The organism is Streptomyces sp. KL116D (genome assembly GCF_030766975.1).
Classification (GTDB): domain Bacteria; phylum Actinomycetota; class Actinomycetes; order Streptomycetales; family Streptomycetaceae; genus Streptomyces; species Streptomyces longispororuber_A.
This window is the reverse complement of the sequence record NZ_JASERH010000142.1, coordinates 340832-398281: the sequence shown is the minus strand read 5'-3', so window position 1 is coordinate 398281 and position 57450 is coordinate 340832. Positions and strand designations below refer to the sequence as shown.

The 57450-nt window shown below is 72.2% G+C and carries 47 protein-coding genes (2 of these 47 only partly in view); 20 read left to right on the top strand and 27 right to left on the bottom strand.

What is annotated here, in order from left to right; genetic code table 11:
* Positions 1 to 681: the 5' portion of an ATP-binding cassette domain-containing protein gene (locus RBJ77_RS56750; protein ID WP_372352147.1), read on the bottom strand. The gene continues 300 nt to the left of window position 1, outside the view; the window shows 681 of its 981 coding nt (coding positions 1-681); its start codon is at positions 679 to 681; the stop codon falls past the left edge of the window.
* 63 nt (positions 682 to 744) lie between these two features.
* On the opposite strand from RBJ77_RS56750, the gene RBJ77_RS56745 reads away from it, so the two are divergent.
* Positions 745 to 1464, top strand: a complete 720-nt coding sequence (locus RBJ77_RS56745; RefSeq protein ID WP_372352146.1) for a TetR/AcrR family transcriptional regulator — start codon at positions 745 to 747, stop codon at positions 1462 to 1464.
* A 64-nt stretch (positions 1465 to 1528) separates the two neighbouring features.
* Here the strand turns inward: RBJ77_RS56745 and RBJ77_RS56740 are convergent, their stop codons facing one another.
* From RBJ77_RS56740 to hmgA, 3 genes are all read right to left on the bottom strand, one after another.
* On the bottom strand, positions 1529 to 2743 hold the full coding sequence (locus tag RBJ77_RS56740) for a type ISP restriction/modification enzyme (RefSeq protein ID WP_372352145.1): 1215 nt from the start codon (positions 2741 to 2743) through the stop codon (positions 1529 to 1531).
* 22 nt (positions 2744 to 2765) lie between these two features.
* Entirely contained in the window at positions 2766 to 3515 is a 750-nt protein-coding gene (locus tag RBJ77_RS56735; RefSeq protein WP_372352144.1) for a GntR family transcriptional regulator, read from the bottom strand.
* A gap of 259 nt (positions 3516 to 3774) precedes the next feature.
* The gene (hmgA, locus tag RBJ77_RS56730; RefSeq protein WP_372352143.1) at positions 3775 to 5097 is read right to left on the bottom strand and encodes a homogentisate 1,2-dioxygenase; all 1323 of its coding nucleotides are present in this window, start codon (positions 5095 to 5097) and stop codon (positions 3775 to 3777) included.
* A 148-nt stretch (positions 5098 to 5245) separates the two neighbouring features.
* On the opposite strand from hmgA, the gene RBJ77_RS56725 reads away from it, so the two are divergent.
* The 4 genes from RBJ77_RS56725 (at position 5246) to RBJ77_RS56710 (ending at position 9188) form a co-directional block, all read left to right on the top strand.
* Positions 5246 to 5761: a hypothetical protein gene (locus tag RBJ77_RS56725; protein WP_372352142.1), complete on the top strand. Its 516-nt coding sequence runs from the start codon at positions 5246 to 5248 to the stop codon at positions 5759 to 5761.
* A gap of 5 nt (positions 5762 to 5766) precedes the next feature.
* Positions 5767 to 6375, top strand: coding sequence for a TetR family transcriptional regulator (locus RBJ77_RS56720; RefSeq protein WP_372352141.1), 609 nt, complete (start codon positions 5767 to 5769; stop codon positions 6373 to 6375).
* A 160-nt stretch (positions 6376 to 6535) separates the two neighbouring features.
* Positions 6536 to 7942, top strand: a complete 1407-nt coding sequence (locus RBJ77_RS56715; RefSeq protein WP_372352140.1) for a CitMHS family transporter — start codon at positions 6536 to 6538, stop codon at positions 7940 to 7942.
* Between the two features lie 4 nt (positions 7943 to 7946).
* Entirely contained in the window at positions 7947 to 9188 is a 1242-nt protein-coding gene (locus RBJ77_RS56710) for an MFS transporter (RefSeq protein WP_372352139.1), read from the top strand.
* A gap of 358 nt (positions 9189 to 9546) precedes the next feature.
* On the opposite strand, the gene RBJ77_RS56705 is transcribed toward RBJ77_RS56710, so the two are convergent.
* The 5 genes from RBJ77_RS56705 to RBJ77_RS56685 all read right to left on the bottom strand — a co-directional run bounded on the left by RBJ77_RS56705 (position 9547) and on the right by RBJ77_RS56685 (position 24088).
* A complete protein-coding gene (locus RBJ77_RS56705; protein ID WP_372352138.1) occupies positions 9547 to 12828 on the bottom strand; it encodes an AAA family ATPase in 3282 nt (1093 codons plus the stop codon).
* 90 nt (positions 12829 to 12918) lie between these two features.
* On the bottom strand, positions 12919 to 15777 hold the full coding sequence (locus RBJ77_RS56700) for an FG-GAP repeat domain-containing protein (protein ID WP_372352137.1): 2859 nt from the start codon (positions 15775 to 15777) through the stop codon (positions 12919 to 12921).
* Between the two features lie 26 nt (positions 15778 to 15803).
* On the bottom strand, positions 15804 to 18386 hold the full coding sequence (locus tag RBJ77_RS56695) for a S8 family serine peptidase (protein ID WP_372352136.1): 2583 nt from the start codon (positions 18384 to 18386) through the stop codon (positions 15804 to 15806).
* Positions 18387 to 18569: 183 nt separating this feature from the next.
* On the bottom strand, positions 18570 to 21491 hold the full coding sequence (locus RBJ77_RS56690) for an FG-GAP repeat domain-containing protein (RefSeq protein ID WP_372352135.1): 2922 nt from the start codon (positions 21489 to 21491) through the stop codon (positions 18570 to 18572).
* The gene (locus RBJ77_RS56685) at positions 21491 to 24088 is read right to left on the bottom strand and encodes a S8 family serine peptidase (protein WP_372352134.1); all 2598 of its coding nucleotides are present in this window, start codon (positions 24086 to 24088) and stop codon (positions 21491 to 21493) included. Before RBJ77_RS56685 ends, RBJ77_RS56690 begins: the two co-directional genes overlap by 1 nt.
* 168 nt (positions 24089 to 24256) lie before the next feature.
* Between RBJ77_RS56685 and RBJ77_RS56680 the strand changes: the two genes are divergently transcribed.
* A complete protein-coding gene (locus RBJ77_RS56680) occupies positions 24257 to 25645 on the top strand; it encodes an aldehyde dehydrogenase family protein (RefSeq protein ID WP_372352133.1) in 1389 nt (462 codons plus the stop codon).
* 26 nt (positions 25646 to 25671) lie between these two features.
* On the top strand, positions 25672 to 26754 hold the full coding sequence (locus tag RBJ77_RS56675) for a Zn-dependent alcohol dehydrogenase (RefSeq protein WP_372352132.1): 1083 nt from the start codon (positions 25672 to 25674) through the stop codon (positions 26752 to 26754).
* Between the two features lie 57 nt (positions 26755 to 26811).
* On the opposite strand, the gene RBJ77_RS56670 is transcribed toward RBJ77_RS56675, so the two are convergent.
* Positions 26812 to 27171 (bottom strand): hypothetical protein, encoded by a 360-nt coding sequence (locus RBJ77_RS56670; RefSeq protein ID WP_372352131.1) that lies wholly within the window; start codon positions 27169 to 27171, stop codon positions 26812 to 26814.
* A gap of 246 nt (positions 27172 to 27417) precedes the next feature.
* Between RBJ77_RS56670 and RBJ77_RS56665 the strand changes: the two genes are divergently transcribed.
* Complete coding sequence (locus tag RBJ77_RS56665; RefSeq protein WP_372352130.1) at positions 27418 to 28770, top strand: MFS transporter; 1353 nt, start codon at positions 27418 to 27420, stop codon at positions 28768 to 28770.
* Here the strand turns inward: RBJ77_RS56665 and RBJ77_RS56660 are convergent.
* From RBJ77_RS56660 to RBJ77_RS56645, 4 genes are all read right to left on the bottom strand, one after another.
* Positions 28759 to 29676, bottom strand: a complete 918-nt coding sequence (locus RBJ77_RS56660; protein WP_372352129.1) for an urea transporter — start codon at positions 29674 to 29676, stop codon at positions 28759 to 28761. The genes RBJ77_RS56665 and RBJ77_RS56660 overlap by 12 nt on opposite strands.
* A gap of 141 nt (positions 29677 to 29817) precedes the next feature.
* Positions 29818 to 30732 (bottom strand): DMT family transporter, encoded by a 915-nt coding sequence (locus tag RBJ77_RS56655; RefSeq protein WP_372352128.1) that lies wholly within the window; start codon positions 30730 to 30732, stop codon positions 29818 to 29820.
* Positions 30733 to 31211: 479 nt separating this feature from the next.
* Positions 31212 to 31928: an ArsR/SmtB family transcription factor gene (locus RBJ77_RS56650; RefSeq protein WP_372352127.1), complete on the bottom strand. Its 717-nt coding sequence runs from the start codon at positions 31926 to 31928 to the stop codon at positions 31212 to 31214.
* A 43-nt stretch (positions 31929 to 31971) separates the two neighbouring features.
* On the bottom strand, positions 31972 to 32625 hold the full coding sequence (locus RBJ77_RS56645) for a TetR/AcrR family transcriptional regulator (RefSeq protein ID WP_372352126.1): 654 nt from the start codon (positions 32623 to 32625) through the stop codon (positions 31972 to 31974).
* Between the two features lie 80 nt (positions 32626 to 32705).
* Between RBJ77_RS56645 and RBJ77_RS56640 the strand changes: the two genes are divergently transcribed.
* The 3 genes from RBJ77_RS56640 (at position 32706) to RBJ77_RS56630 (ending at position 34922) form a co-directional block, all read left to right on the top strand.
* Entirely contained in the window at positions 32706 to 33857 is a 1152-nt protein-coding gene (locus tag RBJ77_RS56640) for an acyl-CoA dehydrogenase family protein (RefSeq protein WP_372352125.1), read from the top strand.
* Between the two features lie 61 nt (positions 33858 to 33918).
* Positions 33919 to 34209: a YiaA/YiaB family inner membrane protein gene (locus tag RBJ77_RS56635; RefSeq protein WP_372352124.1), complete on the top strand. Its 291-nt coding sequence runs from the start codon at positions 33919 to 33921 to the stop codon at positions 34207 to 34209.
* Between the two features lie 83 nt (positions 34210 to 34292).
* Positions 34293 to 34922, top strand: coding sequence for a TetR/AcrR family transcriptional regulator (locus RBJ77_RS56630; protein WP_372352123.1), 630 nt, complete (start codon positions 34293 to 34295; stop codon positions 34920 to 34922).
* Positions 34923 to 34938: 16 nt separating this feature from the next.
* On the opposite strand, the gene RBJ77_RS56625 is transcribed toward RBJ77_RS56630, so the two are convergent.
* Complete coding sequence (locus tag RBJ77_RS56625) at positions 34939 to 35400, bottom strand: MaoC family dehydratase (protein ID WP_372352122.1); 462 nt, start codon at positions 35398 to 35400, stop codon at positions 34939 to 34941.
* 91 nt (positions 35401 to 35491) lie between these two features.
* Here RBJ77_RS56625 and soxR point away from each other — a divergent pair, with 91 nt between their 5' ends.
* Complete coding sequence (soxR, locus tag RBJ77_RS56620; RefSeq protein WP_372352121.1) at positions 35492 to 35968, top strand: redox-sensitive transcriptional activator SoxR; 477 nt, start codon at positions 35492 to 35494, stop codon at positions 35966 to 35968.
* A 12-nt stretch (positions 35969 to 35980) separates the two neighbouring features.
* Here the strand turns inward: soxR and RBJ77_RS56615 are convergent, their stop codons facing one another.
* A complete protein-coding gene (locus RBJ77_RS56615; protein ID WP_372352120.1) occupies positions 35981 to 37048 on the bottom strand; it encodes an RNA ligase (ATP) in 1068 nt (355 codons plus the stop codon).
* Between the two features lie 152 nt (positions 37049 to 37200).
* Positions 37201 to 37911, bottom strand: coding sequence for a 3-keto-5-aminohexanoate cleavage protein (locus RBJ77_RS56610; protein WP_372352119.1), 711 nt, complete (start codon positions 37909 to 37911; stop codon positions 37201 to 37203).
* Positions 37912 to 37985: 74 nt separating this feature from the next.
* Here RBJ77_RS56610 and RBJ77_RS56605 point away from each other — a divergent pair, with 74 nt between their 5' ends.
* Both RBJ77_RS56605 and RBJ77_RS56600 read left to right on the top strand, forming a co-directional pair.
* Positions 37986 to 38498, top strand: a complete 513-nt coding sequence (locus tag RBJ77_RS56605) for a hypothetical protein (RefSeq protein WP_372352118.1) — start codon at positions 37986 to 37988, stop codon at positions 38496 to 38498.
* A 120-nt stretch (positions 38499 to 38618) separates the two neighbouring features.
* Complete coding sequence (locus RBJ77_RS56600) at positions 38619 to 40337, top strand: immunity 49 family protein (protein ID WP_372352117.1); 1719 nt, start codon at positions 38619 to 38621, stop codon at positions 40335 to 40337.
* A 64-nt stretch (positions 40338 to 40401) separates the two neighbouring features.
* Here the strand turns inward: RBJ77_RS56600 and RBJ77_RS56595 are convergent, their stop codons facing one another.
* Complete coding sequence (locus RBJ77_RS56595) at positions 40402 to 41004, bottom strand: hypothetical protein (protein WP_255973070.1); 603 nt, start codon at positions 41002 to 41004, stop codon at positions 40402 to 40404.
* Positions 41005 to 41271: 267 nt separating this feature from the next.
* On the opposite strand from RBJ77_RS56595, the gene RBJ77_RS56590 reads away from it, so the two are divergent.
* The gene (locus RBJ77_RS56590) at positions 41272 to 44124 is read left to right on the top strand and encodes a penicillin acylase family protein (protein ID WP_372352116.1); all 2853 of its coding nucleotides are present in this window, start codon (positions 41272 to 41274) and stop codon (positions 44122 to 44124) included.
* 103 nt (positions 44125 to 44227) lie between these two features.
* Here the strand turns inward: RBJ77_RS56590 and RBJ77_RS56585 are convergent, their stop codons facing one another.
* The 3 genes from RBJ77_RS56585 to RBJ77_RS56575 form a co-directional block, all read right to left on the bottom strand.
* The gene (locus RBJ77_RS56585) at positions 44228 to 45508 is read right to left on the bottom strand and encodes a serine-threonine protein kinase (RefSeq protein ID WP_372352115.1); all 1281 of its coding nucleotides are present in this window, start codon (positions 45506 to 45508) and stop codon (positions 44228 to 44230) included.
* Between the two features lie 94 nt (positions 45509 to 45602).
* Positions 45603 to 46925: an MFS transporter gene (locus RBJ77_RS56580; RefSeq protein WP_372352166.1), complete on the bottom strand. Its 1323-nt coding sequence runs from the start codon at positions 46923 to 46925 to the stop codon at positions 45603 to 45605.
* Between the two features lie 102 nt (positions 46926 to 47027).
* Positions 47028 to 48275, bottom strand: a complete 1248-nt coding sequence (locus RBJ77_RS56575) for an exo-beta-N-acetylmuramidase NamZ domain-containing protein (protein ID WP_372352114.1) — start codon at positions 48273 to 48275, stop codon at positions 47028 to 47030.
* 205 nt (positions 48276 to 48480) lie between these two features.
* On the opposite strand from RBJ77_RS56575, the gene RBJ77_RS56570 reads away from it, so the two are divergent.
* Genes RBJ77_RS56570 through RBJ77_RS56560 form a run of 3 tightly spaced genes read left to right on the top strand, consistent with a single transcriptional unit; the run spans position 48481 to position 51529 of the window.
* The gene (locus RBJ77_RS56570) at positions 48481 to 49245 is read left to right on the top strand and encodes an SDR family oxidoreductase (protein WP_372352113.1); all 765 of its coding nucleotides are present in this window, start codon (positions 48481 to 48483) and stop codon (positions 49243 to 49245) included.
* On the top strand, positions 49242 to 50903 hold the full coding sequence (locus tag RBJ77_RS56565; protein ID WP_372352112.1) for a class I adenylate-forming enzyme family protein: 1662 nt from the start codon (positions 49242 to 49244) through the stop codon (positions 50901 to 50903). The genes RBJ77_RS56570 and RBJ77_RS56565 overlap by 4 nt, the downstream gene beginning before the upstream one ends.
* A 29-nt stretch (positions 50904 to 50932) precedes the next feature.
* Positions 50933 to 51529, top strand: coding sequence for a TetR/AcrR family transcriptional regulator (locus tag RBJ77_RS56560; protein ID WP_372352111.1), 597 nt, complete (start codon positions 50933 to 50935; stop codon positions 51527 to 51529).
* Here RBJ77_RS56560 and RBJ77_RS56555 read toward each other — a convergent pair.
* Positions 51468 to 52388, bottom strand: a complete 921-nt coding sequence (locus RBJ77_RS56555) for a LysR family transcriptional regulator (protein ID WP_372352110.1) — start codon at positions 52386 to 52388, stop codon at positions 51468 to 51470. The genes RBJ77_RS56560 and RBJ77_RS56555 overlap by 62 nt on opposite strands.
* 76 nt (positions 52389 to 52464) lie before the next feature.
* Between RBJ77_RS56555 and RBJ77_RS56550 the strand changes: the two genes are divergently transcribed.
* A complete protein-coding gene (locus RBJ77_RS56550; protein WP_255973053.1) occupies positions 52465 to 52611 on the top strand; it encodes a hypothetical protein in 147 nt (48 codons plus the stop codon).
* Between the two features lie 358 nt (positions 52612 to 52969).
* Here RBJ77_RS56550 and RBJ77_RS56545 read toward each other — a convergent pair whose 3' ends face one another.
* A complete protein-coding gene (locus RBJ77_RS56545; RefSeq protein ID WP_372352109.1) occupies positions 52970 to 54184 on the bottom strand; it encodes an acyl-CoA dehydrogenase family protein in 1215 nt (404 codons plus the stop codon).
* An 8-nt stretch (positions 54185 to 54192) separates the two neighbouring features.
* Complete coding sequence (locus RBJ77_RS56540) at positions 54193 to 55230, bottom strand: phosphotransferase family protein (RefSeq protein WP_372352108.1); 1038 nt, start codon at positions 55228 to 55230, stop codon at positions 54193 to 54195.
* Positions 55231 to 55517: 287 nt separating this feature from the next.
* On the opposite strand from RBJ77_RS56540, the gene RBJ77_RS56535 reads away from it, so the two are divergent.
* Positions 55518 to 56462 carry an NADP-dependent oxidoreductase gene (locus RBJ77_RS56535; protein ID WP_372352107.1) on the top strand — a complete coding sequence of 315 codons (945 nt, stop codon included), beginning with the start codon at positions 55518 to 55520 and terminating at the stop codon, positions 56460 to 56462.
* A 24-nt stretch (positions 56463 to 56486) separates the two neighbouring features.
* Here the strand turns inward: RBJ77_RS56535 and RBJ77_RS56530 are convergent, their stop codons facing one another.
* The 3 genes in view from RBJ77_RS56530 to RBJ77_RS56520 are tightly spaced (at most 10 nt apart) and all read right to left on the bottom strand, a layout consistent with a single transcriptional unit that may run on beyond the window.
* A complete protein-coding gene (locus tag RBJ77_RS56530) occupies positions 56487 to 56807 on the bottom strand; it encodes a DUF202 domain-containing protein (protein ID WP_372352165.1) in 321 nt (106 codons plus the stop codon).
* Positions 56795 to 57187 carry a YidH family protein gene (locus RBJ77_RS56525; RefSeq protein WP_372352106.1) on the bottom strand — a complete coding sequence of 131 codons (393 nt, stop codon included), beginning with the start codon at positions 57185 to 57187 and terminating at the stop codon, positions 56795 to 56797. The genes RBJ77_RS56530 and RBJ77_RS56525 overlap by 13 nt, the downstream gene beginning before the upstream one ends.
* Before the next feature lie 10 nt (positions 57188 to 57197).
* Positions 57198 to 57450, bottom strand: partial view of an NUDIX hydrolase gene (locus tag RBJ77_RS56520; RefSeq protein ID WP_372352105.1) — the end only. Its footprint extends 263 nt past the window's final position; only the last 253 of its 516 coding nucleotides appear in the window; the start codon falls outside the window, past its right edge; it ends in the stop codon at positions 57198 to 57200.

The following is a 57450-nucleotide window of genomic DNA, read 5'->3' as shown; positions in this document are numbered from 1 at the left end:
CAGCTCGGCGGGGGTGCCGGAGTGGGCGGCCCGGCCGCCGTCGATCAGCACGACGTCGTCGGCCAGCCGGTCGGCCTCCTCCAGGTACTGCGTCGTCAGCAGCACGGTCGTGCCCTCCCCGGCCAGCTCGCGGACGGCCTCCCAGATGCCGTTCCTGCTGTGCGGGTCGAGGCCGGTCGTCGGCTCGTCGAGGAAGAGGACCGCGGGCCGGGTGAGCAGGCTCGACGCGAGGTCGAGGCGCCTGCGCAGCCCGCCCGACAGGGTGCGGGCCGGCCGGTCGGCGGCCGTCGCGAGACCGAACCGGTCGAGGAGTTCGTCGGCACGGTCGCGCGGCGCCCGCAGCAGCCGGGCGAACAGGCGCAGGTTCTCCCGGCCGGTGAGGTCGCCGTCGACCGACGCGTACTGGCCGGTGACCCCGATGCTGCGGCGGACCGCGTCGGCGTCGGTGGTGATGTCGTGGCCCGCGACACGCGCGGTGCCGGCGTCCGGTCGCAGCAGCGTGGTGAGCAGCCGGACCGCGGTCGTCTTGCCCGCCCCGTTCGGCCCGAGCAGACCGCAGACCGTCCCCTCGCGCACCGCCAGATCGAGACCGCGCAGGGCGTGCACCGTCTTCGCCGGATCGTTCCGTGGGCCGAACCGCTTCTCCAGACCTTCACTAAGTACAGCGTACGTAGAAGTCATGGCGCCACCGTAGCGCACTACGTACGGTGTACGTAACTAGGATGGTGCGCGAGGTGATGATCCATGGCGGGCCGAGCGGCCGAACCAGAAGTGATCTGGGCGCGCCCCGAGCGCACCGGACGTGGCCCACGGCCCGCGCACAGCAGGGCCGACATCGCGGCCGCCGCCGTGCGGGTCGCCGACGCCGAGGGCATCGACGCGGTCTCCATGCGGAAGATCGCCGGTGAGCTGGGCATGGGCACGATGTCGCTGTACAACTACGTGCCGCGCAAGGAGGACCTGTACGAGCTGATGGTCGACGCCGTCAGCGCCGAGTACGCCTACCCGGAGCCGACCGGCGACTGGCGGGCCGACGTGCTCGGACTCGCCCGGCAGGCGCGGGCTCTCATGCACCGGCACCCGTGGCTGCCGGGCCTGATGTCACCGGTGTACGGCTTCAGCCCCAACGCCCTGCGGTACCTGGAGTACTGCATGACCTGCCTGGACCCGCTCGACGCCCCGTACGGCACCAAGATGGAACTGGTCGCCGCCGTGACGAGCGTGGTGACCACCTACGTCGCCAACGAGATCGCCACGGCCGAGCGCACCCGGTCCCTGCCGTGGAGCGCCGAGCGGGAACAGGCCGTGCGGATCGCCTACTTGGGCGGCCAGGTGGCCTCGGGCAAGTATCCGCGCCTCGCCGCCGCCTTCGCCGAGGACTCCGGGCCCATCGACCTGGAGGCCGTGTTCGAGCGGGCCCTGGCGCGCACCCTGGACGGCTTCGCGGGGCCCGCGCCCGCCTGACCACGCCCCCTGACGTTCCGAGGAAGGGGCGTTCAGGGGAAGGGACGTTCAGGGGAAGGGACGTTCAGAGGAGGGCGAACTGGCCGCCGGGGCCCTCCTCGTGGTGGTCCAGGACCGACGCCGGACGGCGGGCGGACTCCGGGACCGGCAGGATCCGGGCCCGGCGCAGCTCGGCCGGAGTGACGGGCTCGGCCCCGAGCGAAGCCCGCAACTCGTCCTGCAGCGGGCGCAGTTCGGCCAGCAGCGCCAGCGCCGTGACCAGTTCGAGCAGCTCCGACGTCCACGCCTGCGGCCAGGTCGCCGGACGCACGGCCGACAGCGTGCCCGGCTCGCCCCGCGCGGTGCGCCGCCCGAACCACTGCTCCAGGACCCGGACCCCGCCGACGTGGAAGTCCCAGGCCGCCGCGGGCACCGGGGAGATGCGTCCGTCGCCGACCAGGAGTGCCTCCTCGTCCCGGTCGTAGAGCAGCTCGGCCGGACGGTCCGGCAGCGGCGCCCGCACGTACGGCCGCCGCCCGCCGGGCAGCTTGGGACGCTCGGCGCCCTCCCCGCGACGCTGCAACCACAGCGCGCGGCGGCCCAGTTCGACGCCGCGCGCCCACACGTCCGGATCCGCGGTCAGCGGCACCCGGCAGCCCGCCGCGTCCCGGACGGCCACGGCCAGGATCCACGCGAGCAGGTCCTCGGCCCGCACCTCGGTGTCGTACGTCCCGGACAGGTGCGTGAGCAGACCGGGCGCCACGTTCGGCTCCGCGCCGTCCGGGCGCCGGTACAGCGGGCGGATCCGGCCCGGCCGGCCGGCGGGGGAGCGGCCCTCGGGGAGGACCGCGCAGGCCAGCACGGCGGGGCCGCCGCCCTCGGGCACGTACCCCTGCTCCACCAGGAACAGCTGGCGCGCGTCCGCCACCCGCCACAACTCGGGGCGGGCCGCGTCGATCAGCCGCTGGTCGGGGATGAGCCACTGCTCGTCGAACGGCCCGTGCAGCACCCGCACCGGCTCGGGGCACGGCCCCGCGGCCTGCGCCAGCGGTTCGGTGCCCGCCCGCTGACCGGGGAGCTGGGCCGCCGCCGCGTGCAGCGTCCGGACCCGGGACGGTTCGAGCAGCGCCTCCCGCTCGGCCGGCTCCGACCGTACGAAGGAGTCCCAACGCGCCCTGAGGGACGCGGCGTCCGGCGCGACGGGCCAGGACCGGCCCAGACGCAGCGGGGCGACGGACCACGGCATGAGGTCCGCCAGCGGCAGGGCATCGGTGAGCCGGTCGTTCGTCACGCCCGGCATCGTACGTCCCCGGCCCGCGCGCTCAATCGGCGTCCAGCGTCACCGTGAAGGAGAACCGGTCCCCGCGGTAGTGGATGACCGCCACGTCCAGGACCCGCCCCTCCTCGTCGTACGTGATGCCGGTGTAGTGCAGGATCGGGCTCAGCAACGGCACCTCCAGGAGCCGGGCCGTCTCCGGGTCCGCGAGGCGCGCCTCCACCGAGTCCGTGATCCGGCTGATCCGCACGCCGACGACGTCCCGCAGCACCTTCGTCATCGGCCAGCGCGCCAGATCGTCCAGGTCGATCTGCTCGCCCAGCTCGGGGCGCACGTAGTTGCGGGCGTGGTTCGTCGGCTCGCCGGTCTTCTCGTCGGAGCGCAGCCGGTGGTACGCCGCGACGGTGTCGGCCCCGGGGAACAGCTCCGCGTACGCCACCGGGACCGGGGCCGGGCCGTGGTCCAGCAGCTCCGTCGTCATGCCGGACTGCTGCGCCACGATCGCGTCGACGGACCCCAGCAGGCGGACCGGGGCGCTCTGCCGCACGTCCGGTTCGATGAAGGTGCCGCGGCGCCGGTGCCGGGTGATCAGCCCCTCGTCCTCCAGCTCCTTCAGGGCCTGCCGCATCGTGAGCACGGAGACTCCGTAGTGGCCCGCGAGCTGTTCCTCGGTGGGGAGGCGGAGGGGGTCGTGCGGGGATCTGCCGAGTATGGAGGCGCGCAGGGACTGCGACACCTGATACCAGAGCGGCAACTTGCGGTTCAGGACGATCGAGTCCGGGGCGAATGACGTCACGGGTTATCCGTATCGGTCGGGGGGCCTTGACGCAATGTGGCGGCGGGGGTGGGCACCTTCTGGTCTGCCGGGTTCCGGTGCGGTGGGCGGGTGCTCCCCGGTGGGGGCTGGTCGCGCAGTTCCCCGCGCCCCTGGAAGGCATGCGCTGACGCGCAGCCTTCAACGGGTCGCCCCAGGGGCGCGGGGAACTGCGCGAGAAGCCCCACCGGCCCGCGGACGCCAGTGCTCCGAACCCGGCGGACGCCGAAGCGCATCCCGGTCACCCCCGGAAGTGCCGCTCCAGACCCCGCCACACCTCGTCGTACCCCCGCTGCAGATGCCCGGCCCGCTCAGCCTGCGGAGCAAGCACCACGGGCCACCGCGTCTCGAACATGAACGCAAGACCGTCGTCCACCTTGGCCGGCTTCAGCTCGGCCGCGCTCGCGCGATCGAACGTCTCCCGGTCGGGCCCGTGCGCCGACATCATGTTGTGCAGCGAGCCGCCGCCCGGCACGAAGCCCTCCGCCTTCGCGTCGTAGGCCCCCTCGATGAGCCCCATGTACTCGCTCATCACGTTCCGGTGGAAGTACGGCGGGCGGAACGTGTCCTCGCCCACCAGCCAGCGCGGCGCGAAGACGACGAAGTCGACTCCCGCGAGACCGGGGGTGTCGGACGGGGACGTCAGCACCGTGAAGATCGACGGGTCCGGGTGGTCGTAGGAGATCGTCCCGATGACGTTGAAGCGGCGCAGGTCGTACACGTACGGGACGTGATTGCCGTGCCAGGCCACGACGTCCAGCGGGGAGTGGTCGTACGTCGCGGTCCAGAGGTTGCCGCAGTACTTGTTCACCACCTCCACCGCGTCCTCCGCGTCCTCCGCGTCCTCGTACGCGGCGACCGGGGCCCGGAAGTCCCGTGCGTTCGCCAGGCCGTTGGCGCCGATCGGGCCGAGGTCGGGCAGCTGGAACGGCGCGCCGTAGTTCTCGCACACGTACCCGCGGGCCGTCCCGTCCAGGAGCTCCACGCGGAAGCGGACGCCGCGCGGGACCAGCGCCACCTCGCCCGGCGCCACCGCCAGCAGCCCGAACTCCGTGCGCAGCAGCAGCCCGCCGAGCTCCGGGACGATCAGCAGCTCGCCGTCGGCGTCGCTGAACACCCGGTCGGTCATCGAGGAGTTGGCGTGGTAGAGGTGCACGGCCATGCCGGTGCGCTGCGTCGCGTCGCCGTTGCCGCCGAGCGTCCACAGGCCCGCCAGCCAGTCCGTGCCGGGCGCCGGGTCCGGCAGCGGGTTCCAGCGGCGGCGGTTCGGGTCGGGCACCGTCTCGTGGAACGGCGCCGTGCGGACCCCGAGGTTGTCGCCGCGGGTGAACTCCGGGTGCGCCGCCGACGGACGGATCCGGTACAGCCACGAACGCCGGTTGTGGGCGCGCGGCTCGGTGAACGCGCTGCCGCTGAGCTGCTCCGCGTACAGGCCGAGCGGGGCGCGCTGCGGAGAGTTCCGTCCCTCGGGCAGGGCCCCGGGCACGGCCTCCGACGCGTGCTCGTTGCCGAAGCCCGTCAGATAGGTGAGGCCTTCGGCCGTCTTGCGAACGTCCCCGCTCATCATCGCTCCCTCGTCAATGATTCCTATGGACAACCGTAGGATTCACGGGCACCCCGCGCAAGAGGTACGCCGCAGGGCCACCCCCGCGGGGTGCGGCTCCTCCCCGAGAGGGATCCGCAGACGTGAACAGTCCTCTACTGTCCCGGGCATGCTGAGGACGCCGCCGGGCCGACGAATCGCCGCCGCCCTCCTCGCGTGCGCCCTCGTCACGGGCCTCGCCGGCTGCGGCTCCGACGACGGGGGACCGCGCCAGGTCGGCACGGTCCTCGACCGCACCGACGACGAGGGCCACCGGTTCCGGCAGATCCCCGAGGAGGACGCCCCGGAGGTCGGCGTCGTCGTCACCCCGGACGGGAGCCGGGACGGCGGCTGGGACATCCGCATCCGGGTCCGCCACTTCCGGCTCAGCCCGGCGGGCACCCCGTCCCGCGCCGAGCACGGCCGCGGCTACGCCCGGCTCTACCTCGACGGCAGGCGTCTGGCCGTGCTGCGCGCGACCGGCCACCACCTCGACGGCCGCCGGCTCAGCCGCGGCACCCACCAGCTCACCGCCCGGCTCTTCGCCGACGACCACACCGTGTGGGCGGTCGACGGCACCCCGGTCGAGGCCACCGCCGACCTCACCGCGTCCGGCGCCGAGACCGCGTCCCCGGCCGTAGGGTGATCGGCATGCCTCCACCGACGCCCTTGCGCCGCACGCCCGTTCAGCAGCGCAGCGCCGAGCGACTGGCCCGGATCCTCGACGCCTGCGCGGGACTCCTCGACGAAGCCGGCTACGACGAGCTGAGCACCCGCGCCGTCGCCATCCGCGCCGACGTCCCCATCGGCTCGGTCTACCGCTTCTTCAGCAACAAGCGGGCCATGGTCGACGCCCTGGCCCAGCGCAACCTGGAGCGCTACGCGGAGCGGGTGCGCGAGCGGCTCGGCGCGCTCCCGGCCGACGACTGGCGGGGCGCGATGGACGCGATCCTCGACGAGTACCTCGCCATGAAGCGCACCGCCCCCGGCTTCTCCCTCGTCGACTTCGGCACCCAGATCCCGGTGGGCGCACCCGACGCCGACCCCAACCACCGCGTCGCCGACACCCTCACCGACCTCCTCGCCCCCCACCTCGGCCGCACCCCCGACCCCACCCTGCGCCGCACGTTCCTGGTCGCCGTCGAGTCCGCCGACGCCCTGGTCCGCCTCGCCTTCCGGCTCGACCCGGCGGGCGACGGGCCGATCATCGAGGAGACGCGGGCGCTGCTGCGGGCGTACCTGGCGCGCGTCCTGGACTGAACCCGTCGGCCCCAACGCTGTGACCTGGAGTTTTGCGCTTATTGCTCACGCGTCAACATCTTGTTAACGCAAATGGACGGGCCCTAACGTCTCGCTGACCGCCATCCCCGAGTGGGAGTTCAACGGCGAACTTCAACGGCGAACGGATAGGAACCCACCCATGCTGACGATCCTCGGATTCGTCATGATCGCCACCTTCCTGGTGCTGATCATGATGAAGAAGGTGTCGCCGATCGCGGCGCTCGTGCTCATCCCCGCACTGTTCTGCGTGCTGGTGGGCAAGGGGGCCCACCTCGGCGACTACGTCATCGCCGGCATCGGCGACCTGGCGCCCACCGCCGCGATGCTGATGTTCGCGATCGTCTACTTCGGCGTGATGATCGACGTCGGCCTCTTCGACCCGATCGTCCGCGGCATCCTGAAGTTCGCCAAGGCCGACCCGGTGCGGATCGTCGTCGGCACCGCCGTGCTCGCCGCGATCGTCTCCCTCGACGGCGACGGCTCCACCACCTTCATGATCACCGTCTCGGCGATGTACCCGCTGTACAAGCGCCTGAAGATGAGCCTCGTCGTGATGACCGGTGTCGCCGCGACCGCCAACGGCGTCATGAACACCCTGCCCTGGGGCGGCCCCACGGCCCGCGCCGCCACCGCGCTCAAGCTCGACGCCAGCGACATCTTCGTGCCGATGATCCCGGCGCTCGCCGTGGGCCTCGTCTTCGTCTTCGTCCTCGCGTACGTCCTCGGCCGTCGTGAGCGCAAGCGCCTCGGGTATCTCTCGCTGGACGAGGTCACCGAGACCGTGACCGAGACCGCCGACGAGAAGGTCCTGGTCGGCGCGGGCGGCGGCCCGGCCTCCGGCAAGGCGGCCACCGGCGGCGGCGACCACGCGGCGCCCTCCTTCGAGAACGAGGACGGCGAGACGTTCGCGGGCCTCGACCCGAACCGCGCCACGCTCCGCCCCAAGCTCTACTGGTTCAACGCGCTCCTGACGGTCACCCTGCTCACCGCCATGATCATGGAGTGGCTGCCGATCCCGGTCCTCTTCATGCTCGGCGCCGCCCTCGCCCTCTCCGTCAACTACCCGCACATGCCCGACCAGAAGGCGCGCATCGGCGCCCACGCCGAGAACGTCCTCAACGTCTCCGGCATGGTCTTCGCCGCCGCCGTCTTCACCGGCGTCCTCCAGGGCACCGGCATGGTCGACCACATGGCCGAGTGGGTCGTCGGCGGCATCCCCGACTGGATGGGCCCGCACATGGCCCTCGTCACCGGCGTCCTGTCGATCCCCTTCACGTACTTCATGTCGAACGACGGCTTCTACTTCGGCATCGTGCCGGTCCTCTCCGAGGCCGGCGCCGCGCACGGCGTCTCCTCCCTGGAGATCGCCCGCGCCTCGCTCGTCGGCCAGCCGCTGCACATGTCCAGCCCGCTGGTGCCCGCCGTCTACGTCCTCGTGGGCATGGCCAAGGTCGAGTTCGGCGACCACACCAAGTTCACCGTGAAATGGGCCGCCCTGACCGCCCTCGTCGTCCTCGGCGCCGGCTTCCTCTTCGGGATCCTGTGACCCCGTGACGACCGTCTCCCGCGGCTGGCTGCTGCGCCTCGTCATCGCCTTCGCCTTCGCGCAGGGGGCGGTGTCGATGGCGCGGCCCGCCGTGTCCTACCGGGCCCTCGCGCTCGGCGCCGACGAGCGTGCCGTCGGCGTCATCGCGGGGGTCTACGCCCTGCTCCCGCTCTTCGCCGCCGTCCCGCTCGGCCGCCGCACCGACCACGGCCGGTGCGCCCCGCTGCTGCCCGTCGGCGTCGTCCTCATCGCGGGCGGCTGCGCGCTCAGCGGCACGGCCGGCTCCCTCACTTGGATGGCGGCGTGGAGCGGGGTGATGGGGCTCGGCCACCTCTGCTTCGTCATCGGCGCCCAGTCGATCGTCGCCCGCCAGTCCGCGCCGGACGAACAGGACCGCAACTTCGGCCACTTCACCATCGGCGCCTCCCTGGGCCAGCTCGTCGGCCCGATCGCCGCGGGCGCGGTCATCGGCGGCCCCGACATGGCGGGCACCAGCGCACGGGCGCTGATCGTCTCGGCGGGCGTCTGCGTGGTCGCCTGCACCACGCTGTGGCGCATCGAGTCCCGTCGTACGCCGACGAGTTCCGGTACGGGCAAGGACACGCCCCGCGTCCCCGTCCACCGCATCCTGCGCACCCGTGGCGTCCCCGGCGGCATCTTCATCAGCCTCGCCGTGCTCTCGGCCACGGACATCCTCACGGCGTACCTCCCCGTCGTCGGCGAGCACCGGGGGATCGCGCCGTCCGTGATCGGTGTCCTGCTGAGCCTGCGCGCGGGCGCCACGATCGCCTGCCGGCTGGTCATGACCCCGCTCATCGACTGGCTGGGCCGATCCCTCCTGATCGCCACGACGTGCCTGCTCGCCGCGGTGCTGTGCGCGGCGATCGCCCTTCCGGTGCCCGTGTGGGCGCTGGCCGTGATCCTGGTCCTGCTCGGTTTCTGCCTGGGGGTGGGCCAGCCCCTGTCGATGACCACGGTCGTCCAGGCGTCGCCGCCCGATGCCCGTTCCACGGCCCTGGCGCTGCGCCTCACCGGCAATCGTCTCGGGCAGGTGGCGGCGCCTGCCTCCGCGGGGCTGATCGCGGGGGTGGCGGGTACGGCGGCCCCGTTCGTCATGCTGGGTGCGTTGCTGCTGTTGGCGTCCGGCCTGGGCGCACGCGGCGGGGCCCGCCCCCGCGTCTCGCCCTCTCCGGGTGCCCGAGTGCGCCCCGGCGGTCGCCGCCCGCGCAGTTCCCCGCGCCCCTGAAGGCACGGCTCCGCGCCGTGGCCGAGACTCTTGGTCCGCCGCCTGCGGGCCGGTGGGGCTTCTCGCGCAGTTCCCCGCGCCCCTAGAAGCACGGCTGTTCGCCGTGGCGGAGTCTCCCTGTTTGCCGAGTGCGGGCTGGTGGGGCTTCTCGCGCAGTTCCCCGCGCCCCTGAAGGCATGCGCTGCGCGCAGCCTTCACCCCGTCGGGGAGATGTCGCACCGAAGGTGCACATCTCAGGGGCGCGGGGAACTGCGCGCCCAGCCCCCACCGGACCTGTAGACAAAGTCGGTCTTTCAGGGGCGCGGGGAACTGCGCGAGAAGCCCCACCGGACCTGTAGAAGGCAGCGGACGGTCGGAGTTACGGTGCCCAACCCGCCACCCCGAAACGGGCCCGCGCCCCCCGCACCCGCGCAACCCCCGCCGGATAGGGCAGCGCGGAGGCCAGCGCCTCCGCACGGTCCAGTACCCCGCCCTCCCGAGCGGCCGCGCCGAGCACGGCCCGCGCCTCCACCTCCGCGAGCCGCTCCCCGGCCCCCACCGCCCGCTCGATCTCCGCCGCGGCGATCGCACGAGCCGACTCCCGCCGCCCGGCGTGGAGTTCGGCCCACGCGGCGAGCACCGGCGCCTCCCCAGCGGGCAGCAGTGCCACGACCCGCTCGGGCCGCCCCTGGAGCAGGGCGAGTTCGGCGCGGGCGGTGCGCACCTCGAAGTGGGCCTGCCGGTCCGCCCCGGCCAGCCGCTCCGCCCGGTCGAGCAACGGCTCGGCCCGCCCGGCCGCCCCGTCCCGCATCCGTACCCTGGCCAGCGCCGCGAGCGCGTACGGCAACGACCACGCGTCGCCCGCCTCCACCCCCGCGACGGCCGCCTCCGCCAGCTCCCGCGCCTCGTCGAACTCGCACAGCAGCAACCGCAGTTCGGCCAGATTGGCCCGCTCGAACGCGGCGGCGGTCGGATCGCCCGACTCCTCCGCGAGCCCGAGGGCGCGCCGCCCCGTGGCGACGGCCTCGCGCAGCCGCCCCTCGCGGCGCGCGTTCTCCCGCAGCACGGACAGCACGGAACCGAGCAGCGCCGAGTCCCCGTACGCCTCGGCGGGCGCCAGCGCCAGAGCGGCGGCCTCCCGGGCCTCGCGGAACCGTCCGGCGAGCGCCAGGTTCGTGGCCTGCCCCGCGTGGCAGCGCGCGATCAGCCCCTGCCCGGTGACGCCGGGCACGCGCAGCGCGGCGGCCAGCGCCTGCCGGGCGGCCGCGTACCCGTCCTCGTACGCGCCCTGCACGCCGAGGGCGACGGAGCGGGCGAGGAAGTGGGCGGCCGTCGGCTCGGGGCCGGTCTCCCCGGCCGGGCCGTGCCGGTGCAGCAGCGTGAGGGCCGCCGCCGGGTTCTCGGCCTTGACGAGGGTCTCGGCGAGCCGGGCGGCCGCGAGCACGGTGTCGTCGTGGTCGCCGCGCCGCACGAACTCGGCGAGCGCGAGCCGCAGCACGTCGGCCGCCTGCCCGAAGTGGCCCATGCGGCGCAGCACTTGGGCGTGTGCGAGCCGGGCCCGGGCGGCGTCCACGTCGAGCCGGGCGACGAGGTCGCGGTAGTAGCGGTCGGCGGTGTCGTTGGCGTAGACGGCGGCGGCCCGCTCGGCGGCGCGGTGCAGGTACTCGGCCGCGCGCGGGTCGTCGGCGCGCGCGAAGTGCGAGGCGAGGGTGTCGACGGCGTCCGGGCGGCGGCGCAGCACCGTCTGCGCGAACGCGGCGTGCAGCTGCTGTCGCCGTACGACCGTCAGCTGCTCGTAGCAGGTGAGACGGACCAGCGGGTGGCGGAAGGCGAGCCCGGCCTCCGCCCGGCCCGCGACCACGACCTGCCGCTCCTCCACGAGGGCGACGGCGATGGCGGCCTCCAGGGCGTCGGCGGCGGCCGCCGCGTCGAGCGCGGGCCGCAGTCCGTGCGCGGCGACGTCGAGGAGCTCGGGCAGCGCGGCCTCGCCGCCCGCGACCGACAGCGCCTCCACGACCCGCCGCGTGTCCCGGTCCAGTCGTGCGAGCCGCTCGCCCACCAACTGCCGTACGCCGTCGGGGGCTTCGTCCGTGAAGGGGCCGCGGGCCAGTTCCAGGGCGAACAGCGGGTTGCCCAGCGAGAGCTGCCAGACACGGTCGAGCCCGTCGTCCGGCGTGCCCGCGTCGCGCACCACGGCCCGGCACGCGTCCCGGTCGAGCCGCCCCAACTCCTCGCGCACGGCGAGCCGTTGACGTTGCAGCGCGGCCAGCGCGAAGCGTCGCGGGTCGCCCTCGGGGACCTCTTCCTCGCGGTAGGTCACCAGGAAGCGCAGGGCGCCTTCACCCCGCCGCGCCAGATGGCTCAGCAGCTGGAACGAGCCCTCGTCGGCGGCGTGCAGGTCATCGAGGATCACCCACACCGGCCGGGTCGCGCAGACCTCGCCGAGCAGTCCGGACGCCGCCCGGAACAGCCGGTCCCGCTCCTCCTCCGGACTGCGCTCGCCGTCGGCCCGCACCCGCCCCAGCGACGGGAGGAACGCGGCCAGTTCGGGATACTCGGCGCCGACCTGGGCGCGCTCGGCCGCGTCCCACTCGGCCAGCCAGCCGTCGAGGGCCTCCGCGAACGCCCCGTACGGCGTGCGCCCCTCCGCGTCGTGCCCGCCGCCCCACAGCACGGCAGCCCCGTCCGCGGCGGCCCGCCGGGCGACCTCGCCGACCAGGCACGTCTTGCCGATCCCGGCCTCGCCGGTGAGCAGGGTGACCGGCGGCCCGTCCGCCGCGAGCAGCCGGGAGAGAACGTTGTCACGGCCGCGCAGCGGCGCCGCCGCCGGGGCCCGCAGGAGCGCCGGGAGCGAGGGCGCGGAGGAGGCGGTGGCGGGCGCGGTGTCCAGGGCGGCCCGGTGCAGCCGCTCGGTCTCGGGCCCCGGGCGCACCCCGAGTTCGGCGTCGAGGGCGGCCCGGCACAGGTGGTACTGCTGCACGGCCCGGCGCCGCAGCCCCTGGCGCAGACAGGCCTCGATGACGATGCGGTGGGCCAGCTCCTCGGCGGGGCTCACGGCAAGGACCTGCTCGGCGACCCCGATCGCCTCGGCCGGTGACCCCTGGGCCATGTGCGCGGCGGCGAGCGCGAGGAGCACCTCCTCGCGCAGAGCCGCCAGGTGCTCGCGGCGGGTCTGGGCCCAGCTCGCGTACCGGTCCTCGGGCAGCAGCTCCCCCGTGAACCGGCCCAGCGCCGCCGCCAGTTCGCCGGGCCGCCCGGAGGCGAGCGCGGCCCGCGCCGCCGCCTCGGCCTCGTCCGCGTCGATCCGTACGGTGGCCGGATCGAGACGTATCAGGGCGCCGTCGGTTATCAGGTACGAGGAGGAGGCGCGCGGCGCGAGTTCGGGTTCCAGGGCACGGCGCGCGGCGTGCAGGGCGACGCGCAGACTGCCGGTCGCCGAGTGCGGATCGGCGTCGGGCCAGCAGATGTCCATCGCCTGCTCGCGGTGGAGCTGGTGATCGGGGACCACGGCGAGGAGCTTCACGAGGGTCTGGGCGCTGGGGCGGGCCCAGCGCTCGGCGGGCGCGGGGCCGCCGTCACGAGTCGCCGCAAAGCCGCCAAAAAGGTGCAGACGCAGCAGTGGAGTGGCCGAATTCGTGCTGTCAGTCCGCTGCTTGCTCATGAGGGCGCAACTGTAACCGAGCATGCTGAGAACCCCCTGAGCGAGGGCCCAGGGGGTTCTCGGCGGATCAGCGGTCCGGCCGCGCGTGCGTCAGGAGACGGAGAACACCGTCAGCTGGCGGATCGCGGTGTACGGGGTGAGGTAGCCGCCGCCGATCAGCTCGGCCATCCGGTTAGTGCCGGTCTGGTCGAAGGTGAGCGAGACGACCTCGTCGACGCCATCGCCGTCCAGGTCGCCGGAGAGGTACTCGCGGCCACCGAGGATGTTGCCGTAGGACATCCGGGAGAGGTAGCCCTCGTCGATCTGCGCCGGGTCCATCAGATCGAAGCCGCCGGCACCCGAACCGAGCAGGTACTGCGTGCCGTTCGGTCCGTCGAGGAAGCCCGAGGTCGAGATGAATCCGGTGGACTTCGCCTGCTGGTCCACCCCGTTGGCCCCGAAGCGGGTGACCGTTCCGGCGGTCGTCAGGTACAGGCCCTTGGCGTCGGTGTACCAGTTGCCGTAGGTCCAGGGGCCGCCGGCCGGGGCGGTGTGCAGCGGCTTGCCCGTGCGGCCGTCCCGGATCTCGACCATCCCGCCGAGGGAGCCGTTGGACTTCTGGACCAGCCAGGCCATGGCGACCGCGTGACCGTCCGCGTACGGGATGGCCGCGGAGGCGAAGGTCCCGGCCCGCATCGAGCTGCCGAAGACCTGCTTCACGTCACCCGGCTGCGGGTCCGAGTCGGTCCATGCGGGCTTGCCGGTGGCTCCGCGCAGCGCGACGGCTCCGCTCGGCTTCTCCTCGGCGACCGGGAACGCGTTGCGGCTGCTGTACTGGGCGTAGACCCGGTGGTCGCCGATGCTGGCCTCACCGAAGACCGAGTTCTCCTCGGGGGCGGTGTACGCCCACAGCCGCTTGCCGTTGCCCCAGTAGGCCTGGACCTGGTCGGTCGGGACCACGATGTCGGCCCGGCCGTCCCCGTCGACGTCACCGGTGGCGACCGTCCACACGAACTGGCCCTTGCCGTCGATGACCGTGCTCACCTTGCCGGTGGCCGGCTCGACGACAGCGGTGGCGGTGTCCGCGGCGACGACCAGCTCGTCCTTGCCGTCACCGTCGACATCGGCCTTGACGATCTTGTGGATCTGGCCGGGGAGGGTGGCCTTCCACAGCACCTCGGGGGTGCCTTCGAGCATCGAGGGACCGTCGAAGGCGAACAGGCCGCGCGACTGGCCGCCCGCGATGACGTCCTGTTTGCCGTCGCCGTTGACGTCCATCAGGACGCCGGACGACAGCTCGCCCTGGAGCGGGCGCAGCGACTTCTGGTCACCGTTGCCCAGGTTGTACTCCCAGAGGTTCTGGTCGGTGTCGACCGTGCGCAGCCGCCACTTGCCGCCGTCCTCGAACGGCTGGGCCCACGCCTGGGAGGCGACCACGCCGCGCTTCTCCCAGTTCACCGACCCGTCCTTGCCCGAGAGCACCGCGAGGCGGGCGTAGCGCGTGGCGCTCGGGTTGATGGCGGCGTTGTACTCCTGGTCGTCCTGGTACGAGGCGACGATCTTGTCGTCGACCGCGGACAGGTTCCAGGCGATGCCGCCGTCCCTGCCGTTGCCGGCGTCGCGCTTGATGGTGCGCTGCCAGGCCACTTCGGCGGTGGCGCCGTCCAGGCTGCGGACGGTGTCGGTGTTGACGAAGAGGTTCGGGTCGAGGGTGATCTCGTTGACCGTGTACTCGGGCTTGCCGTCCCCGCGGACGTCGCCGACGACCAGGGCGGTCGCGAACGCGTTGATCCGGTTGTCCAGCGAGGTGCGGGTACCGGTGGCGAGGTCGTAGGAGGCGATCTCGTACCGGACGCCGTCGCGGTAGTCCGACGTCTCCAGCGCGACGATCCGCTGGCGGGAGGCGTCCAGGCGCAGCTGGCGCGAGTACAGGCCGTCCGTGGCCTTGTTCCACTTGACGCTGCCGTCAGCGGTGTCGATGACGAGCGTGTGGCCGGTGGCCGGGGCGGTGGCGGAGGTCTTGCGCTCGTTCCAGGAGGCGGCGACCAGACCGTCACCCAGCGGCTCCAGGCTCGCCCAGGCGGCGCCGAGGAACTTCCCGGTGCCGTACGACCACGTCTGCGCCGGCGTCAGCCTGCCGTCGGCGTGGTCGAAGCGGATGCCGGTCAGCGTCGAGGTGGAGGCGGAGGACGCCGAGGTGTTGTAGTACGGCGTGTCCGCGACGACGAGGGTCTGGCCGACGAGCTTGATGTTGTAGGCGCCCGCGTACAGCTTCGACCACAGCGTCCTGCCCGTCGCGCCGTCGAGGATCGTCACGAAGGTGCCGGTGTGCAGCGTGCTGTCGCCGTAGACGAACGGCCGGTACGGGAAAGTGCCGACATCGGCGCTGAACGCGAGGTCGGGGACGCCGTCGCCGGTCAGGTCACCCGTCGCGTAGCCGTCGTCGGACGCCGCGCCGAACGCGGTGACCGCGTTGAAGCCCATGGAGATGCGGGCCGGGTACGGCTCCTTGGAGAAGCGCGCGGACAGCGGCGGGAGCTTCCACTCCTGGTAGTAGGAGTTGTTGGTCCGCCCCCACACCTTCTTGCCGTCGGCGGTGCTCCGGGTGATGGCACCCAGGGCGTTCAGGGTGAAGTAGTCGCCGTTCGTGCCCGCCACCGGTGCGGTCGCCGCCATGCCGGTGACGCTCTCGGAGTAGCCCTTGGCGGTGACGGTCGGGGTCGGCAGCGCGTCGGTGGAGGCGCCGGAGTCGTCGCCGGAGGCCGTGTTCGTGTCCGCGTCCGGGATCGCGTTCTGCGGGTCGGACTTCTGGGCCTGGTCGCCGTAGACGTCGGGCTGGATGCGCTCGGCCAGGGTGTCGGCCTGCGCTTCCGTCAGCGTCATGACGCCGCTGTCGTCGTCGGCGACGGCGGTCGCCGGGGCCACGCCGATCACGAGGCCCGCCGCCACCAGGGCGGATGCGAGGCGCACGCCTCGTCTGGAGGTTCTGGTCGTCATCACGCGGCCTTCGGGGTGAAGCGGATCGCGGACAGATCCGTGAGGGCGTTCTGGTTGAAGGAGTACTGGAGGGCGTCGGTGCCCGCCTGGTTCTCGATGCCGACGGTCGCGCCCGAGCCCTGGCCCGGCACCGCCTGGTACTGGAAGGTGACCGCGCCGGTCGCCTCGGAGAAGACCGCCTCGAAGGTCACGCGGGCACCCGAACCGTCGAGGAGCTGCGCCTTGTTCCAGACGACCGCGAAGGAACGCGAACCCTTGGAGCCGGTGGTGGCCGTCTGCACGCTCGACTTGCCGTCGAGGACCAGGTCGTCCCAGAAGGGGGCGACGACGCCGTTGGGCTGCCCGGCGCTCGGCAGGGCGACGTTGGCGTAGTCACCCAGGCGCGGCTGGAGGAAGTTCAGCAGACCGTTGGTCGTGACCGAGGTGCTGGTGTACGAGACGCCGTAGACCTTGACCGGGAAGGGAAGCGAGATGGTCCTCGCGTCCTCGTCACCGGTCAGGGCGACCTTGCCGGAGCCCTTGATCCACGAGTATGCGACCGGGGCACAGCTGGTGCTGCCCGCGTTGTCGGTGCGGTTGGGGACCTGGACGTCCTTGGTCAGGTCGGCGGAGGTGACGGTGGCGGCGCCGGTGTAGTTGCCGTTGCACAGGACCGGGGCGGTGGGCCTGGCCGCGAGGCGGTAGGAGCCCTCGGCGACCTTGGCGAAGGTGTACTGGCCCTTGGCGTCGGTGGTGACGGCGTCGAGCGGGGTGCCGATCAGTTCGACCTTGGTGCCGGGCAGGGGCTTGCCGGTGACGTCGAGGACGGTGCCGGAGACCTTGTGCGAGGCGACCGCGGTCAGCGCGAAGTCCTGGGTGAAGGCCTGGCCGGCGGTGAGCGTGACACCGGTGGCCGTGCCGGCGGCGTAGCCGTAGTCGCTGAAGGCGAAGGTGTACGTACCCGCCGCGAGCGGCAGGCGGTAGGTGCCGTCCGTGCCGGTGGTGACGGTGCGGACCGTGCCGGCGGCGTCGGTGGTCTGCACGGTGACGTTGTTCAGCGCGGCGCCGGTGGCCTTGTCGGTGACCTTGCCGGAGGCGATGGCCGCGGTGTGCGGGGCCTTGTCGACGGAGGCGAGGATGTCGAGCTTGCCCTCGCCCCAGACGTTGTTCATGGCGGCGGTGCCACCGCAGTGGGTGTCGTCGACGTCACGGGCGCCCTCGTCGAGGAGCTTGCGGGTCTCGTCGATGTTGCCGACCAGGGAGGGAGCGGCGGACCAGAGCAGGGCGACGGCGCCGGCGACGTGCGGGGTCGCCATCGACGTACCGCTGATGGTGTTGTACGCCGAACCCGGCCACGTGGACTTGACGTTGGAGCCCGGCGCGGTGATGTCCGGCTTGGCCGAGCCGTCGAGCAGGGACGGGCCGAAGCCGGAGAAGTTCGAGATCTTGCCGGCCGAGTCGTAGGAGCCGACACCGTAGGTCGAGGCACCCGAACCGGGCGAGGTCGTCGTCGAGCAGGTCGAGCCGTTGCCCTCGTTGCCGGCCGCGAACGCCTCGAAGATCCCCGCGGAGTTCCAGGCCGCGATGATGTCCTGGTAGAACGTCGAATTGCCCTTCTCGCCCCAGGAGTTGTTCACGATGTTCGGGGCGAGGTCCGGGCGCGGGTTCTGCCCGTTGTGGTCGGTCGGCGCGAGGATCCACTGGCCGGCCGCGAGCAGGTTGCCGTCCGTGCAGTTGTCGCTCTCGCAGCCCTTGGCGGCGATCCACTTGGCGTTCGGCGCGACACCGATGCCGTTCTTGCCGACCATCGTGCCCATCGTGTGGGTGCCGTGACCGGCGTTGTCGCACGGGGTGGTGCTGGTGGCGCACACACCCGACGGGTCGTAGAAGTTGTAGTCGTTGGTGAAGGTGCCGTCGCCGTTGTTGCCGCGGTAGTTGGCGACGAGGTCCGGGTGGTCGTACTGCACGCCCGTGTCGACGCTCGCGACGACGATGCCCTCGCCGCGGTCCTGGTACTGGTCCCAGACCTGGTCGGCCTTGATGTCGGCGACACCCCACTGAGGGGCCGCGTCGGCTCCGGTGGACGCATCCGAACCGGCCGCCGTGGTACGCGACTTGGTGACCTTCGCGCCGGAGGTCTCGATGTCGTCGAGCTTGAACGTCCGCTGCTTGACGATCGAGGCGACGTCCGAACGCCTGGCGAGCTCGTCGACGAGGTCCTGGTCGCCGGTGACCTGGATGGTGTTGGCGATCCAGTAGTCCTTGTGGCCGACCTTCTCCTTGTCGAGGAAGGAGCGCAACGAGGCCTGGCTGTCGTCGGCGTGGGAGCGCAGCTCCTTGAAGGCGGCCGCCGCCTTCTTGGCGTGCGTCCTCTGCTTCTTCGCGCCGGACAGGTCCGCCTGGTCCTTGAGGACGACGAAGAAGGTGGCGTCGCCCCCCTTGGCCACGGCGCTGCTCAGCGAAGGATCGATCTTCGCGGTGACGGCGGCGGACGGGGTGTCGGCGGCGACGGCCGGCATCACGCCGGCGGCCAGGGCGGTCGCGGTGAACGCGGCCGCGGCCCATGTGGCGGATCTGCGCCGGGGCGGTCTGGGCAGGTGCATCGAGGGTGCTCCTCCAAGAACGGTACGGGGGAGCGCGCACGCTAGGAGCCCGCTGTTACTGAGGAATTACTGCCGAGGTGACAGGGGCACCACAGGGGCATCACAGACGGTCGTCGGCGCGGTGAACGCAAGAACCCCCTGGGCGAGGCCCAGGGGGTTCTCATCGATCAGCGCTGCCGGGCGTCAGCCCTTGTCGATGGTCAGCGTGGTGGCGGAGCGGATCGCCGTGTACGGATTGCTCACCTCGTTGCCGACCAGGTCGGCCGTACGGTCGGCGTTGTACTCGTCGTACGGCAGCAGGACGACCTCGTCCTTGCCGTCACCGTCGAGGTCGGCCACGAAGTGCTCACGTTCGCCGATCGAGTCGTAGCTGGCGACGGACGGCTGGTAGGCGCCGGACTCTCCCTTCAGCACCGCCGGGTCGTACAGCGAGACGAACGTCTCGCCGCTGCGGACCAGGACGCGGGCGCCGTCCGGGCCCGTGGCGAACGAGCCGCTGCGGATCTCGGGCTGCGTGAGCGGGGCGCGGTCCGCGCCGTCGGCGCCGTACGTGCGCAGGGAGACGAGGCTGTTCTCCACCAGGCCCTCGGGACCGGTCAGCCAGTTCGCGAGGGTGGCGTAGCCGCCCGCCTCGGCCTCGTGCAGCAGTTCGCCGGTGCGGCCGTCGCGGATCTGGACCATGTTGGTCAGCTGGTTGGGCGGGAGCTGCTCGGAGTTGCCGCGCACGACGTACGTGAAGACGACCGCGTGACCGTCGGCGTACGGGATGCCGGACGAGGCGAACGTGCCGGCCCGCAGCGGTATGCCGAGGACGTCGCCCTGGCTGATGGCGGGCGCCTTCGGGGTGAACGACCAGGCGGCCGAACCGTCCTTGCCGTTCAGCGCGACTCCGCCCACGGCGACGGGGCCGGTGGGAAGCTGCCCGCGGGTCTGGTACTGGGCGTAGACCTTGCCGTCGGCCGCGGACAGATCGGCGAAGGCGGGGGCGCCGATCTCGGCCGGGACCGCGTACTCCCACTTCAGGGAGCCGTCGCCCTCGTAGGCGCGGACCTTGTCGGTGGCCACGGCGATCTCGTCCTTGCCGTCACCGTCCAGGTCGGAGGCGACGACGTTGCGCACGTACGCGCCGTCGGCGGCCTTGATGGTGGTGAGGACCTTGCCGGTACGCGGGTCGACGACCGCCGTCGCGGAGCTGGCGGCGACGACCAGTTCGTCACGGCCGTCGCCGTCGGTGTCGGCCTTGATGATCTGGACCACCCGGCCGGGAACCGTGGTCGTCCACAGCCGCTTGGGCTTGCCGGACACCATCGTCGTGCCGTCGTAGGCGAACAGGCCGTTGGACGAGCCGCCGAACACGACGTCGTTCTTCTTGTCCCCGTTGATGTCGGTGGCGGCGGTGGCGACGGGGATGCCCTCCAGCGGCTGGAGCGACTTCTGCCTGCCGTTGCTGAAGTCGTAGACCCGGACGTTCTGGTTCGCGTCGACGGTACGCAGCTGCCGGGTGCCGTTCTGCGTGAACGCCTGGGCGTACATGAACGAGCCGACGAGGCCGCGCTTCTCCCACTTCACGGCGCCCTTGGCGCCGTCGAGGACGGAGATGCGCGCGTACACCTTCTTGTTGCGGTTCAGCGCGCCCGCGGAGTCCAGGTCGTCCGTGTACGAGGCGACGATCTTGCCGTCCACGGCCTTCAGGCCCCAGGCGGAGACGCTGTCGCCGCCGGCCTCGGACGGCTTGACGGTGCGGGCCCACAGCAGGCTCGCGTCGTCGCCGTCGAGCGCGCGCACGGTGTTGCTGGACATCGAGGTGCCGTCGAGCGTGGACTCGCTGACCGTGTACTCCGGCTTCTTGCTGCCCTGGAGGTCACCGATCTCCAGAGCGAGCGGGAGCGCGTTGATCCGCTCGCTGAGGCTGGTGCGCGTGCCGTCGGCGAGGGCGTACGCGGCGATCTCGTACTTCACGCCGTCGTTCAGGTCCGACTGCTCCAGCGCCACGACGCGGCCGCGCGCGGCGTCCAGGCGCAGCTGGCGGACATAGAGGCTGCCCGCCTTGTCCCACTTGAGGCTGCCGTCCTTGGTGTCGATCACCAGGGCGCGGCCGTGGGACGCCTGGTCGGCGGCGTAGCGGCTGCTCTGGTTCCAGGAGGCGGCGAGCAGACCGTCACCGAGGGGCTCCAGCGAGCCCCAGGCGACACCGGTGTAGGTGTCGGCGTCGTACGTCCAGGCGTCCTGCGACGTGAGCTTGCCGTCGGCGTAGTCGAAGCGGACGCCGTGCAGCGTCGCCTTGGAACCGGCGGGCGAGTTCAGGTTGTAGTACGCCGAGTCCGCCACCACCAGGGTCTTGCCGACCAGCTTGATGTTGTACGCGGCGGCGTACAGCTTCGACCACAGGGTCTTGCCGGTCTTGCCGTCGAGGACCGTGACGAACGTGCCGTTGGGCAGCTTGGAGCCCGGCGAGACGAACGGGCGGTAGGGCAGCACGCCGACCTCGGCGCTGAAGACGATGTCGTCCACGCCGTCGCCGGTCAGGTCGCCGGTGGCGATCCCGTCGTCGCTGGACATGCTGAACGGGGTGACCGCGTTGAAGCCCATGATGACGGCGGGCGGGTACGGCTCCTTCGGGCCCCGGGTCGGGGTGATCTGCCAGTCCGTGTCCAGGGACGTCGCGTCGCGCGACCACAGCTGCTTGCCGTCGGCGCCGATGCGCTGGATCGGGCTGAGCCCGTTGACGGAGAAGTAGTCGCCCTTCGAACCGCCGACCGGGAAGGTCGCGCCGGTGCCCTGGGCGCCCTCGATGACGGACTTCTTCGTCAGCTTCCACTTGCTGGTCGCGGTGGTGGACGAACCGTCGTCGGCCGTGCCGGTGGTGTCAGCGGCCTCGGCGGTCTTCTTGGCCTCCTCGGCGGCCTGCAGCGGGTCGCCGAGGGTGCGTCCGTCACCGTAGACGTCGGGGGTGACCTGCTGCGACAGCTTCTGCGCCTGGCTGTCGGTCAGCGTCAGCACGCCGTTGTCGTCGGCGGCGTGCACGGCCGGGGACACGCTCATCGCGAGCCCGGAGGCGATCAGTACGGAGGCCAGGCGCAGGCCCCGCCGGTGGATGTTTCTCATCAGGCGCCCTTCGGGGTGAAGCGGATGGCGGTGCCGTCGCTCAGGACGGTCTCGTTGTAGGAGGAGCCGAGGCCGTCGGTGCCGGCCTGGTTCTCGATACCGGTGGACGCCGAGCCGCCGCGCTGCGGCGCCTGCGTGCCGATGCCCTGGTACTGGAGGGTGACGGCGCCGGTGGCCTCGTCGAGGACGGCTTCGAAGGAGACGCGCACCGAGGTGTCGTTGGCCAGGGCGGCGTTGTTCCACACGATGGCGAACTGCCGCTTGCCGGTCTTGCCGGTGACGGCGGTCTTGACGCTGGAGCGCTTGTCCAGGGTCAGGTCGTCCCAGAACGCGGCGATGACGCCGTTGGGCTGCGCGGCCGTCGGCAGCGGCTGGTTGACGTAGTCGCCCAGGCGCGGCTGGAGGAAGTTCACCAGACCGTTGGTGCTCACGGAGGCGCTGGTGTACGTCACGCCGTAGTACGTCACCGGGAACGGCAGGCTGATGGTCGTGGCGTCCTCGTCGCCGGTCAGGCCGGTGCTCGTGGAGCCCTTGATCCAGGAGGACGTGACGGGGGCGCAGGAGTACGTGCCGGCCGCGTCGGTGCGGTTGGGGACCTGGACGTTCTTGGCCAGGTCGGCGGAGGTGACGGTGGCGGCGCCGGTGTAGTTGCCGTTGCAGACGACCGGGGCGGTCGGCTTCACGGCGAGGTTGTAGGAGCCCTCGGCGACCTTGGCGAAGGTGTACTGGCCCTTGGCGTCGGTGGTGACGGCGTCGAGCGGGGTGCCGTTCAGTTCGACCGTGGCGCCGGGCAGCGCCTTGCCGGTGACGTCGAGGACGGTGCCGGAGACCTTGTGCGAGGCGACCGCGGTCAGCGCGAAGTCCTGGGTGGACGGCTGGCCCGCGGTGAGGGTGACACCGGTCGCCGAGCCGTCGGCGTAGCCGTAGCCGCTGAACGTGAAGGTGTACGTGCCCGCCGCGAGCGGGATCCGGTAGGTGCCGTCGGCGCCGGTGGTGATGGTGCGGACCGCACCCGCGGCATCGGTGGTCTTCAGCGTGATGTTGTTCAGGGCCTTGCCGGTCGCCTTGTCGGTGACCTTGCCGGAGGCGATGGCCGCGGTGTGCGGGGCCTTGTCGATGGAAGCGAGGATGTCGAGCTTGCCCTCGCCCCAGACGTTGTTCATGGCGGCGGTGCCACCGCAGTGGGTGTCGTCGACGTCACGGGCGCCCTCATTGAGGAGCTTGCGGGTCTCGTCGATGTTGCCGACCAATGACGGTGCGGCCGACCAGAGCAGGGCGACGGCGCCGGCGACGTGCGGGGTCGCCATCGACGTACCGCTGATGGTGTTGTACGCCGAACCCGGCCAGGCGGACTCGACGTCGGAGCCCGGAGCGGCGATGTTCGGCTTGGCCGTGCCGTCGATCGGGGAGGGGCCGAAGCCGGAGAAGTTCGAGATCTTGCCGGCCGAGTCGTAGGAGCCCACACCGTAGGTCGTGTTCATCGAGCCGGGCGGGTGGGTCGTCGAACAGGTCGAGCCGTTGCCGTCGTTGCCGGCCGCGAACGCCTCGAAGATGCCCGCGGAGTTCCAGGCGTCGATGATGTCCTGGTAGAAGGGGGTGCTCGGGTCGTCGGAGCCCCAGGAGTTGTTGACGATGTTCGGGGCGAGGTCCGGGCGCGGGTTCTGCCCGTTGTGGTCGGTCGGCGCGAGGATCCACTGACCGGCCGCGAGCAGGTCGTCGTCGTAGCAGTGGTCGTCCGCGCAGCCCTTGGCGGCGATCCACTTGGCCTTCGGCGCGACACCGATGCCGTTCGCGCCGACCATCGTGCCCATCGTGTGGGTGCCGTGACCGGCGTTGTCGCACGGACTGCCGTCGGACGGGCAGTTCCCGGACGGGTCGTAGAAGTTGTAGTCGTTGGTGAAGGTGCCGTCGCCGTTGTTGCCGCGGTAGTTGGCGACGAGGTCCGGGTGGTCGTACTGCACGCCCGTGTCGACGTTGGCGATGACGATGCCCTCGCCGCGGTCCTGGTACTGGTCCCAGACCTGGTCGGCCTTCACGTCGGCGACGCCCCAGGCGGGGGTGGTGTCGCCTTCGGCGGCCGTCCTGGTCCCCGCCGCCGTGGTACGCGACCTGGTGACCTTGGCGTCGGAGGTCTCGATGTCGTCGAGCTTGAACGAGTGCCGCTTGACGATCGACTTGACGTCCGAGCGCTTCGCGAGCTCGTCGACCAGGGCCTGGTCACCGGTGACCTGGACCGCGTTCGCGATCCAGTAGTTCTGGTGACCGACCTTCTCCTTGTCCAGGAAGGAGTTGACCGACTGCTGGCTGTCCTCGGCGTGGGACTTCAGCGCCTTGTACGCGGCCGCGGCGGCCTTCGCGTGCGTCTTCTGCTTCTTGGCGCCGGACAGGTCCGCCTGGTCCTTGAGGACGACGAAGAACGTGGCGTCGCCGCCCTTGGCGACGGCACTGGTGAGAGCGGAGTCGATCTTCGCGGTGGCCGCGGCGGACGGGCTGTCGTCGGCAGCGGCCGGCAGGACGCCGGTGGCCAGGGCGGTCGCGGTGAACGCGGCCGCCGCCCAGGTGGCGGATCTCCGCCGGGGCGGTCGGGGCAGGTGCATCGGGGGGCACTCCTCCGGGAACGGTACGGGGAGTTCGCACGCTAGAAAGCCGCCGTTACTGAGGAATTACTGGCAGCGTGACAGGGGTCTCGGGCCGGTCCCTGGCGCCCGAAAACTATCACCGCTAGTTTGGTCGTCGGACGAGCAGCAGGCACCGGGAGGAGAGCCATGAAGGCCCACGAGGGGATGTACATCGGCGGAGAGTGGCGCGCCGCCGCGGGCGGCGACACCATCGCCGTCGTCAACCCGGCCGACGAGCAGGTGATCGGCCACGTCCCCGCGGGCACCGTAGAGGACGTGGACGCCGCCGTGCGCGCCGCCCGCGCAGCCTTCCCCGGCTGGGCAGCGACCCCGCCCGCCGAGCGCGCGGCGAAGATCGCCGCGCTGCGCGACGTGCTCGCGGCCCGCAAGGACGAGATCGCCGAGACGGTCACCGCCGAACTCGGCGCGCCCCTGCCGTTCTCCCAGATGGTGCACGCGGGCGTACCGATCCTGGTCTCCGGCTCGTACGCCGAACTGGCCGCGACGCACCCCTTCGAGGAGAAGGTCGGCAATTCGACGGTCTACTCCGAGCCGGTCGGCGTCGTCGGCGCCATCACGCCCTGGAACTACCCGCTCCACCAGATCGTCGCCAAGGTCGCCCCGGCCCTGGCCGCGGGCTGCACGGTCGTCCTCAAGCCCGCCGAGGACACCCCGCTCACCGCCCAGCTGTTCGCCGAGGCGGTGCACGACGCGGGCATCCCAGCAGGCGTCTTCAATCTCGTGACCGGCATCGGCGCGGTCGCCGGCCAGGCCCTCGCCGAGCACGCCGACGTCGACCTCGTCTCCTTCACCGGATCGACCGCGGTCGGCCGCCAGATCGGCGCGACGGCGGGCGCGGCCATCAAGCGCGTGGCCCTCGAACTCGGCGGCAAGTCGGCGAACGTGATCCTGCCGAGCGCGGACCTGGCGAAGGCCGTGAACGTCGGCATCGCCAACGTCATGGGCAACTCCGGCCAGACGTGCAGTGCCTGGACCCGCATGCTCGTGCACACGGACCAGTACGACGAGGCGGTCGAGCTCGCGCAGGCCGCCGCCGCGAAGTACGGCGACCGCATCGGCCCGCTCGTCAACGCCAAGCAGCAGGCGCGGGTGCGCGGCTACATCGAGAAGGGCGTCGAGGAGGGCGCCCGGATCGTCACCGGCGGCACCGAGACCCCGCACGAGAAGGGCTACTTCGTCGCCCCGACCGTCTTCGCCGACGTCACGCCCGAGATGACCATCGCGCAGGAGGAGATCTTCGGCCCCGTCGTCTCGCTCATCCGCTACGAGGACGAGGACGACGCCCTGCGCATCGCCAACGGCACCGTGTACGGGCTCGCGGGCGCCGTCTGGGCCGGCGACGAGTCGGAGGCCGTCGCCTTCGCGCGCCGCATGGACACCGGACAGGTCGACATCAACGGCGGCCGCTTCAACCCGCTGGCCCCGTTCGGCGGTTACAAGCAGTCGGGCGTCGGCCGGGAGCTGGGCGCGCACGGCCTGAGCGAGTACCTCCAGACCAAGTCCCTCCAGTTCTGAGCCGAGTTCAGGGAGTCAACGAACACATGGTCCGCGCCGCAGTACTGCCCGCCGTCGGTTCCCCGCTGGAGATCGCCGACATCGACCTGCCCGAGCCGGGGCCCGGTCAGGTCCGAGTCAAGCTCGCCGCCGCCGGGGTCTGCCACTCCGACCTGTCCCTGACCGACGGCACCATGCGCGTCCCCGTCCCGGCCGTCCTCGGACACGAGGGCGCGGGCACCGTCGTCTCCGTCGGCGAGGGCGTCACGCACATTGCGCCGGGTGCCGCCGTCGTCCTCAACTGGGCGCCCTCGTGCGGCCGTTGCCACGCCTGCTCGCTGGGCGAGGTGTGGCTGTGCGCCAACGCCCTCGCGGGTGCGGGGGACGTCTACGCGCACCGGTCGTCCGACGGCAGCGACCTCCACCCGGGCCTGAACGTCGCCGCGTTCGCCGAGGAGACGGTCGTCGCCGCGAACTGCGTCCTGCCGGTCCCGGACGGCGTCCCGCTCACCGACGCCGCCCTGCTCGGCTGCGCCGTGCTCACCGGATACGGGGCGATCCACCACTCGGCCCGGGTCCGGACGGGCGAGACGGTCGCCGTGTACGGCGTGGGCGGCGTCGGCCTCGCCACGATCCAGTCGGCCCGCATCGCCGGCGCCTCGAAGATCGTCGCGGTCGACGTCTCCCCGGAGAAGGAGGAGCTGGCGCGGGCGGCCGGCGCCACCGACTACGTCATCGCCTCCGAGAACACCGCCCGCGAGATCCGCGGCCTCACCGGCAAGCAGGGCGTCGACGTGGCCGTGGAGTGCGTGGGCCGCGCGGTGACGATCCGTACGGCCTGGGAGTCGACGCGTCGCGGTGGCCGCACCACGGTCGTCGGCATCGGCGGCAAGGACCAGCAGGTCACCTTCAACGCGCTGGAACTCTTCCACTGGGGCCGCACCCTGTCCGGCTGCGTCTACGGCAACTCCGACCCGGCCGAGGACCTGCCGGTCCTCGCGGAGCACGTCCGCGCGGGGCGGCTCGACCTGAGCGCGCTGGTGACGGGGCACATCTCCCTGGACGGCATCCCCGCCGCCTTCGACAACATGGTCGCGGGCAAGGGCGGCCGGGCGCTGGTGGTGTTCTAGGGGTTCGGTGGCACGGTGGCCCGCCTCCGAGGGGACGCAGGCGGGCCACCGGACCGGTCAGCTGAGGCAGTTGCCGTCGGGCGCCGCCGTCAGGGCGGTCACCGTGTGCGTCACCTCGATCGACTGCCCCGGGGACAGCTTGAAGCCGTACTCCGCGTCGACGCAGTACGTCATGGCCGTGTCGTTCGACATGCTCGTGACCTCGGTGGCGCGGAAGAAGGCGTAGTCCTCCCCTTCGGCGACCGAGACGGTCGGCTCGAAGAGGTCGTTCGTGGTCAGGCAGACGTAGCCGTCGGCGTGGCAGGCGACGACGTCGGACTGCGCGCCGGCGGCGCTCGCCGCACCCGAGCCGAACGCGGCCGAGGCGGTGAGGGTGGCGCCGACCAGGACGGCGCGCCAGGCGTGGTGTCGCAGCATGAGGGATTCCCTGTCTGGTTGGGCACGGCTCGTGGCCGTGCGGTCCGAACCCCGCTGGTCCGCACGGGAGTTGCCCGGCGGTCGGCGAGGGGTTCGGACGCTAGGCAGCGGCCGTTACCGAGGAGTTACCGGCCTGCTTGATCGATCCGCGTCGCCAGACCGTTGACCCCGTACCGTCTGGTCGGTACGTTCCCCGGAAGCGCGGCGCCGCCACCACGTCCCCACACCCCAACGGAGTGTGCCCGCATGGCCGAAGCACCATCCGCTCACCCCGGCACCACCCGCACCGACAGCACCGCCTCTCCCCACGACAGCACCCGCTCCCGCCGGCGCGTGGCCACGGCCGCGACCCTGGCCTCCGCCGTCGAGTGGTACGACTACTTCGTCTTCGGCATCGCCGCGGCCCTCGTCCTCGGTGACCTGTACTTCCCCTCCGGCAGCCCCACCGCCGGCGTACTGGCCGCCTTCGCGACGTTCGCCGTCGGCTTCCTCGCCCGCCCCATCGGCGGCACCATCGCCGGACACCTCGGCGACAAACGCGGCCGCAAGCCCATGCTGGTCCTCGCCCTGACCCTGATGGGCCTGTCCACCACGGGGATCGGACTGCTCCCCACGTACGAGACGGTCGGCGTGGCCGCGCCGATCCTGCTGGTCCTCCTGCGCATCGTGCAGGGCCTCGCCGTCGGCGCGCAGTGGGGCGGCGCCATGCTGATGGCCACCGAGTACGCCCCCGAGAACAAGCGCGGCCTGTACGGCAGCCTGGTCCAACTCGGCGTCCCCATCGGCGTGATCACCGCGAACACGGTCTTCCTCGTCGCGGGCGCGGTCACCTCGGACGACGCGTTCGCGGCCTGGGGCTGGCGGGTGCCGTTCCTGGCGGGCCTGCTGGTCCTGGCGCTCGCCTTCTACATCCACACGCGGGTGGAGGAGACGCCCGAGTTCAAGGAGGCCGAGCGGAAACTCGCGGACTCCGAGAAGGCCGCGAGCGCCGCCCACTCGCCGCTGCGCACGATCCTGCGCGAGCACCTCGGCACGGTCTTCCTCGCGGGCGGCTCGTTCGCCGTGAACACCGCCACGTTCTACATCCTCATCACCGGGGTCCTCGACTACACGACCCGCGAGCTCGACATGGAACGCGAGGCCGTCCTGCTGGTCTCGCTCTGCGTCAGCCTCACCCAACTCGCCCTCATCCCGGCCGCGGCGGCGCTCTCCGACCGCATCGGACGCATCCGCATCTACGCGGCCGGCGCGCTGGGCCTCGCGGTGTGGGCGGTGCCGATGTTCCTGCTCATCGACACCGGATCGCTGCTCTGGCTGGCCGTCGGCACCTTCGTCACCAGCTGCTTCCTCAGCATCATGTACGGGCCGCAGGCCGCCCTGTTCGCCGAGCTGTTCACGCCCGAGATGCGCTACACGGGCGCCTCGCTCGGCTACCAGATCGCCGCGGTGCTCGGCGGCGGACTGGCCCCGTTCGTGATGGTCCTGCTCCTGGAGGCCAGCGGTACGTCGATGGCGGTGTCGGCCTACATCATCGGGCTCGCCGTGATCGCCCTGGCGTCCATCAAGGTCCTCGCGGGCCGGGCGGGTTCACGCTCCTGACGCGTCCGGCGCGGGCGGCGCGGCCAGTCTCGGGAACGACCGTGCCGCCACCAGGAACACCAGCGTCGTCAGGACGAACGGCCAGGTGAACGTGTGCCCGCCGACCGGCGCGACCAGCGCCCCGAACGCCGGGGCGAAGGCGGTCGCGACGACGGCCGCCACCAGCGCGTACAGCAGCGTGCGCGGTCCGGGCGCCAGGAAGACACCGCACAGGGCGAGCGCGACGAGCACCGCGTTGTAGCCGCACGTCCCGTCCGCGAGCCGGTCCGCGGGCACCCCGAGGGCCCAGGCCGTCGCCATCCCGGTGGCGTTCCCGAGGCAGGCGACGCCCGCCACGCGCAGCCCCGCCACCAGCAGCCCGGCGAGCACGAACGCCCCGACGTACCACTGCGGCATCAGGAAGACCTGGCCGAACCCGGCGAGGAACCCCCGCGCCGCACCGGCGGACCCGAGCCCCTCCGTGGTGCCCTCCACCGGCTTCGGCAGGGCGGCGAGGCCGGCCCCGCCGCCGCTCCACACCCGCGGAAAGCCGGGCGCCGCCAGCGTGATCGCACTGGCCACCGCACAGAACGGCAGCGTCAGCGCGGGCAGCCCCCACGCCCCGAACGCCCGCCCCGCGGCGGCCGTCGCCACCGTCACGACCACACACCCGAGCAGTGCGACGAGCACCGTCGCCACCCGGTCGGGCCGCAGGAACACCGCGCAACTCACGCCCACCAGACAGGAGTTGAAACCTTCCATGCCCTGGCTGAGCCGCTCGCGCTCCACCCCGAGCAGCCAGGCGACGCCCGTGCCGACGGCCGCGCCCCCGACCCCGTAGAGCCCGTACGCCCACCCGGCAGCACACAGCGCCACGATGAACAGGACACCGGTGAGCGCCCGCGGCAGGAACGCCACCTGCCCCATCCCGCGCAGCACCCGCACCGCGAACTGCCTGCAATCGACAGCCCCACTACGCCCTGCTTCAGGGCGAATTGCGGCACCCATCACCTCTGCCATGCGCCGCTCCCGCGTTACGACGATGTTTCCCAGCCCGGCGCATGGACCTTACAGCCGCTTCTCGGACGGGACGGGCGCAGGTGCCGATTCCCGCGCGTACCAGGGGCGGGAACGCGCCACGGCGACCCCGGCCAGGCACAGGGCCCCGCCGCCGAGCGTGATCAGGCCCGGCACCTCGTCGAGGACGAGCCAGGACATCAGGACGACCAGCGCGGGCACGGCGTACGTCGTCGCGCCCATCCGGCTCGCGGTCGTCCGGGCGAGGGCGTACGCCCAGGTGGTGAAGGCCAGCGCGGTCGGGAAGACGCCCAGGTACAGCATGTTGAGCGTCGCCGAGGCGGGCGCGTGGGCGACGTCGTGCACCAGTTGCCCGGCGAACGGCAGACACGCCACCGCGCCGATCGCGCACCCGAAAGTCGTCACCTGCAAGGCACTCGCCCGGCCGAGCGCCGGCTTCTGCGCCACGACGCCACAGGCGTACCCGATCGCGGCGATCACGCACAGCACGACGCCCACGACGTCGGCGCTGCCCTCGCCGGACATGGAGAACCCGACGGCGACGGCGCCCGCGAACGACACCGCCATGCCCGCGAGCAGCCGTGGGGGCAGCGGGTCGCCGAGGAACCGGGAGGACAGCAGCGCCACGAGGATCGGGCCGATGTTCACGACGAGCGCCGCCGTGCCCGCGTCGACCTGCTGCTCGCCCCAGTTCAGGGCGACCATGTACACCCCGAACCAGAGCACGCCCGACACGACGATGCCCCGCCACGCCTCGCGCGGCGGCCATCCCTCGCGCCGTACGGCGCAGATCGCTCCGAGGACGAGGGCGCCCGCGAGGAGGCGGCCCAGGGCGAGGGCGCCGGGGGAGTAGTGCGCGCCCGCGCTGCGGATGCCTACGAAGGCGGAGGCCCAGAGCATGACGGTGAGGGCCGCTGCCGCGGTGGGGCGGGTGGACGGGTGCACGGTTCTCCTTGGTGGGGGTCTCGCGACGGCATCTGCCGAATTCTGGGGGTCGAGCGTCTGCGGCTCTCGTCGTGGCTGGTCGCGCAGTTCCCCGCGCCCCTGAAAGCCTGCGGCTCCGCCGCGCTTTCCCCTGATGGAGGTGGCGCACGCAGTGCGCACCTCCAGGGGCGCGGGGAACGGCGCGAGCAACCCACCACGACGCGCACTCCGCGACGCGCCGGAAGAGGGCAGACGCAGTCGGCCTTTCCAGGGGCGCGGGGAACTGCGCGAGCAACCCACCACGACGCGCACTCCGCGACGCGCCGGAAGAGGGCAGACGCAGTCGGCCTTTCCAGGGGCGCGGGGAACTGCGCGAGCAACCCACCACGACGCGCACTCCGCGACGCACCGGAAGAGGGCAGACGCAGTCGGCCTTCAGGGGCGCGGGGAACTGCGCGACCAGCCCCCGCCGGCCCGCGGGCACCCGAAGGCCGGAGGGGCTACTCGCGGAGGTGTACGCCCAGCTCCGACCGGAGGACGTCGTGGCCGGTCGGCGTCAGGCGGACCGCTCGTTCGGAGCCGATCCGCTCGACCCAGCCGGAGGCGAACGCGTGGTGGCACAACCCGGCCCCCGCCACACCGGCAAGGTGCTGACGCCGCTCCGTCCAGTCGAGGCAGCCGCGGACCAGCGGCCGGCGCCCACCGGAGTCGAGCGCCACCCCGAGCCCCCGGAACCAGCCCAGACCCGCCTCGGTCAGCGAGAACCCGGTGTCGACGCGGAGCAGCCCCCGCTCCGCCATCCCGTCGGTCACGGCGATCCCGAGCCGCCCCGCGAGGTGGTCGTAACAGGTCCGCCCCCGCGCCATCGCATCGCGCGCGGACGACGCCCGCAGCGTCCGAGGCCGCTCCCCGCCCCCCGGCACGGCATACGCGGCGAGGCCCTCCACGAGCTGCGCCACCTGCGCGTCGGCGAGCCGCACGTACCGGTGCCGGCCCTGCCGTTCCTCCGCGAGCAGCCCGCCCGCGACGAGCTTGCCGAGGTGCTCGCTCGCGGTGGACGCGGCGACCCCCGCGTGCCGCGCGAGCTCACCCGCCGTCCAGGCCCGCCCGTCGAGCAGCGCGAGCAGACAGCAGGCCCGGGTCTCGTCGGCGATCAGTGCGGTGAGCGCGGCGAGCCGGGCGGCACCTGGTTCCTTGGACGCAGCCGAAACAGCCATGGCTCAAGGATGGGGCAGGGACGGTTCGGCGCGCACCGAAACGTCAGTGGGGCGCGGCCACCGGCAGCGCGGCGAACTGCACCGCGAGCCCGTCGAGCAGCGCGGCGAGCCCCGTCTCGAAGGCCCGGTCGTCCACGACGTCCTGCCGGTCGGCGAGCAGGTGCGCCTGCCCGAGGTGCGGGTAGTCGGCGGGGTCGTACGCGTCCTGGTCGTCGACGAACCCGCCGGCGAACGACCCGAGCGCGGACCCCATCACGAAGTACCGCATGAGCGCACCGATGGAGGTGGCCTGCGCGGGCGGCCACCCGGCATCGACCATCGAGCCGAACACGGCGTCGGCGAGCCGCAGTCCGGCGGGGCGCCGGCCCGGCCCCTGGGCGAGCACGGGCACGATGTTCGGGTGCTCCCGCAGCGCGGCCCGGTAGGAGACGGCCCAGTCGTGCAGCGCCGTGCGCCAGTCCCGCTCGTCGGCGGCGTCGAACATCGACAGGTCCACCTGTGCGCTCACCGAGTCGGCGACGGCCTCCAGGATCTGGTCCTTCGTGCGGAAGTGGTTGTAGAGGGAGGGCCCGCTGACCCCGAGTTCGGCCGCGAGCCGCCGCGTCGAGACGGCGGCCAGGCCCTCGGCGTCGACGAGGCCGCGGGCCGCGTCGACGATGCGGTCGGTGCTGAGCAGGGGCTTGCGCGGTCGGGCCATGCCGCACATAGTAGGGCTGTCACCGTAAAACTAGCAGTGCTAATTTAAGAGCATCTGCCACCGTGCCTGGGGAGTCGTCCGTGAATCTGGAGCTGAGTGAGGAGCAGGCGGCCGTCCGGCGGCTCGCCGAGGACTTCGTGGCCGGCGAGATCGCGCCGAACGTCGTGGAGTGGGACCGCCGCGAGGAGGTGGACCGGGGCATCGTGAAGAAGCTCGGCGAGGTCGGCTTCCTGGGCCTGACGATCGACGAGGAGTACGGCGGCTCCGGCGGTGACCACCTCGCGTACTGCCTGGTGACCGAGGAGCTGGGCCGCGGCGACTCCTCCGTGCGCGGCATCGTCTCGGTCTCCCTGGGCCTGGTCGCCAAGACCGTCCAGTCGTACGGGACCGAGGAACAGAAGCGCGAGTGGCTGCCGAGGCTGACGTCCGGCGAGGCGCTCGGCTGCTTCGGCCTCACCGAGCCCGGCACGGGCTCCGACGCCGGGAACCTGACGACCAGGGCGGTCCGCGACGGCGACGACTACCTGATCAACGGCTCCAAGATGTTCATCACGAACGGCACCTGGGCCGACGTCGTCCTCCTCTTCGCCCGTTCCACGGACGCCCCGGGCCACAAGGGCGTCTCCGCCTTCCTGGTCCCCACCGACACCCCGGGACTGACCCGTCGCACCGTCCACGGCAAGCTCGGTCTGCGCGGCCAGGCGACGGCGGAGCTGGTCCTGGAGGACGTGCGCGTACCCGCCTCCGCGATGCTCGGCGCGGAGGGGAAGGGCTTCTCCGTCGCCATGGCCGCCCTGGCCAAGGGGCGGATGTCGGTCGCCGCCGGCTGCGTCGGCATCGCGCAGGCCGCGCTCGACGCGGCGGTCGGCTACGCGGCGGAGCGCGAGCAGTTCGGCAAGCCCATCGCCTCGTACCAGCTGGTCCAGGAGCTGATCAGCGACATCTCGGTCGACGTGGACGCGGCCCGGCTGCTGACCTGGCGCGTCGCCGACCTCATCGACCGCGGCGAGGACTTCGCCACCGCGTCGTCGAAGGCCAAGCTCTTCGCGTCCGAGGCCGCGGTCCGCTGCGCCAACAACGCCCTCCAGGTCTTCGGCGGCTACGGCTACATCGACGAGTACCCGGTCGGCAAGCTGCTGCGCGACGCCCGCGTCATGACCCTCTACGAGGGCACGAGCCAGATCCAGAAGCTCATCATCGGCCGCGCGCTGACGGGCGTCTCGGCGTTCTGAGTACGTACCTAGGTAGCCGAGCGGATGTGGCTGCGGTCACATCCGCTCCATGCTGTCCGGCATGAGTGAGACACCGGTCAAGCAGCACAACACCACGGCCTTCTACGGACAGGCCATCGCGTCCTTCGCCGTCGCGCTCACCGCGACCGCCGTCGGGATCTACAGCCTCGACGCGAGCGGCTGGATCCGCGCGTTCCTGGCGATCGCCGTCCTGTACCTCACGACGTCCGCCTTCACCCTGGCCAAGGTCATCCGCGACCGCCAGGAGGCCGACCAGATCGTGAGCCGGGTGGACAAGGCCCGCCTGGAGAAGATCCTCGCGGACCACGACCCCTTCAACACGGTCGCCTGACCTCCCCGGACGCCATCGACCTAAGCGCTCGCTCACCTGTGAGGGTATGGTGGGCCCGCCCCCTACAGGATGCGAGCGCAGCGATGACGCAGGACGAGCAGGTAGCCGCCCCCACGGACGACATGCCGTGGTCCGAGGTCACCCCTGACGCGGCCCGCCGCCTCATGGTCGCCGCGGTCGAGGCGTTCGCCGAGCGCGGCTACCACGCCACCACGACCCGCGACATCGCGAGCCGGGCCGGCATGAGTCCGGCCGCGCTCTACATCCACTACAAGACCAAGGAGGAGCTCCTCCTCCGGATCAGCCGCATCGGCCACGAGAAGGCGCTGGAGATCCTGCGCCGCGCGGTCGAGGCCGAGGGCACCGCGGCGGAGCGCCTCGCGGAGGCGGTCCGCTCCTTCGTGCGCTGGCACGCCGGCCACCACATGACCGCGCGCGTCGTCCAGTACGAGCTGGACTCCCTCGGCGAGGAGCACCGCCCGGGCATCGTGGCGCTGCGCCGGCAGAGCGACGCGGCCATCCGTAAGATCATCAACGACGGTGTGCGGTCAGGGGAGTTCGACGTCCCGGACGTGCCCGGCACGACCGTTGCCGTGCTCTCGCTCTGCATCGACGTGGCCCGCTGGTTCAACGCGGAGGGCCGCCGGACGCCCGACGAGGTCGGCGCGCTCTACGCCGACCTCGTCCTGCGGATGGTGGGAACCCGGAGCTAGGCCCTGGCTCGCCGGCTCACAGGTAGTAGCGGGACACCGACTCGGCGACGCAGACCGGCTTGTCGCCGCCGTCCCGCTCCACCGTGAACGCCACGGCCAGCTGCACGCCGCCCGGCACGTCGTCCACGGACGTGATCGTCGCGGTGGCCCGCAGCCGGGAGCCGACCGGGACCGGAGCGGGGAAGCGGACCTTGTTCGTCCCGTAGTTCACGCCCATCTTCATGCCCTCGACCGACAGCAGCTGCGGCCCGAACAGCGGGAGCAGCGACAGCGTCAGGTAGCCGTGCGCGATGGTCGTGCCGAACGGCCCGTCCTTGGCGCGCTCCGGGTCGACGTGGATCCACTGGTGGTCACCGGTGGCCTCGGCGAACCGGTCGATCCGCTGCTGCTCGATCTCGACCCAGTCGCTGTACCCGAGCTGCTCGCCCACGGCGCCCTTCAGCTCGTCGATGCTCTTGAAAACCCGCGGCTCGGCCATCTTCCGTCGCCTCCATGTCGAATGTCTAAGCGCTTGCTCAGTGCTCCTGGCATGCTAACAACGGGTCCGCCCGGAGGATAGGCTCGGCCGGGTGCCACAGATCCCGGAGAAGATCCACGAGCTCAGCGTCGGCCAGGTGTCGGCGCGCAGCGGGGCCGCCGTGTCCGCCCTCCACTTCTACGAGGCCAAGGGCCTGATCAGCAGCCGCCGCACCTCCGGCAACCAGCGCCGCTACACCCGGGACACCCTGCGCCGGGTCGCCTTCATCCGCGCCGCCCAGCGCGTCGGCATCCCGCTCGCCACCATCCGCGACGCGCTCGCCGAACTCCCGGAGGAGCGCACCCCGACCCACGACGACTGGGCGCACCTCTCCGAGGCCTGGCGGTCCGAGCTGGACGAGCGGATCAAGCAGCTGAGCCGGCTGCGCGACCACCTGACCGACTGCATCGGCTGCGGCTGCCTCTCCCTGGACACCTGCGTCCTGTCCAACCCGGACGACGTCTTCGGCGAGCGGCTCACCGGCTCCCGCCTGATGGCGGAGCGCCGGGAGCGTCCCGCTCCGTCCTGACCGGCGGCGCCGTCACTCGTACTCGGTGCCGCCCTTGCGGGTCAGGTACGCCGGGCTGACCGCCTTGGCGATGGCCCGCCCACCGGTGACCGGGCTGTACCGCTCCACGGCCGGACGGATCACCACGCCCTCGCGCAGATGCAGGTCGCGCCCCGACACGGTCTCCCGCCCCGTGGCGAGCTCCAGGACGCGTTCGACGTCGTACGGTCCGTCGAACAGCCGCGGTACGAGCGGCAGTTCACCGTCGAGCAGCGCGTCGGCCGACAGCCAGCACACCTCCCCGCCGATCTCCGCGGCGACATCGAACACCGCGTAACCCAGCGTGTCCCTGCGGCCGTCGGCGCCGTACGTCAGGTCCTGCACCCCCGCGCCGTACACCTCGCCGAAGATCCCGACGCGCGCCGCGCCGAGCCGTCCGGCGATCCGCGCGGCGGCCTCGGCGACCCCGTGCCCGCGCACGGCCCGCCAGTACAGGTTCCGCGGATCCTCCTTCAGCGCCAGGGACTTGGCGCCGAACCCCTTCGACGACACGTACACCCGCTCGTCGGCCGCGACGTACGTCACCAGGCACGCCGACCCGTGCAGCTTCTCCGTGACGACCACCGGCTCACCGGGCGCGAACACGTCCGGGTAGCGCGCGATGTTCTCGATGTCGACCCACGGCAGCAGCTCCGGCGCGCTCTCCACGTCGCCGTTCATGGTCGGCGGCACCGGCGGCACCCACTTGGTGATCCCGAGCAGCTCCGCGAAGTCCGTGCCGTCCCCGGCCGCCGCGCCGAGGTCGACCCCGGCCAGCGCCCTGGGCCGGCACACGATCCCCTGCGACAGCTCCCCGCGCAGCCGCACCGCCTTCACCCGGTCCGCGTTCCCGCCCGCGAGCCGCCCGGTCAGCCCCAGCTCCTCGATGAGCGGCGGCGGGAGCACGGACTGCTCGGGGATGTACACGGCGGTGTCCCCGGTCCGGTACGCCCCCTTGGCGACGACCGCGCGATACAGGCCCACCTGGGCCAGTTCGAGGGCGTCGGCGTTCGGGTGGGGATGGATGGTCAGGCTCTCGGCGGTGACGCGCAGCGTCGACATGAGGGCGATTCTCCTCGGGCTGGTACGGCTCTCGTCCCGCCCAACTCTCCGCACGGGAAACGGCTGGCGCGACGGGAATTCCACCTGCTAGGCGGCGATGTGCGGCCCTGCGGGGAGTCGGTGTGCGGCTCTGCGGGAAGCGGCGCGGCGCCTCATCCGCCCAGCGCCGCCCGTACCAACGGGGCGTTCCCCGTGGCCCGTTCCCCGTCCGGCAGGACCAGTGTGTCCTCCAGTCCCACCCGCGTCGCAAGGCCCAGCCGCACGGCCAGCCGCAGCACCGGCCACGCCCCGCCCTCCTCCCCGTGCAGCAGCACCGGCCGCCCGTGCCCGGCGCCGACCGCTTCGAGCAGCGCCCGCGCCGACTCCTCGGCCGTGGCCGGATCCGGGTCCGTGACCTCGGCCAGCACCCGCAACACCCGCCCCCGCAGCGGCGACACCGCGAACCGCTCCGCCCCGTCCGTGCCGGACCACAGTCCCGCCTCCACCCCGACGCCCCGCTCCAGCAGCGCGGCGGCGACCTCCTCGGCCCCCTCCTCGTGCCAGTTCACCGACGCGTGGTCCGGCAGCGTCGTCCACGCGCGGACCCGCGCCACCCGCGCCGCCGCGTCCGGCTCGGCCCACGCGCCCGTCGTCACCCCGACCGGCACCGTCACCCGGGCCCTGATCGCGTCGAGCGTCGCCGCAACCGAACGCGGCGACAACGTGTCTTGTCCACAAGGAGACTTGGGGTGGACATGCACATCCGATGCGCCGGCCGCGACCGCCGCCGCGGCGGAGTCCGCCAGCGAGCCCGGCGACAGGGGCACCACCGCGCCGTCGCCCGCACCACGAGCACCGTTCAGACACACCTGCACGAAGGTCATGCACGCGATGGTGCCAGCCGGCACCGACAGCAGCCACAGCGACAACAGCGACAGCACTCGGGGGAGAGCACGTCATGCCACTCGCGATCACCTCACTCAAGTACGAGGCCGCCCGCTCCGGCGCACAGACCCTCAGGTACGACAGCGACGGCTACCACCTCGTGCGGTTCCCGTACGCGGCGGCCGAGGAGTCGTACGACCCGTGGAAGATGCACGACCCGGCCGGCGGCGGAGGCACCTCCACGTACCCCGACGCCCGCTCCGGTCTCGTCTGGCCCAGCCACGACGGCTGGGGCACCCTCTCCGCCCTGGTGTTCTGGAAGGCGGACAGCAGGGCCACCGAGTACCGCGCCCGCTTCGTGCGCGACCCGCTGGACCTCTCCACCGGCTACGACTCGACCGCCACCACGGACATCTCGGCGACCGGCGGCGGCCAGTACCGCTCGTACACCTGGCAGATGTTCGTGCACCCCGGCACCCCGGTCGGCCTGAAGATCTCCGCCCGCAGCGGCGACAAGGGGATCGCCGTGCCGCTCGTGCTCGCCGAGTTCAAGCTGGCGATCGAGACGGACGTGATCAGGCCCTGACGTTCCGGGTCGGACGACGACGCCAAAGGCCGTTCTCCGCACGGGAGTTCGTGACGCCGTCAGGCGGTGGTTCCTGCCGGACACCGGCACGTCGGAGGCCCGCCTCGTAGAGTCGGGGGCGTGACACCACACGACACGCTCGACGCTCAGCTCCCTTCGCTCACCGTCGCGCAGGCCGACCGCCTGCGCGCCCTCGTCGCCGGCCACCTGCACACCCGTACCGGCACCCGCCCCACGGTCGTCGGCGACACGGCGGAGGCGGGCGAGCGCCGGTACCCGCTGACGAACCTCGCGCAGCGCTGCCGCGCCACCCCCGAGGAGGAGTGGCCCGAGCTGGTCGCGGGGTTCTTCGACGCGCTCGCCGACGCGTCGTCGGGCGGGGAGAGCGCCGAGGAACTGCTCGCCGCGACCTGTCTGCGGCTGGTGCCCGCCGGTTCGCTGCCCGCCGACGGCTTCGGCTACCTCCGCGGCGTCGCCGACGGCCTGCACCTCGCCCTCGCGCTCGACAGCCCCACCTCCGTACGGATCCTCGACGACACCGACGTCGAACGGGCGGGCGCCGACGCGCTGTGGGCCGCGGGGCAGCGCAACCTCGTCCGCGCCCCGATCCGGCACGAGGAGGTCAGGCTCGACGGGCACCCGGTCCTGCACTCCGTGTACGGCGACTCGCCGTTCGTCGCGGGCAAGGCACTCATCCTGCCCGAGCTGGTCGCCGAGGTGACCGGGCGGCGGATGCCCGACGCGGGCGCGCTCGTCGTCGTGCCGACCCGGCACCTGCTCGCGTTCCACCCGATCGTCGACGGCAGCGCGGTCGACGCCGTCAACGACCTCGCCACGTACGCCGTCAAGGCCCACGACGACGGCCCCGGCTCGCTCTCGCCGCGCGTCTACTGGTGGCACGAGGGGCGCCTCACCTCGCTCACCGTCATCGACCACGAGGCCCGCACCGTCGCGCAGCAGCCGCCGGACGCCCTCCTCGGCATGCTGAAGGCGCTGCGCGGACTCGACCGGGCCGGCCGGCTCGTGACGTCCGCCCGCCCGGCCGGCCCCGCCGAACTCGCCGACGCCACCGTCGAGTTGATCGAGCGGCTCGGCGCGGAACCGGAGCGGCTCCCGGACGCCTTCGCCTCGGCCGTCGCCCTCGCCCACGCGCACGCCGCGAGCGACCCCCGCGCCGACCGGGTGGAGACCTGGGACGCCTGGGTGGCCGCGCTGCAGCTCGGCAGCGCCCTGTTCACCGAGACCAAGGAGGTCGTGGTGCCGCTCGGCGAGCGGGAGCCGACGGTGCCCTCCGCCGGGCCCGCGGCGCACTCCGACGCCCGTGCCTGGCTCGACGCCTACTACCTCACCCTCGTCACCCGCGAGCGCGACCGCACCACCCGGCTCTGCCAGGTGCCGCTCGACGCGCTGCGCGGCGGGGACGCCCCGGTCGACGACTACGTCCTGCACTGGGTCGACGTCCTGCAGAGCCACTGGCTGCGCCGCCCCGTGGACGACGTCGTCGAGAAGCTCGTCGCCGTGATGGAGAAGACCCACCCGGACGTCGCGACGCACGCGCCCAAGGACTTCCTGAACGCGATCGACTACCAGCCGGTCGCCCTGTTCCACCGGCTGCTCACCCAGGACCACGACGCGTTCGCGGACGCGCTCGCGGAAGCCCTCGCGCAGCACGGGAGTTACTGGGGCGACGCGGCGGCGCCGCGTGCCCGGGTGGCGCTCGGACCGCTGGCCCTCGCCTGCCTCGCGTACGACATGGACTTCCCGCTCGGGACCACCGGCCGTCCGTACCTGCCGGAGTACCTGCTCGACCGGCAGCGACTCGAGGTGATCCCGGGCTGAAGCGGGCCGGGCCCGGGTGGATCCGGGGGTGCGCCGGTGGTCACCGGTCCGCACCCCCGTCGCGCTACGCCGAGACCAACAGCCGCGCGCGCCTGGCCTCCGCCAGGGCCGCGGGTGTGAGAACGGGCCGCGGCACGACGATGCCGCAGCGGGTGCAGACGGGGCCCGACGACGGTTCGTGCGCCAGGTCGTGGTTCCAGACGAGCCCGCTGCCCGCGCACACCGGGCAGCCGTGGCCCGGCTCGCGCTCCAGCGCGGCGATCAGCCGGCGCAGTACCTCGGCCAGCGGTTCGGTGGGATGCACCGACGGGTCGTCGCACCAGGCGACCCCGAAGCCGCCCCAGGTCAGCCGGTGCCAGTCGTCCACGCTGCCGGGGCGGCGCAGCCCGTCGTGCTTCTCCTTGCGCCTGCGCTCCGCGAAGGCGACTTCGTACGCGAGCCAGACGGCCCGCGCCTCCTCCAGCTCCTCCAGCGCCGCGACCAGCCTGGCCGGGTCGGGGGAGCGGTCCTCGGGACCGAAGCCGGCCCGGGAGCACAGATGGTCCCAGGTCGCCCGGTGACCGTAGGGGGCAAACCTCTCGAGGCACTTGCGCAGTGAGTACCGCCGCAGTGCCAGATCGTTGCGCGGATCGCGCACCTGTCTTGCCAGACTCCGGAATCCGGCCATCGCCCTGCACCTCCGTCACACGTACGTCGGCGTCGCCGCAGCCATGAAGCGACGTTGCCGAGTAGACGTATCGACACGCGATTCGGATCCCTCCGAGGGCCGGTCGGTCCCATCCGATTTCCGATGGGGGCCATCACCGGCACGTTCTGAGGCCCGGGAGCCGCTGAGTGATCCCTGTGGTGATCCTGAAAACGTGACGCATGTTCATCTTCTGTCGTTGGCTAACCGCCGGTAACCTCCGGCTCACCATCGTCGGGAGGACCAGGCATGCGACGACGCATCCCACGAACCACCCTGCACAGAAGCCTTTTCAGGAGAGGTACGGCCGCCGCGGCCCTCGTGCTCACCGCGGGACTGCTCTCCCCGTTGTCGACGGCTGCCGCCGCCGACGAACCCGTACCGGCCACCGACTACTGCGAAGGTCAGTGCGCGGACATCCTGCCGCCCGGTGCGAACGGCAGCGCCACGCTCGCCGAGATCCTCGGCAACAAGCTGTTCGGAACCCAGCCCGCCCACGCCGACGATCAGATCGGTCCTTATGACGCGCTGTCGTCCGGGTATCCCTCACTCACGGACGACACACTCACGAATTTCTTCAACGACTCCTCCTTCGGTGTCCCGGACGACCAGGTCGGATCCGTCACCCGCCCCCGCGACGACGTGACGATCACCCGTGACAAGAAGAACGGCGTACCCCACGTCAAAGGTTCCACGCGCTACGGAACCGAGTTCGGCGCCGGCTACGCCGCAGGTCAGGACCGCCTCTGGCTGATCGACCTGTTCCGCCACATCGGCCGCGGCGAGCTGACGTCCTTCGCGGGCGGCGCCCTCGCCAACCAGGGCCTGGAGCAGGAGTTCTGGCCGCAGGCCCCGTACACGGAGGAGGATCTGGAGAAGCAGGTCGCCTTCATCAAGAAGAGCGGCGGCGCCCGCGGCGAGCAGGCCATGGCCGACGCGCAGGCCTACATAGACGGCCTCAACGCCTACCGCGTGAAGTCCAAGAACGGCCGCTACTTCCCGGGCGAGTACGTCCTCACCGGCAAGATCGACGCGATCACGAACATCGGCGAGATCCAGCCGTTCAAGGTGACCGACATGATCGCGCTGGCCTCCGTGGTCGGCGGCCTCTTCGGCAACGGCGGCGGGGGAGAGGTCGACGCGGCCCTCTCGCTCCTCGCGGCCCAGCAGAAGTACGGCGTCGAGAAGGGCACCGAGGTCTGGGAGTCGTTCCGCGGGCGCAACGACCCCGAGGCCGTCACCACCGTCCACGACGGCACCAGCTTCCCGTACGGCACGAAGCCGGCGAAGGCGCGCGGTCAGGCCCTGCCCGACCAGGGCTCCGTCGACCGCGAACCCCTGGTGTACGACCGCACCGGCTCGGCCGCCACGGAGTCCACGAAGTCCGTGGCCAAGGACCCGGTGAAGGCGCCGAAGAGGCTGAAACCGCTCCAGGGCATGTACGACGACGGGGTGCTGCCCGCCGACCTGTTCACGGACTCGGCGTCCAAGAAGGGCATGTCGAACGCGCTGCTCGTCTCCGGCAAGCACACCGCCTCCGGCAACCCGGTCGCCGTGTTCGGCCCCCAGACCGGCTACTTCGCGCCCCAGCTGCTGATGATGCAGGAGCTGCAGGGCCCCGGCATCAGCGCGCGCGGCGTCTCCTTCGCGGGCGTCGGCATGTACATCCAGCTCGGCCGCGGCCAGGACTACGCCTGGTCGGCGACCTCCGCGGGCCAGGACATCACGGACACCTACGCGGTACCGCTGTGCGAGCCGGACGGTTCGGCGCCCACCAAGCAGTCCACGTCGTACCTGTACCGCGGCACCTGCACCCCGATGGAGAAGCTGGAGAAGAAGAACGCCTGGAAGCCGACCGTCGCCGACTCGACGGCCGCCGGCTCCTACCGGATGCAGGTGCTGCGCACCCAGTACGGCATCGTCACGCACCGCGCCACCGTCGACGGCAAACCCGTCGCGTACACCTCGCTGCGCTCCACGTACCGCCACGAGGCCGACTCGATCATCGGCTTCCAGATGCTGAACGACCCGTCCTACGTGACGGACGCCGCGTCGTTCCAGAAGGCCGCGCAGCACATCAGCTACGCCTTCAACTGGTTCTACGCCGACTCGCGGGACATCGCCTACTACAACAGCGGCGCCAACCCGGTGCGCGCGGCCGACGTCGACATGTCACTGCCGGTGCGGGCCGAACGGGCCTACGAGTGGCAGGACTTCGACCCGGCCGAGAACACGGCCGCGTACACGCCACCGGCCCAGCACCCGCACTCCGTCGACCAGGACTACTACATCTCCTGGAACAACAAGCAGGCCAAGGACTTCACCGCGGCCAACTTCAGCCTCGGCGCGGTCCATCGCGGCGACCTCCTCGACGGCCGCGTGAAGAAGCTGACCGAGGAGGGCGGCGTCACCCGGGCCTCGCTCACCCAGGCCATGGAAGAGGCCGCGGTGACCGACCTGCGCGGCGAGCAGGTGCTCCCGGAGATCCTCAAGGTCATCCGCAGCAAGCCGGTCGACGACCCGCAATTGGCCAAGGCCGTGCAGCAGTTGGAGGCCTGGCGCAAGGCGGGCGCCCAGCGCAACCAGACGTCGGCCGGGTCGAAGACCTACGCCCATCCCGACGCCGTGCGCATCATGGACGCGTGGTGGCCGCGGCTCGTCGAGGCCGAGTTCAAGCCGGGTCTCGGCGACGACCTCTACCAGGCCCTCACCGGTCAGCTGAGCATCGACGAGGCACCGTCCGCCGGACACGGACCCACCGGATCGCACGCGGGCTCCGCGTTCCAGTACGGCTGGTGGGGATACGCCGACAAGGACCTCCGCTCCGTCCTCGGACAGCCGGTGCAGGGGAAGCTGGGCGCGCAGTACTGCGGCGCGGGCGACCTCTCGGCCTGCCGCGACGCCCTCCTCGCGTCGCTCGCCACGGCCGCCGCCGAGCCCGCCACGGAGGTCTATCCCGGCGACGACCTCTGCAAGGCCGGTGACCAGTGGTGCGCGGACACCATCAACCACCGCGCCCTGGGCGGCATCACCCACCGCACCATGCAGTGGCAGAACCGCCCCACCTACCAGCAGGTCGTGGAGTTCCCGGCCCACCGGTAGTCCCGTACCCGCAGTCGCGTCGCGGCACCGCATCGACGGTGCGGGTGCGACTGCGGGTTCCGCGGCCCCCGGCGAGTCGTCACGCGGCGGCCGGCGGCCGGAGCTAGTGGGGCACCCGCCCCGCGCCGAGGACGACGCGGGCCAGCTCCTCGTGGCAGATGTCGCTGTGGGCCCCCGAGGGCGGCGGTCCGTACCGGACGACCTGGGCCGCGTCGACGCTGACACAGCCGGACGCCGGGACCCCGGTGCGCAGCACCTCGGCCAGGGATGAGCGTACGGCGCCGGCGACGGACTGGATCCCGTCGAAGCCGATGGCACCCCAGCGCATGCCGAGGCCCGCGATGTCGCGGTCCTCGCCGGCGAGCCGGGACGCGAGCGGGTACATCACGCCCAGGGCCGTGTCGAAGTGCGAGTAGCAGGACACCAACGGGCCGTCGATGCGCGCCTGTTGACCGTGGAGGGTGCCCTGGGGGGCGAACGCGTAGTGCGAGAAGGCGCCTTGGAGCAGCGTCACCGACTTCACGTTCCGCGTCTGCGCCGGCAGTCCGGCCAGCGCGAACGACACGAGCCGCGCCCCGAAGCTGTGGCCCACCAGGTGCACGCGCACCTCCGGAGCGTCGTGCGCGAGCCGGCCGAGCGCCGGACCGAGCCCGGCCCTGCCGACCTTCCCGGCCCGCTTCTTCATGGCGAAGTACGTCGCCTGGCGCAGCAGTTCGTGCGCGCCCTGCCACACCTTGGACACGCCGGCCGGCCAACGGAAGGAGGCCACTCCTTGGGCCGTCTCCTCCAGGGCCTCGGCGAACTCCAGGCAGACGCCGCGGGTGTCCTTGCGGAACATCGCGGGCGCGGCGTGCCGCTCGTCCGCGTCGTCGGCCTCGGCGTCGGCGTCGGGAGCGACGGCCGGGGTGCCCACCAGCTGGGCCACGAGCCCGCCGAACTCGTCGAACACGCCCTGCCTGTCGGGCTGTTCGTCGAGCAGTCGCGCGAGCCGGTCCACGACCGTGTCCTGACCGGCGAAGACCTCGTGCAGCGCCTGCCGTGTCCCCTTGTCCAGCGTCGTGCGCGGCGCCGTCGCGGCGGGCACGGCCGACGGGTCGAAGTCGGGGATCGGCTCGTCCGAGAACCGCATCGACGGCCACAGCACGCCCACGTACCCCAGGTGCGCGCCGGGCGCGAGCGCCGGGAACGGCGCGAAGAAGCGGTCGTAGAGGCGGGTCGCGATCGACCGGTCGTTGTTCCAGCCGTGCGCGAACACGACGAGGTCCCGCACCCCCCGCTCGCGCACCTCGCGCAACAGCCGGTCGCGCCGCGCCGGATCGGGGTCCCCGTCGGCGTCGAACGTCAGCTCCCAGTAGGGACGTACGTGAACTTCCGGTACGGCCATGGCCAACCCCCGTGCAGTCGTCCGTGCGGTGTGCCGCATCGTCCTGCGCCGCGCGGGGGTTGGCCATACGCCATGGACGCCAAATCGGGGCGCGTCAGCCCAGTTCGCGCTCCCGCGTCTCCGGCAGCGCCAGTACGCACAGCAGCGACACGACCGCCATCGCGCTCACGTACCAGCCCACCGACGACGAGCCGAAGGCGCTCTGCAGCCGGGTCGCCACCAGCGGCGCCACCGCACCGCCGAGCACCCCGCCCAGGTTGTAGGCGAAGGACGCCCCCGAGTAGCGCACCCGCACCCCGAACAGCTCCGGCAGATAGGCGCCCATCGGTCCGTAGACCACGCCCATGCAGAACAGGGCGCCGCCGAGCGCGAGCGCGATGAGCACCGGCTGTTCGGTGTCCATCAGCGGGAACAGGGCGAGCCCCCACACGATCGCGAGCGCGGACCCGATCAGCACCATCCTGCGGCGCCCGCCCGCGTCCGAGCGCGTCGCCGCCAGCCAGGTCCCCGCCGCGAGGAACAGGCACGCCACCAGGGACACCGCGAGCATCGTGCTGCGCGGGACGCCGAGCGTCTTCGTGCCGTACGCCAGGCAGTACGTCGTGGCCGTGTAGAACAGCCCGTACGCGACGATCATGCCGCCCGCGCCGAGCAGGATCTCCTTGGGGTGGCGCTTGAAGACCTCCAACGCCGGTGCCCTGCTGGCCTCCTGATCTTCCATCACCTTCGCGAAGACCGGGGTCTCGCTGATCTTCAGCCGGACGAACAGGCCGACCGCGACCAGGAGGAAGGACAGCAGGAACGGGATGCGCCAGCCCCACGACCGGAACGCGTCGTCGGACAGGGTCTCGGAGAGCAGCCAGAAGATGCCGGTCGCCGCGAAGAAGCCCACGGACGGGCCGAGTTGGGGGAAGGCGGCGAACATGCCGCGTCTGCCGCGCGGCGCGTGCTCCACGGCGAGCAGCGCGGCGCCGCCCCACTCGCCGCCGAGGCCGACGCCCTGGAGGAAGCGCAGCAGGACCAGCAGCACGGGCGCCCAGACGCCCAGCGTGCCGTAGCCGGGGAGCAGTCCGACGCACGCCGTCGACAGGCCCATCAGGAGCAGTGATGCCACCAGGACCGACTTGCGGCCGATCCGGTCGCCGAAGTGGCCGAAGACCAGCGAGCCGATGGGCCGGGCGGCGAACGCGACGGCGTACGTCGAGAAGGAGGCGAGGGTGGCGTTGAGGGAGGAGAGGTTAGGGAAGAAGGCCTCGTTGAGGACGAGGGCGGCGGCCGTTCCGTAGACGTAGAAGTCGTAGAACTCGATGGCCGTGCCGATGAAGCTCGCTACCGCGACCCGGCGCAGGCTCTCCGGTTCGGAGGTCTGCGCCGGAGCGGCAGAGGCGGTGTCTTCCCTGGTCGAATCGGATTTCAGCACGTCGTGCACTGTCGCGGTCCGTGCATGGTGCAGTCAATGTCTGAGACGTGCTGTCTCGGCTGCTGAGACCCCGACACCCTCTCGGTGCCTGCTCGGTGCCTACTTGTACGTCAGATAGCGGCGGCGCACGGCCCGGAAGGCGTTCAGCTCGCTCTGCCAGCCCGCCACCACCTCGTCCGTCGAGGCGCCCGCGTCGATCATCGTGCGGACCTGGGTGGAGCCGGTGAGCTTGTCGATCCAGTTGTCCGGGCGCCAGGCGAAGCCGCTCCAGGCCGACTTGGCCGTCACGAGGAGGCCGATGCCCGTGCGGACCGGGTCGAAGGCGTCGCGGTCGTCGACGTGGATCTGGACGCCGCCGATCGTCTTGCCCTGGAACTTGGAGAACGTGGGGGCGAAGTACGCCTCCCTGAAGTGCACGCCGGGCAGCGCGAGTTCATTGGCCGCCGCGGCCCACTTCCGGTCGACGCCCTCGGCGCCGAGGAGTTCGAAGGGGCGGGTCGTACCGCGCCCCTCGGAGAGGTTCGTGCCCTCGAAGAGGCAGGTGCCCGAGTACACCAGCGCCGTGTCGGGCGTCGGCATGTTGGGGCTCGGCGGCACCCACGGCAGGCCCGACGCGTCGTAGAAGTCGCGGCGCTTCCAGCCCGTCATGGTGACGGTGGCCAGCTCGACCGGGTGCGCCAGGTACTCGCCGTTGAAGAGGCGGGCCAGCTCGGTGACGGTCATGCCGTGCGCCTGGGAGATCTCCCGGCGGCCGACGAACGTCGCGAACTCCTTGTGCATGATCGGCCCGTAGGCGTTGCGGCCCGTCACCGGGTTCGGCCGGTCGAGGACGACGAACCTCTTGCCCGCGAGCTGCGCCGCCTCCATGCAGTCGTACAGCGTCCAGATGTACGTGTAGAAGCGGGCGCCCGCGTCCTGGATGTCGAACACGATGGTGTCGACGCCGGACGCGGTGAAGACGTCGGCGAGCGCCTGGCCGCTCTTCAAGTACGTGTCGTAGACCGGGAGTCCGGTCGCCGGGTCGTCGTAGCGGCCCTCCGATCCGCCGGCCTGCGCGGTGCCGCGGAAGCCGTGCTCGGGCCCGAACACCGCCTTCAGGTCGACGCGTTCGTCGACGTGCATCACGTCGACGATGTGCTGGACGTCTCGGGTGACGCCGGTCGGGTTGGTGACGACACCGACCTTCTGGCCGTCCAGCAGCGCGTAACCGTCCGCCGCGAGCCGCTCGAACCCGGTCCGCAGGCGTCTTCCTCCGTCGGCGGCGGAGGCGGAGCCCCCGGCGCCGAGCCCACCCGCGACACCCGCACTTGCGCTCGCCGCGAGCAGCGCCCGTCTCGACACGTTCACAGGAACCTCCGTGATCACCGGAACTGGCATGGCCATGCACGCTAGCGCCCGGATCGCCGTCGCGGAACGAACCCGGCGGCGATCACCGTCCTGAACCCCTTCCCGGTCTCCATACCGACTGGTTAGTCTGCTGACGCAACCGGAGCCGTGCCCGCGTCCGCCGCGTGGTGCCGAGGCCGTGCCGAAGCCGTGTCGAAGGAGACCGATGGTGGAGAGTTTGCAGGGGCAGTCAGTCGTCGTCACCGGGGCGGGAGGCGGCATCGGCGCCGCCATCGCCCGCCGCTTCGCCGCCGCGGGCGCCCGCGTCGTCGTCAACGACCTGGACGCGGCCAAGGCCAAGTCCGTCGCCGACGAGATCGGCGCCACGGCCGTGCCCGGCGACGCCTCCGCGGTCATCGACGACGCGCGCGACGCCCTCGGCGGCACCGTCGACGTCTACTGCGCCAACGCGGGCCTCGCCTCCGGCGGCACCGAGGCCGCCGACGAGCAGGTCTGGGCGGCGGCCTGGGACGTGAACGTGATGGCGCACGTGCGCGCCGCGCACGCGCTGCTCCCCGGCTGGCTGGAGCGCGGCAGCGGCCGCTTCGTCTCCACCGTCTCGGCCGCGGGCCTGCTCACCATGGTCGGCGCCGCCCCGTACAGCGTGTCCAAGCACGGCGCGTACGCCTTCGCCGAATGGCTCTCCCTCACCTACCGGCACCGCGGCCTCAAGGTCCACGCGATCTGCCCGCAGGGGGTCCGCACCGACATGCTCACGGCCGCCGGATCGGCCGGCGACCTGGTGCTCGCGCCGACCGCCATCGAGCCCGCGGACGTCGCCGACGCGCTGTTCGCGGGCATCGCCGATGACCGCTTCCTGATCCTGCCGCACCCCGAGGTCGCCGAGTACTACGCGGCCCGCGCCGCCACCCCGGAGCGCTGGCTCACCAACATGAACCACATCCAGCAGAAGTGGGAGGCCGCCCAGTGAGCGAGTCCGTCTACGCGGCCCAGCCCTGGCTCGGCGTCCTCAACGCCGCCCAGCGGGCCCCCGTCACCCCCGCCGCCTCCGTCACCCACGCCTTCGCCGACGCCGTGCGCGGCGCCCCCGACCGCACCGCCCTCGCCTACTTCGACGGCCGGCTCTCCTACGCGGAGGTGGACGCCCTGTCCGACTCCGTGGCCGGTCACCTCGCGGCCCGCGGCCTGGAGCGCGGCGACCGCGTCGCGATCATGCTGCAGAACTCGCCGCACTTCGTGCTCGCCCTGCTCGGCGCCTTCAAGGCGGGCGCCGTCGTCGTCCCGGTCAACCCCATGTACAAGGCGGGCGAGGTGCGGCACGTCCTGCACGACGCCGAGGTGACCGGGCTCGTCTGCTCGGACCGCGCCTGGGAGTCGTACCTGCGCGAGACCGCGGCCGACTCGCCCGTCCGCATCGCGCTCACCGCCTGCGAACTCGACCTCCAGACCCGCAACGACGCGCGCGTCCTCGGCTTCGAGCGGGTGAGCCCGGCGGCCGACGACGCCGACGATCTCGTGACCGTGGCACGCGCCGGCCACAAGGCGCCGGCGGACCGCGAACTCGGCGCCGCCGACATCGCGCTGATCAGCTACACGTCCGGGACGAGCGGCACCCCGAAGGGCGCCACCAACCTGCACGGCAACATCACGTACAACGCGGAGCGCCAGCGCACCGGCCTCGGGCTCGCCGAGGGCGCCACCTACTTCGCGCTCGCGCCGCTCTTCCACATCACCGGCATGGTCTGCGAACTCGTCGCCTCCTTCGCCAACGCCGGCACCCTCGCCCTCGCCTACCGCTTCGAACCGGGCGTCGTCCTCGACGCGTTCGCCGAGCACCGCCCCGCCTACACGGTCGGCCCGTCCACCGCCTTCATGGCGCTCGGCGCGCAGCCGCAGGCGACCCGGGAGCACTTCGCGTCCTTCAGCTCCATCTCGTCGGGCGGCGCGCCCGTGCCGCCCGCGCTGGTCGAGAAGTTCCGCGACGCCTTCGGCCCGTACATCCACAACGGCTACGGGCTCACCGAGTGCACCGCGCCCTGCGCGTCCGTGCCGCCGGGCGTCGAGGCGCCGGTCGACCCGGTCTCCGGGACCCTCGCGGTCGGCGTGCCGGGCCCCGAGTCGGTGGTCCGCATCGTCGACGACCTCGGCGCGGAGGTCCCCTTCGGCGAGCAGGGCGAGATCGCGGTGCGCGGCCCGCAGGTCGTGCCCGGCTACTGGCGCCGTCCCGACGCCACCGCCGAGGCCTTCCCGGACGGCGAGCTGCGCACCGGCGACATCGGCTTCATGGACGAGAACGGCTGGCTCTACGTCGTCGACCGCAAGAAGGACATGATCAACGCGTCCGGCTTCAAGGTCTGGCCGCGCGAGGTCGAGGACGTCCTCTACACCCACCCCGCCGTGCGCGAGGCGGCCGTCGTCGGCGTCCCCGACGCCTATCGCGGCGAGACCGTCAAGGCGTACGTGAGCCTGCGCCCCGGGGCCGACGCGACGCCGGACGAGCTGGCGTCGTACTGCAAGGAACGGCTCGCCGCGTACAAGTACCCGCGCGACGTCGAGGTCCTGCGCGACCTTCCGAAGACGGCAAGTGGGAAGATCCTCCGGCGGGAACTGCGTTCCCCCCAGGCATAGCGGAAGAAACGGACAAGGCGGTGGCGGCAGTGCCCAGGACGACGACGGACGGCGACGGCACGCCCGTACCCGAGCGGCTCCTCGCGGCCGCCACCAGGCTCTTCGCCGAGCGCGGCTACGACCGCACGTCGGTGCAGGAGATCGTCGAGGCGGCGGGCGTCACCAAGGGCGCCCTCTACCACTACTTCGGTTCGAAGGACGATCTCCTGCACGAGGTGTACGCACGGGTCCTGCGCCTCCAGCAGGAGCGGCTCGACGCCTTCGCCGACCAGGACGAACCGGTCGAGGAGCGGCTGCGCGGCGCCGCCGCGGACGTGGTCGTCACGACGATCGAGAACCTCGACGACGCGGCGATCTTCTTCCGCTCCATGCACCACCTCAGCCCCGAGAAGAACAAGCAGGTGCGGGCCGAGCGGCGGCGCTACCACGAGCGGTTCCGCGCGCTGATCGAGGAGGGCCAGAAGACCGGCGTCTTCTCCACCGAGACCCCCGCCGACCTGGTGGTGGACTACCACTTCGGCTCCGTCCACCACCTCTCCACGTGGTACCGGCCGGACGGCCCGCTCACCCCGCAGCAGCTCGCCGACCAGCTGGCTGACCTGCTCCTTCGGGCGCTGCGCCCGTAAGCCGGGCCAGCAGCGCCTCCGCCGCCGGATTGCGCGGCCGGGGCGCCCGCCCGGCCAGCACGATCGCCCGCCCCGGCTCGGGCTGCCGGATGGTCACACACGGCAGCCCGGACGCCTCCCCGATCCGCCGCGGCACGATGGCGACCCCGATCCCGGCCCGTACGAGGTCCACGAGCAGGCCGATCTGCGTCACGTCACAGGTGATCCGCCGCTCCAGACCGCAGTGCGCGGCGAGCCGGCGCACCGCCGTCTCCAGGCCCGTACCGGCCCTGAAGTCGACGAACGGCTCGGCCGCGAGGTCGCTGAGCAGTGTGCGCCCGGCCTCGGCCAGCGGATGCCCCGGCGCGGTGACGAGCACGAGGTCCTCCTGCCACGTCCCGAACACGGCCAGCCCGTCCGGGAGTTGACGCGCGTCCGGCGCGAGGAACGCCAGGTCCAGCTCGCCGGCCCGCAGCCCCTCGATCAGCTCCTCCACGGGCGCCTCCCGTACGGACACCTGGATGCCGGGCAGTTCTCGGTGGAACGCGGACAGTTCCGCGGCCAGGTCCACGCAGGTCAGCGTCTGGATGGTGCCGACGGCCAGCCGTCCGGCGCCGAGCCCGGTCACCTGCGCCACGGCCTCCCGCGCGGCGGCCGCCCCCGCGAGCAGCTGCCGGGCCTGCGGCAGCAGCGCGCGCCCGGCCTCCGTGAGCACGACACGGCGGCCCGTCCGGTCGAACAGCTCCGCGCCCAGCTCGCGCTCCAGGTTCCGGACCGACGTGCTGAGCGCGGACTGCACGATGAGCTCGGCGCGGGCCGCCGCGGTGAAACTGCCCTCGTTCACGACCGCCACGAAGTGGCGCAGCTGACGTATCTCCACCCATCGATTCTATGAATGCGCCCGAGCGAAACGATCTGTTGGACCGGGCGCGCGGGGCGGCGGGAGGGTGGTGGCCATGGACCACGTACCTGTTCTCTGGACCGCGGCGTACGCGCCGCGGGTGTCGCCCGCCGTGCGCACGGCGTCCCGCCAACTCCTGCGCGTGCGCTGCTTCCTGCGCCGCCTGGCCCTGCTGGACCATGCGGGCGGGGGCGGGTACTGAGACCGCCCTCTCGCCGTCGCGGGCTCCCGTGCCGTGCGGCTGCGGGCCGGTGGGGGCTGGTCGCGCAGTTCCCCGCGCCCCTGAGGCGACCCGCTGAAGCCTGCGCGCCAGCGCATGCCTCCAGGGGCGCGTGGAACCGCGCGAGCAACCACGACGAGGCCCGCGGACGGAGTCGGTTTTTCGGGGGCGCGGGGAACTGCGCGAGTAACCACGACGAGAGCCGTGGACGGAGTCGGTTTTTCGGGGGCGCGGGGAACTGCGCGAGTAACCACGACGAGAGCCGTGGACGGAGTCGGTTTTTCGGGGGCGCGGGGAACTGCGCGACCAGCCACGGCGCAACCCGCACCCGGCGACGAAACTAGACGTACCGCTTCAGTTCCCGCCGGGCGAGGGACCGCTGGTGCACCTCGTCCGGCCCGTCGGCCAGACGCAGCGTCCGCGCCCCGGCCCACAACTCGGCCAGCGGAAAGTCCTGCGACACCCCGCCCGCACCGTGCAGCTGCACCGCCTTGTCGATGATGTCGACGACCGTCCGCGGCGTCGCGATCTTGATGGACTGGATCTCGGTGTGGGCACCGCGGTTGCCCACCGTGTCCATCAGCCACGCGGTCTTCAGCACCAGCAGCCGCAACTGCTCCACGGCGACCCGCGCGTCCGCGATCCACTCCTGCACCACGCCCTGCTGGGCGAGCGGCTTGCCGAACGCCGTCCGGGCGACGGCCCGCCGGCACATCAGCTCGATGGCCCGCTCGGCCATGCCGATCAGCCGCATGCAGTGGTGGATGCGGCCGGGACCGAGCCGCGCCTGGGCGATGCCGAAGCCGCCACCCTCCTCGCCGACCAGATTGCTCACCGGCACCCGCACCCGGTCGAAGACGACCTCCGCGTGCCCGCCGTGCCAATGGTCCTCGAAGCCGTACACGGTCATGGCCCGGCGCACCTCGACGCCCGGGGTGTCGCGCGGCACCAGCACCATCGACTGCTGGCGGCGGATGTCGGGCCCGTCCGGGTCCGTCTTGCCCATCACGATGAAGACGCGGCAGTTCGGGTTCATGGCGCCGGAGATGTAGAACTTCCGGCCCGTGATGACGTAGTCGTCGCCGTCGCGCTCGATGTGCGTCGTGATGTTCGTGGCGTCGGAGGAGGCGACCTCCGGCTCGGTCATCGCGAACGCGGAGCGGATCTCACCGGCGAGCAGCGGCTCCAGCCACTGCTTGCGCTGCGCCTCGGTGCCGAACTGGGCGAGCACCTCCATGTTCCCGGTGTCCGGGGCACCGCAGTTCAGCGCGGTGGGCGCCAACTGCGGGGAGCGTCCGGTGATCTCGGCCAGCGGCGCGTACTGGAGGTTGGTCAGACCGGCACCGTGCTCGGCGTCCGGCAGGAACAGGTTCCACAGGCCCTGGCGGCGCGCCTCGGCCTTCAGCTCCTCGACGACGGCCGGGGTCTCCCACGGCGAGTCGAGCGCGGCGCGCTGCTCGGCGGCGACGGCTTCCGCCGGGTACACGTGCTCGTCCATGAACGCCAGGAGACGCTCGCGCAGCTCCTGGGTCCTGGCGTCGAATGCGAAGTCCATGGGAGGGATCAGCCTTCCTGAAGGTCCTGGAGGGTGGTGAGACCGTGCTCGATGAAGACGGGGACCAGCTCGCCGATCCGGTCGAAGCCGGCGCCGACCGTCTGCCCGAGCGTGTAGCGGTAGTGGATGCCCTCGAGGATCACGGCGAGCTTGAACCAGGCGAACGCCGTGTACCAGGCGACCGCGGACACGTCGCGCCCCGAGCGCGCGGCGTACCGCTCGATCAGCTCGGCCGGGTCCGGGTGCCCGGCGGCCGAAGAGGTGGTGGAGATGGGGGAGTTCGGCATCTCCAGCTTCGCGCTGTACATCGCGAGCAGACCGACGTCGGTGAGCGGGTCGCCGAGCGTCGACATCTCCCAGTCGAGGATGGCCTTGATGCGGTCGACGCCGTCCGGGTCCTGCCGTACGAGGACGTTGTCGAGCCGGTAGTCGCCGTGCACGATCGTCGGCGCGGGGGAGTCGGGGAGCGAACGGCCCAGGGCGGCCTGGAGTTCGTCGATGCCGGCGAGCTCGCGGTTGCGGGACGCGTCGAGCTGCTTGCCCCAGCGGCGCAGCTGCCGGTCGAGGAAGCCCTCCGGCCGCCCGAAGTCCCCGAGCCCGACGGAGGCCGGGTCGACCGCGTGCAGGTCGACGAGTGTGTCGACGAGGCCGAGCACGGCGGCGCGGGTGCGCTCGGGGCCGAGCGGGGCGAGCTGGTCGGAGGTGCGGTAGGGCGTGCCGTCCACGAACTCCATGACGTAGAACGGCGAGCCGATGACGCTCTCGTCCTCGCACAGCAGCACCGGCTCGGGCACCGGCACGTTCGTCGGGTGCAGGGCGGCGATCACCCGGTGCTCGCGCTTCATGTCGTGCGCGGTCGCGAGGACGTGCCCCAGCGGAGGCCGCCGCACGACCCACTTCGAGGTCCCGTCGCCGACCTGGTACGTCAGGTTGGACCGCCCGCCCTCGATGAGCCGCCCGGACAGCGGACCCGCGACGAGGCCGGGCCGCTCACGGTCGAGGTGGGCGCGCAGCCGGTCGAGGTCCAGGCCAGGGGGGTGACTCATCGCGGTCCTCCGGGAGTCCGGTTGGTGGGCAGGTGGCGGGCGGCCGAAACGGGCACGGGCATCGGTGCTCGGCACGCGTCGCACAGTGCGTCACATCATGCCGACCAGTCGGTATGCCGTCCAGTGACTGGCGGAAACGTGATCGTTCTAACGGTGCCAGCCGCTGCCGCGCGATGTCCGGGGAACCGGGGATCCGAGGGCCCGGGAGTCGGGGGAGAGGGAGCCGGACTGCTCTCCCCGGGCCAGTCCGGAATGCCGCACCGGCAGGGCCGTGCGAACCTCCGGTCATGAAGGCGATCAGCTACCGCTCGTACGGCGGCCCCGAAGTCCTCGCATACGGAGAGGTGCGCGACCCGAAGGTCGCCCCGGACGCCGTCCTCGTGAAGGTGCGGGCCGCCTCCGTCAACCCCGTCGACTGGAAGTGCCGCGACGGCCACCTCGACGCGATCCTGGACCCGGTCTTCCCGGTGATCCCCGGCTGGGACGTGTCCGGAGTGGTCGTCCAGCCGGGCGTCTCCGTCACGGAGTTCGCGACCGGCGACGAGGTCATCGGCTACGTCCGCGAGGACTTCCTGTCCCGCGGCACCTTCGCCGAGTACGTCGCCGCGCCCGTGCGCACCCTCGCCCGCAAGCCTCGCAACCTCAGCTTCGAGGAGGCCGCGGGGCTGCCGCTGGCCGGACTGACCGCGCTCCAGGTCCTCACCCGCGCCCTGGAGGTGGGCGAGGGCGACGTCGTCCTGGTGCACGCGGCGGCCGGCGGGGTCGGCTCGGTGGCGGTACAGCTGGCCCGGCACCTCGGCGCCCGCGTCATCGGCACCGCGAGCGAGCGCAACCACGACTACGTACGGGAACTGGGCGGCGAACCCGTCAGCCACGGCGACGGTCTCGCCGAACGGGTCCGCGCCCTGGCCCCCGAGGGCGTCGACGCGGCCTTCGACACGGTGGGCGGCGAGACCCTGCGGGTGTCCGCGGAGCTGCTGGCCCCGGGAGGCCGTCTGGCCTCCGTGGCCGACGGCGCGGTCCTCGGCCTGGGCGGCCGCTACTGCTTCGTCCGCCCCGACGCCACGGACCTCGCCCGCCTCTCCGACCTGGCGGAACAGGACGTCCTCACCGTGCATGTGGCGAAGACGTTCCCGCTCGAAGAGGCCGCCGCCGCCCATGAGCTGAGCGCCCGGGGGCGGACCCGCGGGAAGATCGTCGTGACGGTGCCGTGGGGCGACGGGGACGGCTGACCACCCGGCCCGGGGGCCCCGCCCTCACACCACGAGCGCCGCCGCGAACACCGCCATCGCGATCACACAGGCCGTGCCCAGCACCGCGCCCCGCCGCGACATCAGCGGGGGCGCGACCTCGTCCCGCGCGAGCCCCGTGATGCGGCGGTGCGCCACCCCGAGGAACCCCAGCCACACCACCAGGACCAGCGCGGCGGCCACCCAGCCCACCGTCCCCGGCGAGCCGTGCAGCGCCGTCTTCTCGGCGAGCACCGCCGCGACCGTGCACGACAGCGTGGTCCGCCGCCAGGCCAGCCGGGTCCTGGCCGGCTGCAGGCCCGGGTCGCGCCCGCTCACCCTTCCCAGCCCACCAGCACCACGAAGACCATCGCCACGGCCACCAGGGCCACCACCAGACTCAGCAGCGCCGGGAACCTGGACACCGGCAGATCCTCGCCGCGCCGCATCGCCCGCTCGCAGCGCACCCAGTGGCTCACGGCGCGCAGCGAGCACAGCACGCCCGCCGCCAGCAGCGCGAGCGCGAGGCCCACGCGCCAGCCCCAGCGCAGGTCCGGCAGGAACTGGTCCACGGCGAAGCCGCCACCGATCAGCGCGAGCGCGGTGCGGACCCAGGCGAGGAAGGTGCGTTCGTTGGCGAGGGAGAAGCGGTAGTCGGGCGTATCGCCCTCGTCCCTGATCCGCTCCGGGGCGAACCACAACCGGACGTTGCGCACGAATTCGATCACTCGCAGGACCCTACCCGCGGGCCTTCCACCGCTCGTACGCCGCCAGGCCGTCCGGCGTCCACGCCCACTCGCCGATCCGCTGCTCCAGCTCCTGAGGGGTCAGGAAGCCGTACCAGTCGATCTCCTCCTCCTGCGGATGCACCGGCAGGTCGAGGACCACCTCGTAGACGTACGACCACCAGGAGTGCCCGGAACCGGCGTCGTACAGGAACTTGAACAGCGGTACGGGCTGCGGCAGCCCGGAGACCCCCAGCTCCTCCTCC

What these genes read in the sequence shown, in the direction of transcription:
- RBJ77_RS56610 (WP_372352119.1), bottom strand. Translation starts at nt 37,911, where the DNA reads ATGACCTTCGTGCAGGTGTGTCTGAACGGTGCTCGTGGTGCGGGCGAC.
- RBJ77_RS56605 (WP_372352118.1), top strand. Translation starts at nt 37,986, where the DNA reads ATGCCACTCGCGATCACCTCACTCAAGTACGAGGCCGCCCGCTCCGGC.
- RBJ77_RS56665 (WP_372352130.1), top strand. Translation starts at nt 27,418, where the DNA reads ATGGCCGAAGCACCATCCGCTCACCCCGGCACCACCCGCACCGACAGC.
- RBJ77_RS56550 (WP_255973053.1), top strand. Translation starts at nt 52,465, where the DNA reads ATGGACCACGTACCTGTTCTCTGGACCGCGGCGTACGCGCCGCGGGTG.
- RBJ77_RS56740 (WP_372352145.1), bottom strand. Translation starts at nt 2,743, where the DNA reads ATGCCGGGCGTGACGAACGACCGGCTCACCGATGCCCTGCCGCTGGCG.
- RBJ77_RS56690 (WP_372352135.1), bottom strand. Translation starts at nt 21,491, where the DNA reads ATGAGAAACATCCACCGGCGGGGCCTGCGCCTGGCCTCCGTACTGATC.
- RBJ77_RS56685 (WP_372352134.1), bottom strand. Translation starts at nt 24,088, where the DNA reads ATGCACCTGCCCCGACCGCCCCGGCGGAGATCCGCCACCTGGGCGGCG.
- RBJ77_RS56535 (WP_372352107.1), top strand. Translation starts at nt 55,518, where the DNA reads ATGAAGGCGATCAGCTACCGCTCGTACGGCGGCCCCGAAGTCCTCGCA.
- RBJ77_RS56675 (WP_372352132.1), top strand. Translation starts at nt 25,672, where the DNA reads ATGGTCCGCGCCGCAGTACTGCCCGCCGTCGGTTCCCCGCTGGAGATC.
- RBJ77_RS56670 (WP_372352131.1), bottom strand. Translation starts at nt 27,171, where the DNA reads ATGCTGCGACACCACGCCTGGCGCGCCGTCCTGGTCGGCGCCACCCTC.
- RBJ77_RS56625 (WP_372352122.1), bottom strand. Translation starts at nt 35,400, where the DNA reads ATGGCCGAGCCGCGGGTTTTCAAGAGCATCGACGAGCTGAAGGGCGCC.
- RBJ77_RS56540 (WP_372352108.1), bottom strand. Translation starts at nt 55,230, where the DNA reads ATGAGTCACCCCCCTGGCCTGGACCTCGACCGGCTGCGCGCCCACCTC.
- RBJ77_RS56745 (WP_372352146.1), top strand. Translation starts at nt 745, where the DNA reads ATGGCGGGCCGAGCGGCCGAACCAGAAGTGATCTGGGCGCGCCCCGAG.
- RBJ77_RS56545 (WP_372352109.1), bottom strand. Translation starts at nt 54,184, where the DNA reads ATGGACTTCGCATTCGACGCCAGGACCCAGGAGCTGCGCGAGCGTCTC.
- RBJ77_RS56695 (WP_372352136.1), bottom strand. Translation starts at nt 18,386, where the DNA reads ATGCACCTGCCCAGACCGCCCCGGCGCAGATCCGCCACATGGGCCGCG.
- RBJ77_RS56615 (WP_372352120.1), bottom strand. Translation starts at nt 37,048, where the DNA reads ATGTCGACGCTGCGCGTCACCGCCGAGAGCCTGACCATCCATCCCCAC.
- RBJ77_RS56590 (WP_372352116.1), top strand. Translation starts at nt 41,272, where the DNA reads ATGCGACGACGCATCCCACGAACCACCCTGCACAGAAGCCTTTTCAGG.
- RBJ77_RS56650 (WP_372352127.1), bottom strand. Translation starts at nt 31,928, where the DNA reads ATGGCTGTTTCGGCTGCGTCCAAGGAACCAGGTGCCGCCCGGCTCGCC.
- RBJ77_RS56715 (WP_372352140.1), top strand. Translation starts at nt 6,536, where the DNA reads ATGCTGACGATCCTCGGATTCGTCATGATCGCCACCTTCCTGGTGCTG.
- hmgA (WP_372352143.1), bottom strand. Translation starts at nt 5,097, where the DNA reads ATGAGCGGGGACGTTCGCAAGACGGCCGAAGGCCTCACCTATCTGACG.
- RBJ77_RS56570 (WP_372352113.1), top strand. Translation starts at nt 48,481, where the DNA reads ATGGTGGAGAGTTTGCAGGGGCAGTCAGTCGTCGTCACCGGGGCGGGA.
- RBJ77_RS56660 (WP_372352129.1), bottom strand. Translation starts at nt 29,676, where the DNA reads ATGGGGCAGGTGGCGTTCCTGCCGCGGGCGCTCACCGGTGTCCTGTTC.
- RBJ77_RS56630 (WP_372352123.1), top strand. Translation starts at nt 34,293, where the DNA reads ATGACGCAGGACGAGCAGGTAGCCGCCCCCACGGACGACATGCCGTGG.
- RBJ77_RS56705 (WP_372352138.1), bottom strand. Translation starts at nt 12,828, where the DNA reads ATGAGCAAGCAGCGGACTGACAGCACGAATTCGGCCACTCCACTGCTG.
- RBJ77_RS56645 (WP_372352126.1), bottom strand. Translation starts at nt 32,625, where the DNA reads ATGGCCCGACCGCGCAAGCCCCTGCTCAGCACCGACCGCATCGTCGAC.
- RBJ77_RS56595 (WP_255973070.1), bottom strand. Translation starts at nt 41,004, where the DNA reads ATGGCCGGATTCCGGAGTCTGGCAAGACAGGTGCGCGATCCGCGCAAC.
- RBJ77_RS56720 (WP_372352141.1), top strand. Translation starts at nt 5,767, where the DNA reads ATGCCTCCACCGACGCCCTTGCGCCGCACGCCCGTTCAGCAGCGCAGC.
- RBJ77_RS56725 (WP_372352142.1), top strand. Translation starts at nt 5,246, where the DNA reads ATGCTGAGGACGCCGCCGGGCCGACGAATCGCCGCCGCCCTCCTCGCG.
- RBJ77_RS56585 (WP_372352115.1), bottom strand. Translation starts at nt 45,508, where the DNA reads ATGGCCGTACCGGAAGTTCACGTACGTCCCTACTGGGAGCTGACGTTC.
- RBJ77_RS56635 (WP_372352124.1), top strand. Translation starts at nt 33,919, where the DNA reads ATGAGTGAGACACCGGTCAAGCAGCACAACACCACGGCCTTCTACGGA.
- RBJ77_RS56680 (WP_372352133.1), top strand. Translation starts at nt 24,257, where the DNA reads ATGAAGGCCCACGAGGGGATGTACATCGGCGGAGAGTGGCGCGCCGCC.